The sequence below is a fragment of the Mesorhizobium calcicola genome (assembly GCF_042682105.1).
GTDB lineage: Bacteria > Pseudomonadota > Alphaproteobacteria > Rhizobiales > Rhizobiaceae > Mesorhizobium > Mesorhizobium calcicola.
Genome location: NZ_JBHUGY010000076.1, coordinates 115,344 through 170,515 on the forward strand (window position 1 = coordinate 115,344; position 55,172 = coordinate 170,515).

Annotated in this window: 52 protein-coding genes and 2 pseudogenes (1 of these 54 only partly in view); 32 read left to right on the forward strand and 22 right to left on the reverse strand. The window is 63.0% G+C overall.

The annotated features are described in order from the left end of the window. From ACFSQT_RS37295 to ACFSQT_RS37315, 5 genes are all read left to right on the forward strand, one after another. Window positions 1–481 carry the final stretch of a glycosyltransferase family 4 protein gene (locus ACFSQT_RS37295; RefSeq protein WP_379027015.1) on the forward strand. Its footprint begins 581 nt before the window's first position, so the window shows 481 of its 1,062 coding nt (coding positions 582–1,062); its start codon lies beyond the left edge, outside the window; the stop codon is at window positions 479–481. Window positions 482–518: 37 nt separating this feature from the next. Beyond that, a complete protein-coding gene (locus ACFSQT_RS37300) occupies window positions 519–2,681 on the forward strand; it encodes an amylo-alpha-1,6-glucosidase (RefSeq protein ID WP_379027016.1) in 2,163 nt (720 codons plus the stop codon). A 146-nt stretch (window positions 2,682–2,827) separates the two neighbouring features. Further along, window positions 2,828–4,609 (forward strand): alpha,alpha-trehalose-phosphate synthase (UDP-forming), encoded by a 1,782-nt coding sequence (locus ACFSQT_RS37305; RefSeq protein WP_379027017.1) that lies wholly within the window; start codon window positions 2,828–2,830, stop codon window positions 4,607–4,609. Beyond that, window positions 4,606–5,346, forward strand: coding sequence for a trehalose-phosphatase (otsB, locus tag ACFSQT_RS37310; RefSeq protein WP_379027018.1), 741 nt, complete (start codon window positions 4,606–4,608; stop codon window positions 5,344–5,346). The genes ACFSQT_RS37305 and otsB overlap by 4 nt, the downstream gene beginning before the upstream one ends. 168 nt (window positions 5,347–5,514) lie before the next feature. Next, window positions 5,515–6,042: a DUF3592 domain-containing protein gene (locus ACFSQT_RS37315; RefSeq protein ID WP_379027019.1), complete on the forward strand. Its 528-nt coding sequence runs from the start codon at window positions 5,515–5,517 to the stop codon at window positions 6,040–6,042. A gap of 35 nt (window positions 6,043–6,077) precedes the next feature. Here ACFSQT_RS37315 and ACFSQT_RS37320 read toward each other — a convergent pair whose 3' ends face one another. Continuing rightward, entirely contained in the window at window positions 6,078–6,800 is a 723-nt protein-coding gene (locus ACFSQT_RS37320; RefSeq protein WP_379027020.1) for an SDR family oxidoreductase, read from the reverse strand. Continuing rightward, entirely contained in the window at window positions 6,797–7,636 is an 840-nt protein-coding gene (locus tag ACFSQT_RS37325) for an SDR family NAD(P)-dependent oxidoreductase (protein ID WP_379027021.1), read from the reverse strand. The genes ACFSQT_RS37320 and ACFSQT_RS37325 overlap by 4 nt, the downstream gene beginning before the upstream one ends. A gap of 103 nt (window positions 7,637–7,739) precedes the next feature. Here ACFSQT_RS37325 and ACFSQT_RS37330 point away from each other — a divergent pair, with 103 nt between their 5' ends. Beyond that, window positions 7,740–8,621: a helix-turn-helix transcriptional regulator gene (locus ACFSQT_RS37330; RefSeq protein ID WP_379027022.1), complete on the forward strand. Its 882-nt coding sequence runs from the start codon at window positions 7,740–7,742 to the stop codon at window positions 8,619–8,621. A 13-nt stretch (window positions 8,622–8,634) separates the two neighbouring features. Here ACFSQT_RS37330 and ACFSQT_RS37335 read toward each other — a convergent pair whose 3' ends face one another. Next, a complete protein-coding gene (locus ACFSQT_RS37335) occupies window positions 8,635–9,270 on the reverse strand; it encodes a TetR family transcriptional regulator C-terminal domain-containing protein (RefSeq protein ID WP_379027023.1) in 636 nt (211 codons plus the stop codon). A 228-nt stretch (window positions 9,271–9,498) separates the two neighbouring features. On the opposite strand from ACFSQT_RS37335, the gene aptA reads away from it, so the two are divergent. The 5 genes from aptA (at window position 9,499) to ACFSQT_RS37360 (ending at window position 14,439) form a co-directional block, all read left to right on the forward strand. Then, window positions 9,499–10,827, forward strand: coding sequence for an omega-aminotransferase AptA (gene aptA / locus ACFSQT_RS37340; protein WP_379027024.1), 1,329 nt, complete (start codon window positions 9,499–9,501; stop codon window positions 10,825–10,827). Between the two features lie 70 nt (window positions 10,828–10,897). After that, the gene (locus ACFSQT_RS37345) at window positions 10,898–12,148 is read left to right on the forward strand and encodes a Zn-dependent hydrolase (protein ID WP_379027082.1); all 1,251 of its coding nucleotides are present in this window, start codon (window positions 10,898–10,900) and stop codon (window positions 12,146–12,148) included. Window positions 12,149–12,213: 65 nt separating this feature from the next. Continuing rightward, entirely contained in the window at window positions 12,214–13,665 is a 1,452-nt protein-coding gene (gene hydA, locus ACFSQT_RS37350) for a dihydropyrimidinase (protein ID WP_379027025.1), read from the forward strand. 2 nt (window positions 13,666–13,667) lie between these two features. After that, window positions 13,668–14,039 carry a hypothetical protein gene (locus ACFSQT_RS37355; RefSeq protein ID WP_379027026.1) on the forward strand — a complete coding sequence of 124 codons (372 nt, stop codon included), beginning with the start codon at window positions 13,668–13,670 and terminating at the stop codon, window positions 14,037–14,039. A 22-nt stretch (window positions 14,040–14,061) separates the two neighbouring features. Then, on the forward strand, window positions 14,062–14,439 hold the full coding sequence (locus ACFSQT_RS37360; protein ID WP_379027027.1) for a hypothetical protein: 378 nt from the start codon (window positions 14,062–14,064) through the stop codon (window positions 14,437–14,439). A gap of 29 nt (window positions 14,440–14,468) precedes the next feature. Here ACFSQT_RS37360 and ACFSQT_RS37365 read toward each other — a convergent pair whose 3' ends face one another. Next, a complete protein-coding gene (locus tag ACFSQT_RS37365) occupies window positions 14,469–14,867 on the reverse strand; it encodes a cupin domain-containing protein (RefSeq protein WP_379027028.1) in 399 nt (132 codons plus the stop codon). Window positions 14,868–14,998: 131 nt separating this feature from the next. Here ACFSQT_RS37365 and ACFSQT_RS37370 point away from each other — a divergent pair, with 131 nt between their 5' ends. From ACFSQT_RS37370 to ACFSQT_RS37385, 4 genes are all read left to right on the forward strand, one after another. Beyond that, the gene (locus ACFSQT_RS37370; RefSeq protein ID WP_379027029.1) at window positions 14,999–15,790 is read left to right on the forward strand and encodes an ABC transporter ATP-binding protein; all 792 of its coding nucleotides are present in this window, start codon (window positions 14,999–15,001) and stop codon (window positions 15,788–15,790) included. Window positions 15,791–16,112: 322 nt separating this feature from the next. Then, window positions 16,113–16,991, forward strand: a complete 879-nt coding sequence (locus ACFSQT_RS37375) for an ABC transporter permease (RefSeq protein WP_379027030.1) — start codon at window positions 16,113–16,115, stop codon at window positions 16,989–16,991. Continuing rightward, entirely contained in the window at window positions 16,988–18,142 is a 1,155-nt protein-coding gene (locus ACFSQT_RS37380) for an ABC transporter permease (RefSeq protein ID WP_379027031.1), read from the forward strand. Before ACFSQT_RS37375 ends, ACFSQT_RS37380 begins: the two co-directional genes overlap by 4 nt. A gap of 41 nt (window positions 18,143–18,183) precedes the next feature. Beyond that, the gene (locus ACFSQT_RS37385) at window positions 18,184–19,155 is read left to right on the forward strand and encodes an ABC transporter substrate-binding protein (protein ID WP_379027032.1); all 972 of its coding nucleotides are present in this window, start codon (window positions 18,184–18,186) and stop codon (window positions 19,153–19,155) included. A 43-nt stretch (window positions 19,156–19,198) separates the two neighbouring features. On the opposite strand, the gene ACFSQT_RS37390 is transcribed toward ACFSQT_RS37385, so the two are convergent. After that, complete coding sequence (locus ACFSQT_RS37390) at window positions 19,199–19,657, reverse strand: Lrp/AsnC family transcriptional regulator (RefSeq protein WP_379027033.1); 459 nt, start codon at window positions 19,655–19,657, stop codon at window positions 19,199–19,201. A gap of 122 nt (window positions 19,658–19,779) precedes the next feature. Between ACFSQT_RS37390 and ACFSQT_RS37395 the strand changes: the two genes are divergently transcribed. Both ACFSQT_RS37395 and ACFSQT_RS37400 read left to right on the forward strand, forming a co-directional pair. Further along, window positions 19,780–21,063: a cystathionine gamma-synthase family protein gene (locus ACFSQT_RS37395; RefSeq protein ID WP_379027034.1), complete on the forward strand. Its 1,284-nt coding sequence runs from the start codon at window positions 19,780–19,782 to the stop codon at window positions 21,061–21,063. Window positions 21,064–21,280: 217 nt separating this feature from the next. Further along, window positions 21,281–21,721, forward strand: coding sequence for a CHRD domain-containing protein (locus ACFSQT_RS37400; RefSeq protein ID WP_379027035.1), 441 nt, complete (start codon window positions 21,281–21,283; stop codon window positions 21,719–21,721). Window positions 21,722–21,831: 110 nt separating this feature from the next. Here ACFSQT_RS37400 and ACFSQT_RS37405 read toward each other — a convergent pair whose 3' ends face one another. The 3 genes from ACFSQT_RS37405 to ACFSQT_RS37415 form a co-directional block, all read right to left on the reverse strand. Next, window positions 21,832–23,481, reverse strand: a complete 1,650-nt coding sequence (locus ACFSQT_RS37405) for a thiamine pyrophosphate-binding protein (RefSeq protein WP_379027036.1) — start codon at window positions 23,479–23,481, stop codon at window positions 21,832–21,834. Beyond that, on the reverse strand, window positions 23,478–24,653 hold the full coding sequence (locus ACFSQT_RS37410; RefSeq protein ID WP_379027037.1) for a CaiB/BaiF CoA transferase family protein: 1,176 nt from the start codon (window positions 24,651–24,653) through the stop codon (window positions 23,478–23,480). The genes ACFSQT_RS37405 and ACFSQT_RS37410 overlap by 4 nt, the downstream gene beginning before the upstream one ends. 88 nt (window positions 24,654–24,741) lie before the next feature. After that, entirely contained in the window at window positions 24,742–25,674 is a 933-nt protein-coding gene (locus tag ACFSQT_RS37415; protein ID WP_379027038.1) for an alpha/beta fold hydrolase, read from the reverse strand. A gap of 188 nt (window positions 25,675–25,862) precedes the next feature. Here ACFSQT_RS37415 and ACFSQT_RS37420 point away from each other — a divergent pair, with 188 nt between their 5' ends. Continuing rightward, window positions 25,863–26,870, forward strand: a complete 1,008-nt coding sequence (locus tag ACFSQT_RS37420) for a ribonuclease T2 family protein (RefSeq protein ID WP_379027039.1) — start codon at window positions 25,863–25,865, stop codon at window positions 26,868–26,870. A gap of 86 nt (window positions 26,871–26,956) precedes the next feature. Continuing rightward, complete coding sequence (locus ACFSQT_RS37425) at window positions 26,957–27,400, forward strand: hypothetical protein (protein ID WP_379027040.1); 444 nt, start codon at window positions 26,957–26,959, stop codon at window positions 27,398–27,400. Between the two features lie 124 nt (window positions 27,401–27,524). On the opposite strand, the gene ACFSQT_RS37430 is transcribed toward ACFSQT_RS37425, so the two are convergent. Then, window positions 27,525–28,811: a GGDEF domain-containing protein gene (locus ACFSQT_RS37430; protein ID WP_379027083.1), complete on the reverse strand. Its 1,287-nt coding sequence runs from the start codon at window positions 28,809–28,811 to the stop codon at window positions 27,525–27,527. Window positions 28,812–29,083: 272 nt separating this feature from the next. On the opposite strand from ACFSQT_RS37430, the gene ettA reads away from it, so the two are divergent. The 5 genes from ettA (at window position 29,084) to ACFSQT_RS37455 (ending at window position 33,832) form a co-directional block, all read left to right on the forward strand. Beyond that, window positions 29,084–30,733, forward strand: coding sequence for an energy-dependent translational throttle protein EttA (gene ettA, locus ACFSQT_RS37435; RefSeq protein WP_379027041.1), 1,650 nt, complete (start codon window positions 29,084–29,086; stop codon window positions 30,731–30,733). A 46-nt stretch (window positions 30,734–30,779) separates the two neighbouring features. Further along, window positions 30,780–31,547: a trans-aconitate 2-methyltransferase gene (tam, locus tag ACFSQT_RS37440; RefSeq protein ID WP_379027042.1), complete on the forward strand. Its 768-nt coding sequence runs from the start codon at window positions 30,780–30,782 to the stop codon at window positions 31,545–31,547. Window positions 31,548–31,650: 103 nt separating this feature from the next. Next, complete coding sequence (locus ACFSQT_RS37445; protein ID WP_379027043.1) at window positions 31,651–31,986, forward strand: hypothetical protein; 336 nt, start codon at window positions 31,651–31,653, stop codon at window positions 31,984–31,986. 105 nt (window positions 31,987–32,091) lie between these two features. Next, window positions 32,092–33,213 (forward strand): beta-ketoacyl-ACP synthase III, encoded by a 1,122-nt coding sequence (locus ACFSQT_RS37450; RefSeq protein ID WP_379027044.1) that lies wholly within the window; start codon window positions 32,092–32,094, stop codon window positions 33,211–33,213. Between the two features lie 202 nt (window positions 33,214–33,415). Next, entirely contained in the window at window positions 33,416–33,832 is a 417-nt protein-coding gene (locus tag ACFSQT_RS37455) for a GFA family protein (RefSeq protein WP_379027045.1), read from the forward strand. 27 nt (window positions 33,833–33,859) lie between these two features. Here ACFSQT_RS37455 and ACFSQT_RS37460 read toward each other — a convergent pair whose 3' ends face one another. The 3 genes from ACFSQT_RS37460 to ACFSQT_RS37470 all read right to left on the reverse strand — a co-directional run bounded on the left by ACFSQT_RS37460 (window position 33,860) and on the right by ACFSQT_RS37470 (window position 35,397). Next, the gene (locus ACFSQT_RS37460; RefSeq protein ID WP_379027046.1) at window positions 33,860–34,426 is read right to left on the reverse strand and encodes a methyltransferase family protein; all 567 of its coding nucleotides are present in this window, start codon (window positions 34,424–34,426) and stop codon (window positions 33,860–33,862) included. Between the two features lie 119 nt (window positions 34,427–34,545). Next, window positions 34,546–34,944: a VOC family protein gene (locus tag ACFSQT_RS37465; RefSeq protein WP_379027047.1), complete on the reverse strand. Its 399-nt coding sequence runs from the start codon at window positions 34,942–34,944 to the stop codon at window positions 34,546–34,548. A 30-nt stretch (window positions 34,945–34,974) separates the two neighbouring features. Then, the gene (locus ACFSQT_RS37470; protein WP_379027048.1) at window positions 34,975–35,397 is read right to left on the reverse strand and encodes a tautomerase family protein; all 423 of its coding nucleotides are present in this window, start codon (window positions 35,395–35,397) and stop codon (window positions 34,975–34,977) included. A gap of 195 nt (window positions 35,398–35,592) precedes the next feature. Here ACFSQT_RS37470 and ACFSQT_RS37475 point away from each other — a divergent pair, with 195 nt between their 5' ends. Together ACFSQT_RS37475 and ACFSQT_RS37480 are read left to right on the forward strand one after the other, a co-directional pair. Further along, window positions 35,593–36,150: a TetR/AcrR family transcriptional regulator gene (locus ACFSQT_RS37475; protein ID WP_379027049.1), complete on the forward strand. Its 558-nt coding sequence runs from the start codon at window positions 35,593–35,595 to the stop codon at window positions 36,148–36,150. 16 nt (window positions 36,151–36,166) lie between these two features. Further along, window positions 36,167–36,784, forward strand: a complete 618-nt coding sequence (locus ACFSQT_RS37480; protein ID WP_379027050.1) for an MOSC domain-containing protein — start codon at window positions 36,167–36,169, stop codon at window positions 36,782–36,784. A gap of 69 nt (window positions 36,785–36,853) precedes the next feature. On the opposite strand, the gene ACFSQT_RS37485 is transcribed toward ACFSQT_RS37480, so the two are convergent. The 3 genes from ACFSQT_RS37485 to ACFSQT_RS37495 all read right to left on the reverse strand — a co-directional run bounded on the left by ACFSQT_RS37485 (window position 36,854) and on the right by ACFSQT_RS37495 (window position 39,344). Further along, the gene (locus ACFSQT_RS37485) at window positions 36,854–37,693 is read right to left on the reverse strand and encodes an SDR family oxidoreductase (protein WP_379027051.1); all 840 of its coding nucleotides are present in this window, start codon (window positions 37,691–37,693) and stop codon (window positions 36,854–36,856) included. A 150-nt stretch (window positions 37,694–37,843) separates the two neighbouring features. Next, a complete protein-coding gene (locus ACFSQT_RS37490) occupies window positions 37,844–38,803 on the reverse strand; it encodes a D-amino acid aminotransferase (protein WP_379027052.1) in 960 nt (319 codons plus the stop codon). A 10-nt stretch (window positions 38,804–38,813) separates the two neighbouring features. Further along, the gene (locus ACFSQT_RS37495; protein WP_379027053.1) at window positions 38,814–39,344 is read right to left on the reverse strand and encodes an aromatic amino acid lyase; all 531 of its coding nucleotides are present in this window, start codon (window positions 39,342–39,344) and stop codon (window positions 38,814–38,816) included. Window positions 39,345–39,562: 218 nt separating this feature from the next. Between ACFSQT_RS37495 and ACFSQT_RS37500 the strand changes: the two genes are divergently transcribed. Next, window positions 39,563–40,081 (forward strand): hypothetical protein, encoded by a 519-nt coding sequence (locus ACFSQT_RS37500; RefSeq protein WP_379027054.1) that lies wholly within the window; start codon window positions 39,563–39,565, stop codon window positions 40,079–40,081. 14 nt (window positions 40,082–40,095) lie between these two features. Here the strand turns inward: ACFSQT_RS37500 and ACFSQT_RS37505 are convergent, their stop codons facing one another. Together ACFSQT_RS37505 and tsaA are read right to left on the reverse strand one after the other, a co-directional pair. Beyond that, complete coding sequence (locus ACFSQT_RS37505) at window positions 40,096–40,410, reverse strand: DUF2293 domain-containing protein (RefSeq protein ID WP_379027055.1); 315 nt, start codon at window positions 40,408–40,410, stop codon at window positions 40,096–40,098. After that, window positions 40,407–40,946 (reverse strand): tRNA (N6-threonylcarbamoyladenosine(37)-N6)-methyltransferase TrmO, encoded by a 540-nt coding sequence (gene tsaA, locus ACFSQT_RS37510; RefSeq protein ID WP_379027056.1) that lies wholly within the window; start codon window positions 40,944–40,946, stop codon window positions 40,407–40,409. Before tsaA ends, ACFSQT_RS37505 begins: the two co-directional genes overlap by 4 nt. A gap of 124 nt (window positions 40,947–41,070) precedes the next feature. Here tsaA and ACFSQT_RS37515 point away from each other — a divergent pair, with 124 nt between their 5' ends. Then, window positions 41,071–42,078 (forward strand): ArsR/SmtB family transcription factor, encoded by a 1,008-nt coding sequence (locus tag ACFSQT_RS37515; RefSeq protein WP_379027057.1) that lies wholly within the window; start codon window positions 41,071–41,073, stop codon window positions 42,076–42,078. Then, complete coding sequence (metF, locus tag ACFSQT_RS37520; RefSeq protein ID WP_379027058.1) at window positions 42,078–42,995, forward strand: methylenetetrahydrofolate reductase [NAD(P)H]; 918 nt, start codon at window positions 42,078–42,080, stop codon at window positions 42,993–42,995. The genes ACFSQT_RS37515 and metF overlap by 1 nt, the downstream gene beginning before the upstream one ends. Window positions 42,996–43,390: 395 nt before the next feature. On the opposite strand, the gene ACFSQT_RS37525 is transcribed toward metF, so the two are convergent. Next, entirely contained in the window at window positions 43,391–44,308 is a 918-nt protein-coding gene (locus tag ACFSQT_RS37525; RefSeq protein ID WP_379027059.1) for a DMT family transporter, read from the reverse strand. A gap of 196 nt (window positions 44,309–44,504) precedes the next feature. Here ACFSQT_RS37525 and ACFSQT_RS37530 point away from each other — a divergent pair, with 196 nt between their 5' ends. After that, on the forward strand, window positions 44,505–45,725 hold the full coding sequence (locus tag ACFSQT_RS37530; protein WP_379027060.1) for an alanine racemase: 1,221 nt from the start codon (window positions 44,505–44,507) through the stop codon (window positions 45,723–45,725). Window positions 45,726–45,806: 81 nt separating this feature from the next. On the opposite strand, the gene ACFSQT_RS37535 is transcribed toward ACFSQT_RS37530, so the two are convergent. Further along, window positions 45,807–46,538: an SDR family oxidoreductase gene (locus ACFSQT_RS37535; protein ID WP_379027061.1), complete on the reverse strand. Its 732-nt coding sequence runs from the start codon at window positions 46,536–46,538 to the stop codon at window positions 45,807–45,809. 130 nt (window positions 46,539–46,668) lie between these two features. Here ACFSQT_RS37535 and ACFSQT_RS37540 point away from each other — a divergent pair, with 130 nt between their 5' ends. Further along, the gene (locus tag ACFSQT_RS37540; RefSeq protein ID WP_379027062.1) at window positions 46,669–47,310 is read left to right on the forward strand and encodes a LysR family transcriptional regulator; all 642 of its coding nucleotides are present in this window, start codon (window positions 46,669–46,671) and stop codon (window positions 47,308–47,310) included. Between the two features lie 4,237 nt (window positions 47,311–51,547). On the opposite strand, the pseudogene ACFSQT_RS37545 reads toward ACFSQT_RS37540, so the two are convergent. From ACFSQT_RS37545 to ACFSQT_RS37555, 3 genes and pseudogenes are all read right to left on the reverse strand, one after another. Beyond that, window positions 51,548–52,618: pseudogene (locus ACFSQT_RS37545) on the reverse strand (methylenetetrahydrofolate reductase). Window positions 52,619–52,804: 186 nt separating this feature from the next. Continuing rightward, the gene (locus ACFSQT_RS37550) at window positions 52,805–53,614 is read right to left on the reverse strand and encodes a hypothetical protein (RefSeq protein WP_379027063.1); all 810 of its coding nucleotides are present in this window, start codon (window positions 53,612–53,614) and stop codon (window positions 52,805–52,807) included. 252 nt (window positions 53,615–53,866) lie between these two features. Continuing rightward, window positions 53,867–54,256, reverse strand: coding sequence for a hypothetical protein (locus ACFSQT_RS37555; RefSeq protein ID WP_379027064.1), 390 nt, complete (start codon window positions 54,254–54,256; stop codon window positions 53,867–53,869). Window positions 54,257–54,751: 495 nt separating this feature from the next. On the opposite strand from ACFSQT_RS37555, the pseudogene ACFSQT_RS37560 reads away from it, so the two are divergent. Then, window positions 54,752–55,090 (forward strand): annotated as a pseudogene (locus ACFSQT_RS37560) (DUF2293 domain-containing protein). Window positions 55,091–55,172 lie beyond the last annotated feature (82 nt).

Consider the following 55,172-nt stretch of genomic DNA (forward strand, 5'->3'; position numbering starts at 1 on the left):
CATCGAGATCGCCTTGCGGTCGGGGCTCAGGCTGAAGCTTGCAGCAAAGATCGGCGACGACGATCGCGCCTATTTCCACGAGGTGGTCGAGCCTTTGCTCGACGACGATCGTATCGACTATGTCGGCGAGATCGAGGAGGGCGAGAAGGCGAAGTTTCTCGGCAACGCTGCCGGTCTGCTGTTCCCGATCGACTGGCCGGAGCCGTTCGGACTTGCCGCCATCGAGGCAATGGCTTGCGGCACGCCGGTGATCGCCTGGAATTGCGGCGCACTGCCCGAGATCATCGATCAGGGCGTGACCGGCTTTGTCGCTGACACAATGGATGACGCCGTCGCCGCGGTGCCGGGCTTGCTGCGGCTCGACAGGCGAAAGGTGAGAGCTGTTTTCGAAAAGCGCTTTTCCGCCAGAAGAATGGCCGGCGACTATCTGGCCGCCTATGCGCGCCTGACCGGCGTCCCGAGTGAGGCGAAGGCGTCGTGAGCAGCGACGGGAACGAAACGACAGGGATCCGTGACGAATGACCCAACTCGACGAGCGCCAGCTCGATCCCGCCGTAGCGCTTGCCTCGCTCGACGCGACCGCTCCTCGTGAGCCGCACCGGCTGTTTGCACTCAAGCAGGGCGACTGTTTCGCGGTTGCCGATGCCTATGGCGACATACGCGGCGCCGGCGACGGTTTCTTCCGTGACGACACACGGGTGCTCTCCGAATTCCGGCTGACCGTCGGCGGCAGGCAGACATCGCTGCTTGGCGCCTCGCTCAGCCAGGACAATGTGCTGTTCACCACCAACCTGACCAATCTGCCGATGCTCAGCGCCGGCGGTCGCGATATTCCGCAGGGCGCGATTCATGTCGAACGCGTCCGGCTGCTTTGGCAGGACAGGCTGTTCGAACGCATCACCCTTTCCAACTACAGCCGGGAAACCTCGACAATCGGCGTTTCCCTGCACTTTGCCGCCGATTTCCGGGACATGTTCGAGGTGCGCGGCTCGACACGGCTGCGGCGCGGCATGACCCATGTGGCCGAGATGGATGCGACATCCGTCCTGCTGCGCTACGATGGGCTGGACGGGCTGGCGCGCGCGTCGGCGATCTCGTTCTCGCAGGCACCTGACCAGCTGACAGCCGACCGCGCCGATTTCCTGCTCGCGGTCACCAAGCGCAGCAGCAAGGTGCTCTATGTCGAGGTCGGTTCCGAGGTGGCGGATGCGCCCGATCGCGACCGTTTCCGCGCCGCCGCCGCCCGGGCGCGCTTTGGCATGCGGGCCAAGCGCCGCCATGGCGCGACGGTGCACAGTTCCGGTCGCGTCTTCAACGACTGGGTCGAGCGCGCCCGCGCCGATGTCGCGCTGCTGACCACCGAGCTTGCGACCGGACCCTATCCCTACGCGGGCATCCCCTGGTTCTCGACGGCGTTCGGCCGTGACGGCGTCATCTCGGCATTGCAGATGCTCTGGCTCAACCCAGGCCTGGCACGGGGCGTGCTGGCCTTCCTGGCCCAGCACCAGGCGACGGAGACGTCGCCGTTCAGCGATTCGCAGCCGGGCAAGATCATGCACGAGACGCGCAAGGGCGAAATGGCGGCGCTGCGGGAGCTTCCCTTCGGCCGCTACTATGGCGGCGTCGATACGACGCCGCTCTATATCCATCTCGCCTGTGCCTATGCCGATCGTACCGGTGACATGGCGTTCATCGACAGCCTGTGGCCGTCGCTGTGCGCGGCGGCCGAATGGACGGAGGAGGCGGGCCGCGAGACCGGATTCGTGACCTACCAACGGGCTGCCGAGTCCGGCCTTGCCAACCAGGGATGGAAGGACAGCTTCGATTCCGTCTTTCATGCCGATGGCCGCATCCCCAAGGGTCCGATCGCGCTGGTCGAGGTGCAAGGCTATGTCTTTGCCGCCTTCCGGGGGTTGGCGGCGCTCGCCCGTCGCCGGGGCGAGGACGAGAGAGCCGATCACTGGGAAAGCCGCGCCGAGGCCATGCGGGCGGCGGTGGAACGCGATTTCTGGCTCGACGATCTCGGCTTCTATGCCCTGGCGATAGACGGTGCCGGCGAGCCCTGCAAGGTGCGGACCTCGAATGCGGGCCATCTTCTGCTTGTCGGCCTTCCCGAGCCGGCGCGGGCGCAGATGGTGGCCGATCAGCTGCTTTCGGCCTCCTTCCATTCCGGCTGGGGACTGAGGACGCTTGCCGACGATGCCGTGTTCTTCAACCCGATGTCGTACCACAATGGCTCGATCTGGCCGCACGACACCGCCATGTGCGGCGCCGGCCTGGCGCGCTATGGCGAGCGTGACAGCGTGGTCCGCCTGATGAGCGGCACGTTCGAATCCGCGGTCCATTTCAACATGCGGTTGCCCGAACTCTTCTGCGGTTTTACGCGCGCGCCGGGTGAAGCACCGATCGCTTATCCCGTCGCCTGCTTGCCGCAGGCGTGGTCGGCGGGCTCCGCCTTCATGCTGATGCAGGCCTGCCTTGGGCTGGAAATCGATGGCTGGGATGGGGAAATCCGCGTCACCCGTCCGAGGCTGCCGATCGGCATCGACACGCTCACGCTGCGGCATCTGGGCGTCGGCGAAAGAGTGGTCGATCTCACGTTCCAGCGCGTCGGCGACCGGGTCGTCGCCTTTCTCGCCGACCGGCATGAGGGTCTGGTGCCGCTCATCGTCAGAACATGATGCGCGCCAGATTGACTGGAACCGATCCCGGCTTTGTGCGTTGCAACAAAACAGGTCCGGGCGACGATCAGGTCGCCGGCGGACAGTTTCAAATCGGAAACACGAACAAAAGGCCGCCGAACGGCCTAAGGTGAGTTGACATACCAATGACAGATTATGGTGCGGGCCTGCTCTGGGTTCTGATCTTCGCGAGCCTCGGCCTTTCCGCTCTTGCCGTTTTTTTCTCCATATCGCGGCAACGCCGCAGTTCTCCTCCCACGGTTGCACATCCGGCCGGTGAGGACGTGGCCGCGGAAGCGGCGCGCAAGGTGATACGGGAGTTCGAAAAGAACGGCCAATCGGCCGATGCCGCCCTGGTGACATGGTCGCCCGAAACATTGCGCAAGATCCTGGCCGACGATCTGCCCGATGCGCAGGTGATCGTGGTTTCCAACCGCGAACCATACATCCACAACGTCAGGGACAATGGCGTCGAACTGCTCGTGCCGGCCAGCGGACTGGTTTCGGCGCTGGAGCCGATTACCCGCGCCTGCGCCGGCACCTGGATCGCCTATGGCGGTGGAACGGCGGACCGTCTCATGGTCGACGAGGACGATCGGGTCCAGGTGCCGCCCGGCAATCCGTCCTACACGCTGCGCAGGGTCTGGCTGACGGAGGAAGAGCATCAGGGCTACTATCTCGGCTTCGCCAATGAGGGTCTCTGGCCGCTGTGCCATATCGCCTTCACCCGGCCGATCTTTCGCGCCTCGGACTGGGAGGCCTATGAAGCCGTCAACCGGAAGTTCGCCGACACGGTGGTGGCCGAGGCGCGCAACGAACGGCCGATCGTGCTGGTCCAGGACTACCACTTCGCGCTGCTGCCGCGGATGATCCGCGAGCGCCTGCCCGAGGCGATCGTCATCACCTTCTGGCACATCCCATGGCCGAACTCGGAAGTGTACAGCATCTGCCCATGGCGTGAGCGCATCCTCGAGGGTTTGCTCGGCAGCTCGATCATCGGCTTCCACACCCAGTTCCACGCCAACAATTTCACCGAAAGCGTCGATCGCTTCCTGGAAAGCCGCATCGAGCGGGCCGATGCGGCCATCTCCTATGGCGGGCAAACGACGTTGGTGCACGCCTATCCCATCTCGATAGAATGGCCGGCGGACCTTCTGGCAAGATTACCTGACGTCGACGATTGCCGCGCCCGCCTGCGCGCCAGGTTCGGGCTGAAAGCGGATGTGAAGCTTGGCGTCGGCGTCGAACGTCTCGACTACACCAAGGGCATTCTTGATCGGTTCCAAGCGCTGGACGAATTGTTCAAACGACACCCGGAATGGATCGGAAAACTGGTCTTGCTGCAGATAGCGGCGCCCAGCCGCGGCACGCTCCCGGCCTACAAGCAACTCCACGACGAATGCCACCGGTATGCCGAAGAGCTCAACGAGCGCTATGGCAGCGACGGCTACAGGCCGGTGATCATGGTGGCCGAACATCACACGCAGGAGCAGATCTATGAGATCTATCGTGCCGCCGACATCTGCATGGTCACCAGCCTGCATGACGGCATGAACCTGGTCGCAAAGGAATTCGTTGCGGCGCGCAGCGACGAACAGGGTGTCTTGATGCTCAGCACATTCGCCGGTGCCTCGCGCGAATTGCTGGAGGCACTGATCGTCAACCCCTACGATGCCGCCATGATGAGCGAGGCGCTGCTGCAGGCGCTGACCATGACGCCGGACGAGCAACGCGAGCGCATGCGGCCGATGCGGCAGATGGTCCGCGACAACAATGTCTATCGCTGGGCCGGCAGCATGCTTCTGGATGCGGCGCGCTTGCGCAAGCGCGGTGACGTCGATCGGGCAACCGGCACTGGCGACCGACAGGCTCCAAGCGCCGACAATGTTGTTTCTATGTTCGAGCGCAAACGGCTGGCAATGTCATGAGCCAGACTCTGCCAAAGCCACAGACTGTGCTGACCGGCGAATGGGCGCTGTTCCTCGACATTGACGGCACCCTGCTGGAACATGCCGAACACCCGGACGCCGTCTCGGTCAGCGCCGAGCTTCGCTCTTTGCTGCAAGGCCTGGATCACAAGTTGAGCGGGGCATTGGCCGTCATTACAGGCCGCTCCGTGGCGGCCGTGGACCAGTTGTTTCACCCTTTGAAACTGCGCGCGGCTGGGCTTTATGGCCTGGAACACAGGCTGCAGCCGGACGACGACGTCGAAGTCGCTGGAGAGCCGGCGGATATTGCCGCCCTTGCCGACGAGATCGAGGCCGAGCTCGGTCATGGGCAGGCCTATATCGAGCGCAAGGGTCGTGTGCTGGCCATCCACACGCGCGCTGCCCCGCACCTGCTTCCGCGCGCGACGCAGCTTGTCGAGCAGGCATTGGCCAGCCTGCCCGAGGGCTACCGGGTGGTTGCAGGCAATGCCGGCGTGGAACTGCTGCCGCTCGAGGCAGCCAAGGGTGCCGCGATCCGGCGGTTCATGGGTATGGCGCCCTTCACTGGCCGCCGCCCCGTCTTCCTGGGCGACGACACGCCGGACGAAAACGGCTTCGAAGCCGTCAACGATGCCGGCGGCATATCGATACGGGTCAAACCACCCGCCCACACCACCGCGCGGCACGGCCTTGCCGGCGTTGCCGAAACGCTCGCCTGGCTGAGAGGCCAACTTTAGGTTCGGCCTCAAGCCGCAAACCGCAGACCGCCGGCGATGACGGCGACGGCGGAGGACGCCGGGTGAAATCCTCGGCTTTGCCTGGAGTTGGATCTTCGGCGATTTGTGGTTTCTCGCGCAGGGTGATTTGTCGATCAGGTGTAAATTGCTCCGTTGCGATTGCTCTGTATGATCGATCCAGTTTCGCTTGTCGGAGCCTTTATGGAGCAAAGCTGGAACAGCTTCTGGGGGAGCGTTTCGCAAGCCTTCCACCACGCGCTGTCGCCGTTTCGGGCGATCGCCGAAGCGTTCGGCTACGTCCCCACCGACATGCAGATCTGGTGCTTCCTGTGCGGCGTCTTTGTCCTGGTGCTGGTCGTTCCCTACACTTATGGTGATCTCGTGCTGCGCCGCCGCAGCGCCCATGCCACGGGCAAGGTCGTGAAAATCGACAGCTCCGGCGATTCGCCAAGCACTCCAACCATCGAATTCACGGATCGACTCGGCAAGATCCGGCGCTTCGACTCGAACCTACCGGTCAATAACGTGACCGGCTCGATCGGTGCCGCGGTCAAGGTGATATACGACCCGCTGCATCCTGACCGCGCGCGTGAAGCGGGGCGGTCGGTCATGAAGGCGGCGCATACGGCAATCTGGTATACGATCTTTGCCGCGCTAATGGCTCTGGCCTTCTGGCCAGGCCTGACTCCCAATTGAGCCTCGCTCTCAGGAAAGCGCCTTCGCCGTGCCGCTCAAGCCGCAAATCGCAGACCGCCGTCGCAGGTCAGGACCTGGCCGGTCATGAAGCCGTTGGAGACGAGGAAGGCGATGGCGTCGGCGACGTCCTCGGCGCGGCCGATGCGGCCGACCGGGGTCTTGCCGGCATAATCGGCAAAGATCGCCTGCCGCTGTTCCTCGGCCAGGAAATCCCACCAGGGCGTGTCGATGACGCCGGGCGCCACGACATTGACGCGCAGCGGCTTCAGCTCCATGGCCAGGATCGGCACCACGGTTAAAAGCATGCCGTTGATGGCGGCGATACCGGCGACGCCCGGCGTCGCAAGCTGAGCCGAGACCGCCGAGATGAAGGTGGCCGATCCGCTCTTGTTCAGCGTCGGCAGGGCGGCCTGCAGACAGGACAGCTGCGGCCTTACCTTCTCGTCGACACCGCTGCCGATGTCGGTCAGGTCAAGCGTCTGGAAGGGGCCAAGGCCCTTGCCGCCGCTGGCTGCCAGGACCAGGTGATCGAAGGGGCCGAGGCGCTCGAAGAACCGGCTGACCTCGTCCGGCTTCGCGGCATCGAATGCGGCCTTGTCGACAGCGCCGCCAAGGCTCTTCCATGCGCTGTTGAGCCTGTCCTGGTTGCGCCCGGTGATGGTCACCCTCATGCCGGGGCCAATCAGTTTGCGCGCCGTCGCCAGGCCGATGCCGGACGAGCCGCCGATGATAACGGCATGTTCGATTGCCTTGGTCATGAATGCTGTTCCTTCGATGTTGAAGAGGTCAAGCCGACGAGATCCAGGCTCAGACTGCGCAATTGCTGCCTTGCCCCGGCGTTGTAGGCCTGGGCGTCGGCGCGGGCTTCCCGCAGGCCGTCGAAATAGAGGCCGCTGCGTCCTTCGAGCGATGGCGATGTCGCAAGGTTGAGGATCGTCTCGGCGCCGGTCTCGACCGAACTCCATGGCGTCACGCCTGCCTGGCGGACCATGGTGGTGTTCATGTAGCTGGCCGGATGCAGCGCGTTGACGGTGACGGCGCTCCCCTTCAGATCCTGCGCAAGGTCGACGGTGAACAGGATCTGCGCCAGCTTGCTCTGGCAGTAGGCGCGCACGCCGTCGTAGGTGCGGGTCAACATGACATCGCCGAAGTCGATCGCCCGCTGCCCGGACGAGGCGACATTGACGATGCGTGCCGGCGCGCTTGCCTTCAGCAATGGCAGAAGTTGCGATGTCAGCAGGAAACCGGCGAGATAGTTGACCGCGAAGCGCAATTCGTGGCCGTCGGCGCTGACCTGCCTTTTGGCACCAGCCGTGCCGATGCCGGCATTGTTGATGAGGATATCGAGGCGGTCCGTCCTGGCGCGCACGACCTCGGCGAGGCGGCGCACCTCCACCAGCGAGGAGAGGTCGGCGACCAGAAGCTCGGCCTTGCCCCCGGCCGCTTCGATCTCAGTGACCGTCGCCTTGCCGCGCGTCGCATCGCGGCCATGCACCAGCACGCGGGCGCCATCAGCGCCGAGCCTTTGCGCCACCACGCGGCCAACGCCATCGGTCGACCCGGTGATGAGGATTGTCTTGTCTTTGAGTTCCATATTCAGAGCCTCCGTTTCGTCGCTCCGAAGCAAAGATGGGACAGCAGGCGCGCGCCAAACAGTTCAAACTTTATCCTGGTATCAATACTGCTATAATAGGCTCATGGATTCCCGCTCCGCCCCGACACATGCCGCCGAAGACAGCCGCCGGCGCGAGCTGGGCGCCTTCCTGCGCTCGCGCCGCGAAAGGCTGACGCCCTCGGCCGCCGGCGTTGCCGCCGGTCTCAGGCGGCGTACGCCGGGCCTGCGCCGTGAGGAGGTGGCGATGATCGCCGGCGTCGGCACCACCTGGTACACATGGCTGGAGCAGGGGCGGGAGGTCAGGCCTTCGGTCGAGGTGCTGACGGCGCTTGCCGAGGCGCTGCGCCTCGACGCCGCCGAAAGACAGCACCTGTTCATCCTCGCTGGACGCCAGCAGCCGCAGCATCGCGCCGTGGCGCCGGAAAAGGTCGACGGCCCCTTGCTGCACATGCTGCAAAGCCTGGTGCTGCAGCCGGCCTATGTCGTCGGCCGGCGCTGGGACGTGCTGGCCTGGAACCCGGCGGCGGCGGCCGTGTTCGGCGACTACGGTGTGCTGGAGGGCGATGCCCGCAACATCGTCCACATGGTGTTCACCAATCCGCACCACCGGCGGCTGCTGGTCGACTGGGAACAGCTGGCGCGCATCGTGCTGGCCTCGTTCCGGGCCGCAAGCGCCAAATATGTCGGCGATCCGGATTTCGAGCGGCTGATCGAGTTGATGACGCGCTCGAGCCCCGAATTTCGGGCCTGGTGGCCGCAGCGCGACGTCGCGCACCGATTGTCGGGGGTGAAGCATGTCCGGCACCCGACCGTTGGCGCTATGACCTTCGAGCATATGAGCTTGTCGATCGGCGACGGCTCCGACATGAAGCTGATCGTCTACACGCCGCTTGCCGAGCAGAACTCGATCGCCAAGCTGCAGACATTGCTGGACGCGCTGCCGGCCGAACGGCGCAGCGCGTGATACCAGCCGAAAGTTAGTTTTTCGGCTTCAGCCCGTCGAGGAACAACTGCTCCAGGAAGCGCGCGGCATCCTCGAAGCGACCATCGCCGCCGCGGTCGGCGCCGAGCACGGCGCGAACCTGGACGTCGAAATCGGCATAATGCTGCGTCGTCGCCCAGATCGAGAAGATCAGATGCCAGGGGTCGGTCCTGGCGATCTTGCCGGCGCGCATCCAGCCCTTGATGACAGCGGCCTTCTCGTCGACCAGCGTCTTCAGTTCGCCGGTCAGCAGCGGCATGATGCGCGGCGCGCCTTGCAGGATCTCGTTGGCGAACAGCCGGCTCTCGCGCGGAAAATCGCGCGCCATCTCCAGCTTGCGCCTGATGTAGCTGCGCAATTCGGTGAGGGGATCGCCGATGTCGTCCAATTCGCGCAGCGGCGCCAGCCAGGTGTCGAGCAGGCGCTGCATCAGCGTCTCGTGAATATCCTCCTTGCGGCGGAAGTAGTAAAGCAGGTTCGGCTTCGACATTCCGGCGGCTTCGGCGATCTGGTCGATGGTCGACCCGCGAAAACCGTTGGTGGAGAAAACCTCGAGCGCCGCCTCCAGGATGAGTTCACGCTTTTCCTGCTGGATGCGGGTGCGGCGAGGGGCGTCCGTGCTGGTGGTCACCGTTGCGGGCCCTCGCGTTGACGGTCATCTGGACCAATTCTCTGGACCAGTTTTTCTTTGGCCTGTGGAACGCACTTCAGGTGCCGCATTTCCGCTAGTAATCCCTTGACCGCCGACAGGGCGGTGCTAACGTTTGTCCAATCGGTCAAAAATTTGCGTAGCATGAAAACGCGGCAAAGACCAAGCGTTGGGCGCACCGAAACAAGGTTACAAGGGGAAGTCTTGGTCATGTCCAACCGGCTGAAAGTCACGCCGAACGATCTCAGCGCATTCTGGATGCCGTTCACGGCAAACCGGCAGTTCAAACAGGCCCCGCGCATGATGGTGTCCGCCAAGGACATGCATTACACGACCAGCGATGGCCGCAAGGTGCTCGACGGCACCGCCGGCCTCTGGTGCGTCAATGCCGGCCACTGCCGGCCGAAGATCACCGAAGCCATCCAGCACCAGGCGGCGGAACTCGACTATGCTCCGGCCTTCCAGATGGGCCATCCGATTGTCTTCGAACTGGCGAACCGCCTGGTCGACATCGCGCCGAAGGGCATGGACCACGTGTTCTTCACCAACTCCGGCTCGGAATCGGTCGACACCGCACTGAAGATGGCGATAGCCTATCACCGTGCCAAGGGTGAGGGCTCGCGCACCCGCCTGATCGGTCGCGAACGCGGCTATCACGGCGTCAATTTCGGCGGCATCTCGGTCGGCGGCATCGTCAGCAACCGCAAGATGTTCGGCACGCTGCTCGGTGGCGTCGACCACATGCCGCACACCCATCTGCCGGAGAAGAATGCGTTCTCGAAGGGCGTGCCGGAGCATGGGGCGGAACTCGCCAACGAGCTGGAGCGCATCGTCGCCCTGCATGACGCCTCGACCATCGCCGCCGTCATCGTCGAGCCGGTCGCCGGCTCCACCGGCGTCATCCTGCCGCCCAAGGGTTACCTGCAGAAGCTGCGCGAGATCTGCACCAAGCACGGCATCCTGTTGATCTTCGACGAGGTCATCACCGGCTTCGGCCGTCTCGGCACGCCGTTCGCGGCCGACTATTTCGGCGTCACGCCCGACATCATGACCACTGCCAAGGGCGTCTCCAACGGCGTCATCCCGATGGGCGCGGTGTTCGTGAAGAAGGAAATCCACGACGCCTTCATGACTGGCCCAGAACATATGATCGAGTTCTTCCACGGCTACACCTATTCTGGCAACCCGATCGCCTGCGCGGCGGCTTTGGGCACGCTCGATACCTACAAGGAAGAGGGCCTGCTGACCCGTGGCGAGGAACTGGCGCCGTACTGGGAAGACGCGCTGCATTCGCTGAAGGGCGAACCGAACGTCATCGATATCCGGAACATCGGCCTGATCGGCGCGATCGAGCTGGCGCCGATCGCGGGCCAGCCGACCAAGCGTGCCTTCTCGGCCTTCGTCAAGGCGTTCGAGCGCGGCGCGCTGATCCGCACCACGGGCGACATCATCGCGCTGTCGCCGCCGCTGATCATCACCAAGGGCCAGATCAATGAATTGATCGACCACGTGCGGGATGTGCTGCGCTCGATAGACTGAATCTGCTTTACCTGGACGGGTGGTGGCGGGAACCGCCGTCCGCCCAGGACATGAAATGAGAGGACTTGGAATGGCCGCGCCCGGCGAGAATCTGCGAATCAATTCAGACCGTTTGTGGGATTCGATAATGGAAATGGCGAAGATCGGCCCCGGCATTGCCGGCGGCAACAATCGCCAGACCGTAACCGACGAGGATGGCGAGGGCCGGCATCTGTTCAAGCGCTGGTGCGATGCGGCCGGGCTCGAAATGGGCGTCGACGAGATGGGCACGATGTTTGCCCGCCGCGAAGGTACAGACCCCAGCCTGCCGCCGGTCTATGTCGGCAGTCATCTCGATACGCAGCCGACCGGCGGCAAGTATGACGGCGTGCTCGGCGTGCTCGGCGGGCTTGAAGTGGTGCGCTCGCTCAACGACCTCGGCATCAAGACCAGGCACCCGATCGTCGTCACCAACTGGACGAACGAGGAAGGCACACGCTTTGCCCCGGCGATGATGGCGTCCGGCGTGTTCGCCGGCGTGCTGGATCAGGCCGATGTCTACGAACATGTCGACAAACAGGGCAAGAAATTCGGCGAGGAGCTCGAACGCATCGGCTGGAAGGGCACCGAGAAGGTCGGCGACCGCAAGATCCATGCCTTTTTCGAATTGCATATCGAGCAGGGACCGATCCTCGATGACGAGGGCATCGACATCGGTGTCGTCACCCACGGGCAAGGACTCAAGTGGCTGCAGGTGACACTGACCGGCAAGGAGGCGCATACCGGTTCGACGCCGATGCCAAAGCGCCGCAATGCCGGGCTCGGCATGGCGCGGGTGATCGAACTGGTGCACGAGATCGCCATGGACTACCAGCCCGACGCCGTCGGCGCGGTCGGCCACATGGAGGTGTTTCCCAACTCGCGCAACATCATCGCCGGCCACACCGTCTTCACCATCGACATCCGTTCGCCCGAGAAGGAAGTGCTGGACGCGATGGACGGCCGCGTCCGCGAAGGCATCGACACGATCTGCGAGGCGCTCGACATCCAGTACAAGATCGAGCAGGTCGGCGCCTTCGACCCGGTCACCTTCGATGCCGGCTGCGTCAAGGCGATCCGCGATGCGGCCGAACGCCTCGGCTATTCGCACCGTAACATCGTCTCAGGCGCCGGCCATGATGCGTGCTGGATCAACCGCGTGGCGCCCACCGCGATGGTGATGTGCCCTTGCGTCGATGGTCTCAGCCATAACGAGGCCGAGGACATCTCCAAGGAATGGGCGGCGGCCGGCGCCGACGTCCTGTTCCATGCTGTGGTGGAGACGGCTGTCATCGTGGAGTGAGCTTACAAATCCGTATTCCAAACGCCGCTCGCAAAGAAGCGCGAAGAGAACAAGGGAACAAGACAATGACCAAAGTCATCAAGAACGGCACCATCGTCACCGCCGACCGAACGTGGAAGGCGGATGTGCTGGTCAAGCACGGCAAGATCGTTGCCATCGGTTCGGACCTGCATGGCGACCACGAGTTCGACGCCACCGGCTGCTATGTGATGCCGGGCGGCATCGACCCGCACACCCATCTCGAAATGCCGTTCATGGGCACCTATTCGGCCGATGATTTCGAATCCGGCACGCGGGCGGCGCTTGCCGGCGGCACCACGATGGTGGTCGATTTCTGCCTGCCGGCGCCGCAGCAGTCGCTGCTCGAAGCCTTGCAGATGTGGGACAACAAGACCTCCAAAGCATCCTGCGACTATTCCTTCCACATGGCGATCACCTGGTGGGGCAAGCAGGTGTTCGACGAGATGGCCACGGTCGTCGACAAGGGCATCACCTCGTTCAAGCACTTCATGGCCTACAAGGGCGCGCTGATGGTCGACGACGACGAGATGTACGCGTCGTTCCAGCGCTGCGCCGATCTCGGCGCGCTGCCGCTGGTGCATGCCGAGAATGGCGACGTGGTTGCGGCCCTGTCGCAGAAGCTGCTGGCTGCCGGCAACAACGGCCCCGAGGGCCATGCCTATTCGCGGCCGCCGGAAGTGGAAGGCGAGGCGACCAACCGCGCCATCATGATCGCCGACATGGCCGGCGTGCCGCTCTATGTCGTGCATGTCTCCTGCGAGCAGAGCCACGAGGCGATCCGCCGGGCCCGCCAGAAGGGCATGCGGGTGTTCGGCGAGCCGCTGATCCAGCACCTGACGCTCGACGAGAGCGAGTATTTCGATAAGGATTGGGATCACGCGGCGCGTCGCGTCATGAGCCCGCCCTTCCGCAACAAGCTGCACCAGGATTCGCTGTGGGCCGGCCTGCAGGCGGGATCGCTGCAGGTGGTGGCGACCGACCATTGCGCCTTCACCACCAAGCAGAAACGCAACGGCGTCGGCGATTTCACCAAGATCCCGAACGGCACCGGCGGGCTCGAAGACCGAATGCCGGTGCTGTGGACGACGGGCGTCAACACCGGCCGGCTGACGATGAACGAGTTCGTCGCGGTGACCTCGACCAACATCGCCAAGATCCTCAACATGTACCCGAAGAAGGGCGCCATCGTCGAAGGTGCCGACGCCGACATCGTCGTCTGGGATCCGAAGCGCAAGAAGAAGATCTCGGCCAAGAAGCAGCAATCTGTCATCGACTACAATGTCTTCGAAGGGTTCGAGGTGACCGGCCTGCCGCGCTTCGTATTCTCGCGCGGCGAACTGTCGATCCAGGAGGCCGAGGTCAAGGCCAAGCCAGGGCACGGCGAGTTCGTCGCCCGCGAGCCGAATACGGCGGTCAACCGGGCGCTGTCGACGTGGAAGGACATCACCGCGCCGCGCAAGGTCGAACGCACCGGCATCCCGGCGACCGGGGTCTGAGCTTGGCGCGTTCGGGTGCGCTCATTTTGCTGGTCTTGGTCGTAGCAGTCGCCGATCCGGCTGCGGCGAGCGGCGTGCTCGCCGGCTCCTGGGGCAATGACGTCGGCTGTGCCGGCGTCAAGGCCGGCTATCAGGACAGCGATGCCTATGTCGTGTTGACCGCCGAGGGCATCGAAACCTATGGCAGCGGCTGCCGGTTCGCGCGGCAATTGACGCCGGTGCCGGGTGTACAATCGCTGACTTCGACCTGTTCCGCCGAGGGCGAGCCGGGGACGACGATCGAGACCGTTGTGGTCACCAACAGGGGAGAGGATGGTTTCTTCGTCACCATTCCCGGCCTTGAGGAGATGGGGCCTCTGCAATCATGTTCGTGACATTGGGCATTGGGGGAAGAGCATGCGTGGTTCTGGTCTGTCTGTCGCGATGGTTCTCGTGCTGGCGGCCGGTCAGGCTTCGGCGGCAGGCATCGATCTGTCCAAGCCTTATGGCAACAAGTCCGGCTGCATCAACAAGAACGGCCAGCAAGTCTATGCCGAGGACATGCTGCTGCTGAACGACAAGGAATTTGTCACCGCGGCCAGCGCCTGCACCTTCACCGAGAAGAAGACGCAGGCCGACGGTTCGCTGGTGGTCAAGTCAATGTGCGAGGCGGAAGGCGAGGATGGTCAGTCGCCGATACAGTTCACCATCAAGCGCAGCCCCAAGAACGCCAAGAAGCTGGTGATCGCAGATGAGGATGGCACTGTCTACGGGGAAGTGTCCCGGTGCCGATGACGCGCAAGTTCCCATCAGCGCTGCCGGCTTCAGGCGACCAGTGCATCCAGTTCCGGCAGCAGGACAACGCTTTCCTGCTCGTTGGGATCGGTGCGGGCGATGACAGCGGAAGACGGGGCGCCACTCAGATTGGCCGGCAGATGCGGCACGCCGGCCGGAATGTAGAAGAGGTCGCCGGCCTTGACGACGATATGATGCTCCAGCCGGTCGCCGTACCAGGTATGGACTTCGCCAGAGAGCACGTAGATCGCCGTTTCATGGCTCTCGTGCATATGTGCCTTGGCGCGGGCGCCGGGCGGCATGGTGAGCATATGCATGCAGATGCCGGAGGAGCCGACGGTTTCAGCAGCGATGCCGGCGAAGTACGTCAATCCCTGCTTGCCTTCATAAGTGCTTTCAGGGCGGATAAGATGACAAGTGGGCGACATCGGGGAAACTCCGGGCGTCGATTTGAGTGGGACAAAGTCAATGGGACAGGGCGAGTGGAAAACAACATCGCGATAAAAGCAATCGGATTCCAGCCGGCGCCTCAGTGGCGGGAGCGGGCAGGCGGCAAGCGATGACGGGGATTTCGCCAGCCGTGGTCGCGGCAAGCAAACTCGGACTGACCTTCCAGACCAATGACGGGCCGGTGCAAGCGCTGTCAAATGTCGACCTGACCATCGGCAAGGGGGAGTTCGTTTCCTTCATTGGGCCATCGGGCTGCGGCAAGACCACTTTGCTGCGCGTCATCGCCGACCTGGAGAAGCCGACCTCGGGGACGATCTCGGTCAACGGCATGACGCCCGAACAGGCGCGCGAGAAACGCGCCTACGGCTATGTCTTCCAGGCCGCCGCTTTGTTTCCGTGGCGCACCATCGAGCGCAATGTCGGGTTGCCGCTGGAGATCATGGGCCTGTCCAAGGCGGAACAGGCGGAGCGGATCAAGCGCACGCTCGACCTCGTCAACCTGTCCGGTTTCGAGAAGAAATATCCCTGGCAGCTTTCTGGCGGCATGCAGCAGCGCGCCTCGATCGCGCGCGCGCTGGCCTTCGACGCCGACCTTCTGTTGATGGACGAGCCGTTCGGTGCGCTGGACGAGATCGTGCGCGACCACCTCAACGAGCAATTGCTGGAGTTGTGGGGGCGGACCAACAAGACCATCTGCTTCGTCACCCACTCCATTCCGGAAGCAGTCTATCTGTCGACGCGCATCGTCGTCATGTCGCCGCGCCCGGGCCGCGTCAGCGATGTCATCGAGTCGACGCTGCCCAAGGAGCGGCCGCTCGACATCCGCGAGACGCCGGAATTCCTGGCGATCGCGGCGCGCGTCCGCGACGGGCTGCGGGCTGGGCACAGCTACGATGATTGAGGTGGTTCGTAACAGGCTTGCACCGCTGCTTCACGAGGTGTCTTCGTCTCATGGGGGGGCGGCCAACCATCCCTTCGTCATCCTAGGGCGGAGCACCCGCGAAGCGGCGTGCGCAGACCCTAGGATCCATGCCGCGACGTCGGCCGAAAGGCGTAAGCGGTTCAGAATGTCTGCGAGGCAAGCCGTGTTCCGCACCGTTGCTGAGCGGCCGAGTAACGGCATGGATCCTAGGGTCTGCGCCGCGTCGCTTCGCTCCTTGCTTCGCCCTAGGATGACGAAGCGCGAGTATGCAGGTGTCCCCACCTCCGGCGAGGGCTGCTAGATGGACACCTTCCGCGACAAGCTCGTTCCCGTGACCTCGATCCTCGCTGGCGTGGTCGTGCTCTGGTATGTTTTCGCCGTCATCCTCAACACGCCGTTCCAGCGCGACCTCGACCACCGCGCCGGTGAAACACCTGGCTTGAGCGAATTCATCGGCAAGACGCTGTCGCAGCCGAAGCCGACGCTGCCGGCTCCGCACCAGGTGGCGGTGAATTTCTTCGAGAACACCTTCCTGCGCAGCATCACTTCGAACCGCAGCCTCGTCTACAATGCCTGGGTCACGCTGTCGTCGACGCTGCTCGGTTTCGCTTTCGGCACGGCGCTCGGCATTGTCATCGCTGTCGGCATCGTGCATGTGGCGACGCTCGACCGCAGCCTGATGCCGTGGATCATCGCCTCGCAGACCATTCCTATCCTGGCGGTGGCGCCGATGATCATCGTCGTGCTGGCGGCAATCGGCATCACCGGCCTCATCCCGAAGGCGATGATCTCGACCTATCTGTCGTTCTTCCCGGTGACGGTCGGCATGGTGAAGGGGCTGCGCTCGCCCGAAATCATGCATCTCGACCTGATGCACACCTACAATGCCAGCCGCACGCAGACCTTCTGGAAGTTGCGCGTGCCGGCCTCGGTGCCGTTCCTGTTCACCTCGATGAAGGTGGCGGTGGCGGCGAGCCTCGTCGGCGCCATCGTCGGCGAACTGCCGACCGGTGCGGTCGCCGGCATCGGCGCCAAGCTTTTGGCAGGCGCCTATTACAGCCAGTCCATCGACATCTGGTCGGCGCTGGTCGCCGGTTCGGTGGTGGCCGCACTTCTGGTCATGGTGGTCGGCATAGCCGGGCGCATCGTCGACCGCGCCATGGGCGGGAGGCCGGCATGAACTGGCTGAAACCCTCCTGGCAAGCAGTGCTCGCCATCCTGCTGTGCCTGATCGCGGTGGCGCTCGGCGCGATGTCGAAGCCGGAAGCGGCAGCGCTTGCCGACCCGGCAGCCAGCTTCAACTACCCTTATCTCGGAACGAAGGGCTTGATGTTCGGCCTGGCCATGCTTGCGGCGCTGATCTCGATGATCAGGATTCCGCCTCTTGCGGAAGCGGTGGTGCTGTTTGTCGGCGCCCACCTCGTCGCCTGGCTGCTGATCTCGGGCATATCCGGTTTTGAAGCCGCGGCACTGGCGCCGTACTTTCTGCTGCTCACGGCTGCCTGGTTGCTTGGCTGGCGCTGCGTCGCCGTTCTGTCGGGGCTTCACCCGATGGCGAGCTCGGCCCGGAGCGCGCTGCGCCTGATCATCCCCGCCATCTTCGGCGCCTGGATCCTGATCCTCTGGGAAGCGGTGACGCGCGGCGCCGGCATCCCCTTCATCCTTTTGCCGCCGCCAAGCGCCATCGGCGCGCGCGTCGCCAGTTCGCTGCCGGTGCTCGGCGCCGATGTCCGGCAGACCATCTTCAAGGCGGTGATCTTCGGTTATGTCGTGGGCAGCGGCGCCGGCTTCATCACCGCCATCCTCGCCGATCGCGTGCCGTTCCTGCGCCGCGGGCTCTTGCCGATCGGCAATATGGTCTCGGCGCTGCCGATCATCGGCGTCGCCCCGATCATGGTCATGTGGTTCGGCTTCGACTGGCAGTCCAAGGCGGCGGTGGTCATCATCATGACCTTCTTCCCGATGCTGGTGAACACCGTCGCCGGGCTTGCCGCCTCCGGCCACATGGAGCGCGACCTGATGCGCACCTATGCCTCGGGCTATTGGCAGACGCTGCTGAAGCTCCGGCTGCCGGCAGCCGCGCCCTTCATCTTCAACGCGCTGAAGATCAACTCGACGCTGGCGCTGATCGGCGCCATCGTCGCCGAGTTCTTCGGCACGCCTGTGGTCGGCATGGGCTTCCGCATTTCGACCGAGGTCGGACGGATGAACATCGACATGGTCTGGGCCGAAATCGCAGTTGCAGCACTTGCGGGTTCGGTCTTTTATGGCGTGGTCGCTCTTGTCGAAAGAGCCGTCACGTTTTGGCATCCCTCTGTCCGTGGTGGATAGGGGCGGTGGGTTTAAGGGTCCTAACTTCAGAGGGTAAAAAGATGAAAAGACTGATTATTCCTGTTCTGGCCGGCGCGATGTCGCTTGCCGCGTTCCAGGCGATGGCCGCCGACAAGGTGACGTTGCAGCTGAAATGGGTCACGCAGGCCCAGTTTGCCGGCTACTATGTCGCCAAGGCCAAGGGTTTCTATGAAGCCGAGGGTCTCGACGTCGATATCAAGCCGGGCGGCCCCGACATCGCGCCCGAGCAGGTGATCGCCGGCGGCGGCGCCGACGTCATCGTCGACTGGATGGGCGGTGCGCTGGCCGCCCGCGAAAAGGGCGTGCCGCTGGTCAACATCGCCCAGCCGTTCAAGAAGGCCGGCATGGAGCTGGTTTGCCCGAAGGACGGGCCGATCAAGACCGAAGCCGACTTCAAGGGCCACACGCTCGGCGTCTGGTTCTTCGGCAACGAATATCCGTTCTACGCCTGGATGAACAAGCTTGGCCTGAAGACCGATGGCGGCCCGGACGGCGTCACCGTGCTCAAGCAGAGCTTTGACGTGCAGCCGCTGATCCAGAAGCAGGCGGATTGCATCTCGGTCATGACCTACAATGAGTACTGGCAGCTGATCGACGCCGGCTACAAGCCGGAACAGCTGACCGTGTTCAACTATTCGGCGATGGGCAACGACCTGCTCGAGGACGGGCTCTACGCGTCTGAAGACAAGCTCAAGGATCCGGCCTTCGAAGACAAGATGGTGCGTTTCGTACGGGCCTCGATGAAGGGCTGGAAATACGCCATCGACAACAATGACGAAGCGGCAGGCATCGTCATGGACGGTGGCGGCCAGGACGAGAACCACCAGAAGCGCATGATGAGCGAAATCGCCAAGCTGATCGACAATGCCGACGGCAAGCTCGACCCGGCGACCTACGAGCGCACCGCCAAGGCGCTGCTCGACCAGAAGATCATCACCAAGGAGCCGACCGGCGCCTACACCACCGCCATCACCGACAAGGCGGTCAAGTAAGCTTAGCCGGCAACATCCTGATATTGAGAAAACGGCGCCTCTGTCAGAGGCGCCGTTCCTTTATGGTGTTCATGACGAAGCTGGTCTCGATCGAGGCGACGCATTTCAGCCGCGCGATCTTTTCCTTGATGAAGCGCTCGTACTGTTCGAGGCTGCCTGTCACCACCTTCAGCACATAGTCGCGCGAACCGGTGACGAGATGGCATTCCAGCACCTCTTCCCAGCCGCGGATCGCGTCTTCGAACATGACGATCTCGTCCTCGTTCTGGCGGCTGAGCCGAACGGTGGCGATGGCGACCATGCTCCAGCCGAAGGCGACCGGATCGACCAGCGTGGTGTAGCCTCTGATAACGCCGGTCTCCTCCAGCCGCCGCACCCGCCTCAGGCACGGCGACGGCGACAGGCCGATCCGCTCGGCAAGCTCGTTGTTGGTGATGCGGGCGTCGGCCTGCAGTTCACGCAGAATCCTGCGGTCGAAATCATCGGCTATCTTCTGCTGCACTATCGGCCTCTCCAGGCAATTTGTTGCGATGATGCAGCCATGCGAGCCTAAAAATAGCAAGGACTGGCTGATCAGGATCGCATAAATTGCCGCGAACACTCCTCGAAAAGCAGGAAAAAGCCATGACCGCGCCGCGCCCGTCGAAAACCCATATCGGCAACCACAAGCTTCACCCGGAGACGCTGATGCTGAGCTACGGCTTCGATCCGCAGCTTTCGGAGGGCGCGGTCAAGCCGCCGGTGTTCCTGACCTCGACCTTCGTGTTCAAATCGGCGGAAGAGGGACGCGACTTCTTCGACTATACCTCCGGCCGCAAGGAGCCGCCGAGCGGCACGGCGTCTGGCCTGGTCTATTCGCGCTTCAACCACCCCAACAGCGAAATCGTCGAGGACCGGCTGGCGATCTACGAGGGGACGGATGCCTGCATCCTGTTTTCGTCCGGCATGTCGGCGATCGCAACGACACTGCTCGCCTATGCCCGGCCGGGCGACGTCATCCTGCATTCGCAGCCGCTTTATGGCGGCACCGAGACGCTTTTGACGCGCACGCTTTCCGGCTTTGGCATTGGTGCTGTCGGCTTCGCGGATGGCGTCGACGAGACGGCGGTGCGCGCAGCGGCCGACGCTGCAGTCGCGAAGGGCCGGGTCTCGGTCATCCTGATCGAGACGCCATCAAATCCGACCAACAGCCTGGTCGACATCGCGCTGATGCGCAAGATCGCCGACGAGATCGGCGCCGGCCAAGGGGCGACGCCGATCATCGTCTGCGACAACACGCTGCTCGGACCGGTGTTCCAGAGGCCGATCGAACATGGCGCCGATGTGTCCGTCTATTCGCTGACCAAATATGTCGGCGGCCATTCCGACCTGATCGCGGGTGCCGCCATGGGCAGCAAGGGGGTCACCAAGCCGATCAAGGCGCTGCGCGGCGCAATCGGCACGCAGCTCGACCCGCACTCCTGCTGGATGCTCGGCCGCTCGCTGGAGACGCTGTCGATCCGCATGGAGCGGGCCAACGACAATGCACGCCTGGTCGCCGAATTCCTGCGCGATCATGCCAAGGTCGAGAAAGTGCATTATCTGCCGTTCCTGGGCGAGGACACGTCAGCCGGCCGCACCTACAGGGCGCAGTGCAGCGGTGCCGGCTCGACCTTCTCCTTCGATATCAGGGGCGGGCAGCAGGCGGCTTTCGCCTTCCTCAACGGACTGCAGATCTTCAAGCTGGCGGTGAGCCTTGGCGGAACGGAGTCGCTTGCCAGCCACCCCGCGGCCATGACCCATTCGGGCATTCCCTTCGACGTGCGCCAACGTATCGGCGTGCTGGAGACCACGGTCAGGCTGTCGATCGGTGTCGAGCACCCGGACGATCTGATCGCCGACCTGACGCAAGCACTGGCCGCCGTCTGAACCGTCGCCGGATCGTCTCGGCAGCGAGGCAGAAGCACGGTCCTGGTTGATCAGCCGGCGTTGAGGCGGATAATCGCAGGAGGGCGGCCAACGCCTCTCTCTTCATCGGTCATCACATATACGTGCGCCAAGGATACTTTTGGCCGGCCGACCGTTGTGCTTGTGCATCCGTGCGCGGGGGGCCGCAGGGGTGTCACATCCAACGGAGGTTTCCAAAATGCGCATGCATTCCCTTTCGCCGATCGTTTCGGCGCTTGCCGTCTCTGCTTCTATCTTCCTTGCCTCGCCAGCCCTAGCCGACATGGAAAAGTTCACCGCGGCGCTCGATGGCGGTCAGCAGAACCCGCCGGTCACCACGAAGGGCAAAGGCACGGCCACTCTCACGTTCGACACGGCCAAGAAGAAGCTTAGCTGGAACGTCAAATATTCCGGCCTCAGCGGGCCGGCGACGGCCGCGCACATTCACGGCCCGGCGGCGATGGGTGAAAACGCTGGACCCGTCATCCCGTTCAAAAAGCTGAAAAGCCCGATCAAGGGATCGGAGACGTTGACCGATGCCCAGGCGGCCGACCTTGAGGCCGGCAAATATTATGTCAACGTCCACACCGCCGCCAACAAGGACGGCGAGATCCGCGGCCAGATCGAAAAGGCGAAGTAGGGTAACGTCGCCCCGAGGGCGACTGTGGCTGTATCAACGCGAGATTTGCGGGACAGCGTCCCCTCTGTCCAAGCGGGATAGAGGGGACGTGTTCGACCTATGCCGTTGGCTTATGCCTTGTCGCGGATCTGGGTCATCGTCCGGGTCGGCGTGATCGCCTCGGGGTCGAGCCTGATCTCGACGATCGCCGGCTTGCCGCTGGCGCGGGCACGCTCGAAGGCGGGGGCGAAATCCGCCGTCTTCTCGACCGTTTCGCCATGGCCGCCATAGGCGCGGGCCAAGGCCGCAAAGTCCGGGTTTTTGAGATCAGTGGCCACGACGCGGCCGGGATATTCGCGCTCCTGGTGCATGCGGATGGTGCCGTAGATGCCGTTGTTGACGATGATCACGATGATCGGCAGGTCGTACTGCACGGCGGTGGCGAATTCCTGTCCGTTCATCAGGAAGCAGCCGTCACCGGCAAAGGCAATCACATCGCGGTCCGGATAGAGCGCCTTTGCGGCGACCGCGGCCGGAGTGCCGTAGCCCATCGAGCCCGAGGTGGGCGCGGCCTGCGTGCCGAAGCGGCGGGAGCGGTAGAAGCGATGCACCCAGGTGGCGTAGTTGCCGGCGCCGTTGGTCAGGATGGCGTCGTCCGGCAGCGCCTTTTCCAGATAGTCCATGATCGGCCCCATCTGGACGGCGCCGGGGCCGGTCTGGGGTGGCGTAGACCATTCGAGATAGGCCGCATGCAGCTTCGCCGTTTCGTCCGCCCAGGCATGGGCGCCGGCCGGCTTGCGTTTCGCGAATGCCGTGACGAAAGCGGATGGCGAGGCGTTGATCGCCAGCGTCGGGCGATAGACGCGGCCGAGCTCGCCGGCATCGGCATGGACATGCACCAGAGCCTGGTCGGGATATGGGCTTTTCAGCAGCGTGTAGTCGGAAGACGGCATTTCCCCCATGCGGCCGCCGATCAGAAGCACGACATCGGCCTGCTTGATCCCGGCCGCCAGCTTCGGGTTGATGCCGATGCCGACATCGCCGGCATAATTGGGATGAAGATGGTCGAACAACATCTGGCGGCGGAAAGAGCAGCCGACGGGGAGCGACCACGCTTCGGCGATCGTGCGCATCCGCGCCACGGCTTCCTCGTCCCAGCGCGTCCCGCCAAGGATGACGAACGGGCGCTTCGCGCCGGCGAGCAGCATTTCCAGCGCATCGAGCTCAGCTTCGCCGGGATGCGTCTCCACCGGCGTATACGGAAGGGCTTCCGGCGCCTCGACCTCGCTGGTCAGCATGTCCTCGGGCAGTGAGATGACCACGGGGCCGGGCCTGCCTGACGTTGCCACCGCGAAGGCGCGGGTGACGAATTCCGGGATGCGCGAGGCATCGTCGATCTCGACCACCCATTTGGCGATATCGCCGAAGAACCTGACGTAATCGACCTCCTGAAAGGCCTCGCGCTCCTTGGCGTGGCTGGCGACCTGGCCGATGAACAGGATGACGGGAACCGAATCCTGCATGGCGATGTGGATGCCGGCAGAGGCGTTGGTGGCGCCGGGGCCGCGGGTGACGAAGCAGATGCCGGGCTTGCCGGTCAGCCGTCCCTGGCAGTCGGCCATCATCGCGGCACCGCCTTCCTGGCGGCAGACGATGGTGCGGATGGGCGAGTCATGCAGCGCGTCGAGCACAGCGAGGTAGGATTCGCCGGGCACGCAATAGATGCGGTCGGTGCCGTTGGCTTCGAGCGCGTCGACGATCAGTTGTCCGCCGGTCTTCATTGTCCAGACTTCTCCAGTTCGGCAAGGATTTCTTGCGTGTGCTCACCCAGGCGCGGCGAGGGGCGCTCATAGACAAGCGGCGTGCCAGACATGACCATCGGTGCGCGCACCGACGGCAGAAGATTGCCATGGCCGTCGTCGAGGTCGAGCCGCATGCCGCGCGAGATGGTCTGCGGATCGGCGAACATCTGGCCGATCGTGTTGATCGGGCTCGCCGGCACGCCGGCCACTTCCAGCTTTGCCAGCAGCGGGTCGCGGTCAAAAGCCTTCAGCGCCTCGATCACGTGTTCGCGCAGCCTGGCCCGGTTGGCGACCCGCGCGGGGTTGGTGGCGAAATCGGGATTTGCAGGCAAATCGTCCAGCCCGACGGCGGCACAGAACTTGGCGAACTGGCCGTCATTGCCGACGGCCAGGATGATGTGGCCGTCCCTGACCGGCACCACCTCATAAGGGGCGATGTTCATATGCGCATTGCCCATCTGTACCGGTGACTTGCCGGAAACGAGATAGTTCAGGTTCTGGTTGCCGAGCGCCGAGATCTGGGTGTCGAAGAGCGCCATGTCGATGTGCTGGCCTTGGCCGGTCTGTTCGGCATGGCGAAGCGCCGCCTGGATGGCGATGACCGAATAGAGGCCGGTGAAGATGTCGGAGATGGCGACGCCGGCCTTTTGCGGCTCGCGGCCGACCTCACCGGTGATCGACATCATGCCGGCCATGGCCTGGATGATGAAGTCGTAGCCGGCGCGTGGCGCGTAGGGCCCATCCTGGCCGAAGCCGGTGATCGAGCAATAGACGAGGCGGGGGTTGATCTTGCGCAGGCTGTCGAAGTCGAGGCCGTATTTCTTCAGGCCGCCGAGCTTGAAATTCTCGATCAGCACATCCGACGTCGCGACCAGCCGGCGCACGGTCTCGGCGCCCTCCGGCGTCGAGAAGTCGATGGCGATGGAGCGCTTGCCGCGATTGCAGGAATGATAGTAGGCGGCCGACAGGTTCTCGCCGTCCTTGCCCATGACGAAGGGCGGGCCCCATTTGCGGGTGTCGTCGCCGCCATCGGGGCTTTCGACCTTGATGACATCGGCGCCCAGATCGGCAAGCAATTGCCCTGCCCAAGGTCCCGCAAGGATGCGGGCGAGTTCGACGACGCGGACGCCTTTCAGCGGGGGCTCAGTCATAAATCACCGTGTTGATCGCAAGCAGAGCCTCTATCAAGCCCGGCGATGGCTGTCACGGCCCTTGCAATGGGCCAACGTGCCGGCCGGGTTATGATTTCAGCACACCGTCGGCCCAGGCAGCGAAATCGTCCATGATGATGTCGCGGTTCACCTCGTTCAGGCTTTCGTGGCGGGTGTCGGCGTAAACCTTTGAAACGAGATTCGAAAAGCCCATCTTGCGCATGCGATTGGCAAGGTGGGTGATCCCTTTGCCGTAATCCGATGCGGGGTCCTTTTCGCCACCAACAATGCCGACGGGGAGGTCGCGCCTGATGCCGGCAAAGCCGGCATCCTTGCCGCCGGTGAGCGCCATGCCGACGACGTCGCGCCACATCGACACCGAGGCATCCCAGCCGCACAGCGGATCGGCGATGTATTTCGCCACTTCCGCCTCGTCGCGCGACAGCCAGTCGAACAGTGTGCGGTGGTTGGGCACCGCCTTGCCCCAGGCCTGGAAGGTGAGTTTCGGCAGCAGGCGCGATGGGACATCCGAGCCCAGCCGCATCCTCTCCCAGCCGAGAATGCCCAAGGCCAGCTGGCCGAGCAGGCCTTGAGAGAAATCGCCGTTCCAGATCGCGGCCGCATGAACGCGCGGCGAGTGGCGCAAAAGGAAGTTCAGCGCCACGGACGCACCCATCGAATGGCCGAAAAGGATGACCGGCAGGTCCGCCTTTTCGCTGGCGATGAGATCATGAATGGCGTCGACATCGGCGATCACCTTGGCGGGGCCGTCCTTGTCGGCGAACCTGCCGAGCGGCGCGTCGGGCGCCTTGGTCGCGCCATGGCCGCGATGATCGTGGACATAGACATGGAAGCCACGCGGGGAGAGAAAATCGGCGAACCGGGCATAGCGCGCGGCGTGCTCGGCCAGTCCATGGTTGATCTGGACGACGGCACGCGGCCGGCCATCGGCCTGCCTGACGAAGAGATTGAGATCGGCACCCGTCGGCGAGCGAACCACGCGCTGCTGGCTGAAAGACATGCGGCTCGGTCTCCAGGTTCTGACCGCCATCGTGGCGCCGGCTTTGTTTGCGCCGGCGCCGGTTGTGCGTCAATCCGCCCTGCCTGCTTTTCCGCGACGATGTTTCTTGCGTTTGGCCAGCAAAATATCGCAATTCTGACATGGAGACAGCTTCAGTCTGTCGCCCACTTCTCAGCCGGGGATTTCTTATGCGCATTGGTGTCGTTTTCGGATTGGCCATGCTGGCGGCGTCGCTGGCCAGTGCGGCGCATGCCGACGTCAAGATGAGCGGTACGTTTGTTGCCGATGCGGCCTGTCCGGCGACGCAAGCCATCAAGAACGGCAAGAACCCCGGCAATGTCTCGACCGATGCCGGACAGAGCTACCAGCTGCTTGCCGGCAACAAGGATGCGCCGACGCATTATCTGATCCTGGTGCCGGGCGCCGACCCGGAGCGCCGCTGGGTTAAGGTCAGTTGTGGCCATGTCTCCGGCAGCAGCGCCGCGACGGTGCCGGCAGCACCTGGCGGGCAAGGCAAGCCGGCGGCGTCGGGCAAGCCCGAATATGTTTTCGCGCTGAGCTGGCAGCCGGCCTTTTGCGAGACCAAGTCGAGCAAGACCGAATGCAAGGCGCAGAGCGCTGGCGATTTCGACGCGACGCATTTCACCTTGCACGGGCTGTGGCCGCAGCCGAACGGCAATTTCTATTGCCAGGCGACGGCAGCCGAAAAGGCCAACGACAATCCGGCCCACTGGAAGGACCTGCCGCCGGTCAATTTGGATACCAACACCCGCACGGAACTCGATCAGGTGATGCCGGGGACCGCTTCCCATCTCGAGCAGCATGAGTGGATCAAGCACGGCACCTGCTACGGCAAGAGCCAGCAGGACTATTTTTCCGACGCGCTCAATTTGATGCGCGCGGTGAACAGTTCGCCGGTGCGCGATCTCTTTGCCAAGAACATTGGCGGGAAGCTGACGGCGGACCAGATCCGCGGCGCCTTCGACAGCGCCTTCGGCACTGGGGCCGGGGATCGTGTCCGCGTCTCCTGCGTCATCGATCCGTCAAGCGGCAGGCGGCTGATCGGCGAACTGACGCTTGGCCTTGCCGGCCCGATCGGCCCCGACAGCTCGCTCAAGGACCTGTTGCTGGCTTCGGTGCCGACCAACAAGGCCGGCTGCCCGACGGGAACCGTCGACGCGATCGGATTCCAGTAAGCACCTGCCGAACGGAGACGCCCGACTGTCGCTTTGCCGCGTCGTGGTGCTGTCTTGCATCGCGCATCATTCGGGCGGGGGTCGCAATGGATGGCATGACGAGCGGCGCGCTGGCGCGGCTGGCTTTCTGGGCCAGGGGAATGGTCGCCATCAGTGACGGCCGCATGGAATGGCCGGGCTTTTCCTATGCCGACGCCGAGTGGGCGCGGATGCGGACACTCTCCGAGCCGATCGGTGCCGGCACCTACCAGCTGTTCACCATCGTCAATGCGGTGATCTTCATCATTCTTGCGGCGCTCGGCATTTTCGGCGTTTTCCTGCCGTTGGCGACAGTGCTGTTTCCCGTGCCGGCGGAAACCAGCGCGCTGAAGTTTTCGCTGCTGCTGGCCGCTGCGCCTTCCTCATCATCGGGCTTGGCCTGCCGGTCTCGATGCGCCTTTCGGCTGTGCTGGTGGCCAGCTAGGCGGTGCGTGCGGCGCTGGTTTCCGCACCCGGCGACGGGGCAGCCGGGCCGGTCATCACCGCACTGAAATGGCTGGCGATCGCGCTGATGGCGGTCTCCACGGTGGCCGGCATTCGGCGGCAGAAAAAGTCGCCGTAAGCGCATAGCTCAAGCACGATCTTATCCGAAAACCGGATTCCACTTTTCGTGCTTTAGCTTTGAGCGGATTTGGTCCACGCAATGGCTGTGTCGGCCTCGTGGCCGCCCGGCTCGCCGACGACGCGGTCGCGCCCGGTCGACTTGGCCTTGTATAGGCGCTGGTCGGCAAGCGCGAACAGGTCGGCAAGGCAGCGCGTCGTTTCGCTGACGCTGGAAACGCCGGCGCTAACGGTCAGGTCGAAGCGGCTGGTGGTGGCGGAGGCCTTGACGGCGTAGCGGATGCTTTCGCCAAACAGCCTGGCGACCGAGTGCGGACGCGAACTGAGGATGGCGAATTCCTCGCCGCCGATCCGGAACACCTGGTCTTCGGCGCTTGCCGCTTCGCCGAGCAGGGTTGCAACGGCTTTCAGCACCTTGTCGCCTTCGGCATGGCCGAAACGGTCGTTGATCGATTTGAAATGGTCGACATCGATGATCAGCAGGCTAAGCGGCCTGGCCGTGCGCAGGCTGACCTGAACGGCTGCTTCACCGTCGCTGTCGAAGCGCCCCCTGTGCAGCAGGCCGGTCAGTCCATCACGGCCGACATGTTCGACCAGCGCTTCATAGCGCTCGCGATAGGTCAGCGTGTCGAAGATGTCGGTCAGGCCGCGCGGCGCCGCGATCTGGCGCTCCTCGAACCATCTGAGATAGGCCACGAGCATGGTGCTGAAGGTCAGCGCGGCGGCCATCTTGGCGAACCAGCCGCCGAAAAAGACCGCAATCGGCGCGCCGGCGACAAAATGCAGCGCGGTGAAGAACCCGGCCTGGTCGAAGGTGAGCACGCAGGCGACCGAAATCAGGATGCGCACGAACTGTGCCTTGCGCAGGTAACGCCCGAGCTTTTCATAGAGCAGGATGATCAGGATGGCGTCGATGACGAGCAGCGTCGTGCCCCACACCATCAGCCAGCCCATCTCGTCGATGAAGCCGATGTCGGGCAGCCTGCCGTCGGGAAGCGCGGCGATGTCGTGCAGGCGAAGGAGCAGCACCAGCCCGATCATCAGCGCATTGCCGAGCAGCAGGCCATAGATCGGCTGACGGACGGTGGCGGCGTCCTCCTTCATATAGAGCAGCAACAGCATCACCAGCTTGCCCGAAAACAGCACCGCCGAGCCCGGTGAGACCATGCCGAACGGCAAGGCGACGTAGAAGACGCTGGCGAGGTAGGTCTCGAGGAAGTGCATGACGCCGAGCGCGCAGACGAAGACGCCGAGGCCAATGCGTTTCCTGAAGCGGAAAAGCGTCACCATGACGCTGAAGTAGACGACCGCTTCGGCAAGGAGCAGGAAACTGTTCAGCAACGCCGTCGATCCGATCTTTCTGCTGAAATCGCAAACCAGCGATTCCACGCCGATCCTGTTTTGACGCGGAAGGGTTAACCGGAGCTTTCAGCGCGCCGGTGACCGGTGGAAAACTTCAGCGATTGGCGGACACTTCCGCGTGTGACCGGCTCTATGCGGCAAAAGCGATTGCCGTTCGCCGCCGCATCGCCTACATAGCGGCCAACCTCCATTCAATTTGACAAATCCAGTCAGTTTCTCTGGGCCAGTCAGTTTTTTCAGGGAAAGCGCGCGTGGCACGCCAGTTCATCTATCACATGGCCGGCCTCAACAAGGCCTATGGCACCAAGAAGGTGCTCGAGAACATCCATCTGTCCTTCTATCCGGATGCCAAGATCGGCATTCTCGGCCCCAACGGCGCCGGCAAATCGACGATCCTCAAGATCATGGCCGGGCTCGACAAGGAGTGGAACGGCGAAGCGTGGCTCGCCGAAGGCGCCACCGTCGGCTACCTGGCGCAGGAGCCGGCGCTCGATCCGAAGAAGACCGTGTTCGAGAACATCATGGAGGGCGTCGCCGCCAAGACCGCCATCATCGAACGCTACAACGAACTGATGATGAACTATTCCGACGAGACGGCCGACGAGTCGGCCAAGCTCCAGGACGAGATGGACCGGCTGAACCTGTGGGACCTTGAACAGCAGGTCGAGATGGCGATGGAAGCGCTGGGCTGCCCGCCCAAGGAGGCCGACGTCACCAAGCTGTCGGGCGGCGAGCGCCGCCGCGTCGCGCTCTGCCAGCTCTTGCTGCGCCAGCCTGACCTTTTGCTGCTCGACGAACCGACCAACCATCTCGACGCCGAGACCACGGCGTGGCTGGAAAAACATCTGCGCGCCTATCCGGGCGCCGTGATGATCATCACCCACGATCGCTACTTCCTCGACAATGTCACCGGCTGGATCCTTGAGCTCGACCGCGGCCGCGGCATTCCCTATGAGGGCAACTACACCAAGTACCTGGAAGCCAAGGCCAAGCGGCTCAAGCAGGAAGGCCGCGAGGACGACGCCCGCCAGCGCGCCATCGGCCGCGAGCGCGAATGGATCCAGTCGAGCCCCAAGGCCCGCCAGACCAAGTCCAAGGCGCGTATCCAGGCCTTCCAGGATCTTCTGGATGCGGCCGACAAGCGGCGGCCTACCGATACCCAGATCGTCATCCCGCATGGCGAGCGGCTCGGCAATGTGGTGATCGAGGTCGACGGCCTGTCGAAGGGCTTTGGCGACACGCTGCTGATCGATGGCCTGGAATTCAAACTGCCGCCCGGCGGCATCGTCGGCGTCATCGGCCCGAACGGCGCCGGCAAGACGACACTGTTCCGCATGATCACCGGCCAGGAAAAGCCGGATGCCGGCACGGTCCGCATCGGCGAGACGGTCAAGCTCGGCTATGTCGACCAGAGCCGCGATGCGCTCGATCCGTCAAAGACGGTCTGGGAAGAGATTTCCGGCGGCGCCGAAGTGGTCAAGCTCGGCAAGTTCGAGGCCAACACGCGCGCCTATTGCGCGTCGTTCAACTTCCGTGGCGGCGACCAGCAGCAGAAGGTCGGCAACCTGTCCGGCGGCCAGCGCAACCGCGTGCACCTGGCAAAGATGCTGAAGACCGGCGGCAACGTGCTGCTGCTCGACGAACCGACCAACGATCTTGATACGGAAACGCTGGCGGCGCTTGAGGACGCGCTGGAAAACTTCGGCGGCTGCGCGGTCATCATCTCGCACGATCGCATGTTCCTCGATCGCCTGGCGACGCACATTCTCGCCTTCGAGGGCGACAGCCATGTCGAATGGTTCGAGGGCAATTTCGAGGATTACGAACAGGACAAGATCCGACGGCTCGGGCCGGATGCGGTCAATCCGCACCGCATGACCTACAAGAGGCTGACGCGGTAAGGGGTTTTTCGGGCGGCGAATTCTCAAAACGACATGAGGAGCTCACATGGCCGATTGGTCCGCCGCCCAATATCTGAAGTTCGAGGACGAGCGCACGCGACCCGCGCGTGATCTCGTAGCACAAGTGCCGGTGGACTTCCCGCGCCGGGTCGTCGACATCGGCTGCGGGCCGGGCAACTCGACCGAGCTGCTTGTCGAGCGCTGGCCGAATGCGCGAGTGAGCGGTTTCGACACGTCGCCCGACATGATCGAGAAGGCGAGGGCGCGGCTGCCTGACATCACCTTTGACCTGGCAGACGCCTCCAAATGGCAACCGGCCGAGCCGGTCGACGTGATCTTCGCCAATGCGGTGTTCCAGTGGCTGCCGGAGCATCCGGCGGTCTTCCAGCGGCTGATGGGTTTTCTCGCTCCAGGCGGCGCGCTCGCCATCCAGATGCCCGACAATATGGGCGAGGACTCTCACCGCCTGATGCGGGAAACCGCCGCCGAGATGCCATTTGCCGACAGGCTCAAGGACGCGGCGCGCGCGCCGTTGCCGCCCGTGTCGTTCTATTATGACCTCCTGTCGCCGCTCAGCGATCGGCTGGACATCTGGCACACCGTCTACAACCACCCGCTTGCCGACGCCGAGGCGATCGTCGAATGGGTGAAGGCGACCGGCTTGAAACCGTTCCTCGAACCGCTCGAGGCGGACGAGCGCGAAATGTTCCTCGGCAGCTACACGGCCAAGATCGCCAAGGTCTATCCCAGGACGGCGAACGGCAAGGTACTTTTGCGCTTTCCGCGCATTTTCATCGTCGCCAAGCGGGCCTGATTATCCACGTTGCATAGCGCCGATTGTGGCCGCTTGACCCGGTTTCACCGCCGTGCGCATGTCATCACGTTGGGATCGCGGTGGCCCGCGTGGCAGGGGGTGGATGATGACACTGAAAACGGTGCTCTTCGGCGGCGTGTGCGCGGCGGCACTTCTGGCATTCTCGATCGCGGCGGAGGCCAAGCGAGCGCGCTGCTTCACCAGCGATGACGGTTATTTCCCGTGCAGCTATCGCGCGATCGATGATGCGGGCAGCTTCCGCATCTCAGCGCCGGGCTACCCGACCTATGTGCTCGAGATCGACGGGCCGGGCTTTGCCTATGGCTATGTCAATCTCGGCCGCCGCAACATACCGTTGCCGGGGCAGTTCGTGCGCAGCCGCGATGATGGCGCCTGCTGGAACAATCCGCAGACCAACACCAAGCTCTGCGCCTGGTGAACCGGGCTTAAGTTGGCGTAAACCGCCTCAGTGAGAAAAGTGTTGCGCCGGAGCGTTCCGGCGCCCACATGAAGCCGCAACGCCTGCGGATGGGACGGACTGGACATGCATCGCGTCATCATCAGCGGCATCGGCGTTGAAATCCCTGAACCCACGATCACCAATGAAGAACTGGTCACCAGCTTCAATGCCTGGGTCGACATGGAGAATGCGCGCCGCCAGGGCAGCGACGAGCCGCCACTGGCGAAATCGGACAGCGACTTCATCGTCCACGCCTCGGGCGTGCGCACCCGCCATGTGATCGAGCGCGAAGGCATTCTCGACCCGACCCGGATGGCGCCGCGCATTCCGGTACGGCCCGACGACGCGCTGTCGCTCGAGGCCGAGTTCGGCATCGCCTCGGCGAGGAAAGCGCTCGACCATGCCGGGCTGAAGCCGTCCGATGTCGACCTGGTGATCTGCTCGGCCTCGCATCACCAGCGGCCCTATCCGGCGATCGCCATCGAAATGCAGGAGGCGCTGGGCACCAAGGGCGCCGGCTTCGACATGGGACTTGGCTGCTCTTCCGCGGCGGCCGCCCTTCACATGGCGGTTAATTTGGTGCGCTCGGGCGCGCACAAGCGCATTCTGGTGACGACGCCAGAAATCATCACCGGGCATCTCAATTTCCGCGATCGGCAGACGCATTTCATCTTCGGCGATGCCTCGGTGTCGATGGTGGTGGAGGGGCTGGCGCAGGGCGACAAACGGCCGGGGCGTTTCGAGGTGCTGGACACACGCATCTGGACGCAAATGTCGAACAACATCCGCACCAATCTGGGCTACCACACCCGCACCGCCCAGGATGATCCCTACATGATCAATCTGGAAGGCAATCTGATCAAGCAGGTCGGCAACAAGGTGTTCAAGGAAGTCACCGTCGCCGGGCAGAAGTTCATCGTCGAATTCCTGGCCGAGCACGGGCTGACGCCGCAGGCGGTCAGGCGCTTCTGGCTGCATCAGGCCAATGCGCGCATGAACGCCATGATCCTGAAACTGTCGTTCGGCCACGAGGTCGACCACGACCGCGCGCCGATGGTGCTGGAACGGCTGGGCAACACGGCGGGCGCCGGCGCCATCGTTGCGCTGTCGGAGAACCATGCCGACATGAAGCCCGGCGATTTCGGCTTGATCTGCGCGTTTGGCGCGGGATATTCTATCGGTGGCGCGCTTCTGAGAATGCTCTAGACAAGGGCATTCGATTATCAGCCGGCCACGAACGGCGGCGTCCTGCGCTTCCGGCAGTCACATGCCTCCGTTCCGGCCCCCGGTGGCTTCGCGCCCGTCATCCTGCTCCCCCTCAGCCTGACCTGACTCTCGACACCCCCCGTGTCGGAGAGTGTCTCAGTTTGAATCCATGCGATCTCGCTTCAACAAAGGAGGTTTTCCAATGACTGATGCCCGATGCAATTGCGGCGCTCTCACGCTTGCGCTTCCTGGACCGTCAAAACTGGTCGTCGCCTGTCATTGTCTCGACTGCCAACGCAGAACCGGCGCGCCGTTCAGCGTCGGCGCCTTTTACCCGGTCGACACTGTTGCCATCTCTGGAACTGCGAAAGAGTTCACCCGCGATGCGGCAAGCGGTGGCAAGGTCCACACCTACTTTTGTCCAAACTGCGGATCGACGGTCTATTGGAAGGCCGACAATCTGCCGGCGCTGATCGGCGTTGCAGTCGGTGCGCTGGCGGACCCAAAACACCCGCCCCCTGTCAGATCGGTTTTCGAGCGGTCGAAACATGATTGGGTTCAGATTGACGGCGCCGTCCAACATTTCCAGCAAAGCAGTGCGGCAAAGAAGTCGAGCTGAGGCGCGAGCTGGCGTTCAACTGCCGTGTCAGGCTGGTGCGAATGGGACCAGCATCGGGATGCGCCTGGCGTAGTCGTCATAGGCGGTGCCGAGTTCGCGGCGCAGAAAGCGCTCCTCCAGTCTTGCCTTCATCACGATGCCGATGGTCAGCAGGACGGCGCCGACAACACCCCAGACCGTGCCCTTCGCCGCCATGGTGGCAAGGATGGCCAAAAGCAGTCCTGTGTAGATCGGGTGGCGGACGAAGCCGTACGGGCCGGTGTCGACGACACGGTGCTCGGCCTTGGCGGTGACAGTGCCTGACCACAATCGGCCGAGATGCAGGCGCGCCCACCAGCAGAAGGCGAGACCACTGGCGATCAGCGCGACGCAGATCCAGGCCTCGGCGAGGTTCGGGGCCCACAGGCGAAGCCATCCGACATAGTCATGTGGCGGAATGAAGAGCAGCATCGTGCCGAGCACCATCATCACCCGGTAGGGTGCCTCGGCCTGAAACCCGGCGCGCTTTTGCGCCGGGTCGGCCCAGAGGGCGGCAGCAAGCCACGACACCAGCCAGATCAGCCAAAGCAGCGCGATTGCCATCCCTGGACGCATGAGAACCTCCGCGGACTTGGTCCGGACGCCACCATGAAGCCAGCGCAGCACGTCAGCAATGCGGCGCTGCGTGGGACAGGTTCCATTCCGGGTAAGAAGATCGTGATCCGGGCTACACTTCATTCGTTGAGACAGCTGAACATCCATTGCACGCCAAAAGCGTCGACCAGCATGCCGAAGCTGGTTCCCCAATATTGCCGCGCCAGGGGCACGGTGATCCGGCCGCCCGTACTCATGCGGCCGAAGAGCTCCTGCATGGCGGGCAGGCTGTCGAATTCCAGACAAAGGGCGGAGCCTTTCATCGGCTCCGCATCATCATTGTCCGAGGCATGGAACAGCACGCCCTGACCTTCGAACCGCGCATGAAGCACCTTTCCGCGCATGGCTTCGGTTCGCACCGGCATGTGGTTGTCGCCCCAGCGCAGCAGGATTGTTGCCCGGCCAAGACCGCACTTTTCGTAGAAGGCCAGTGCCGGCTCGCAATTGGTGGTGAAGAACAGCGAAGGGGAGAGCCGCATCGGTCCACTCCTGTCATCGCAGCCGCCAAGTCATTGCGCTGCGGCTATTGCGGCAGCGACAAGCGCCTCGCCTGAATATTGCCTGCTGCCGATGCCCCAGCCGCCGTCAGGCGCATTGACGATGTTGATCCAGGTGTTTTCAGGCCGGTGGCCGGGCACGCAGAGCTCGCCGACAATCCCGGCGGCCGCGGTGATGAAGGCATTGCGGGCTTCGATTGAAGCCAGGCCGACGTTGGGCAGCTTCAGCTCGACCATGACGACCGGGCGATTGGCGCCACCGGCATAGATGCGGTGCAGCGGCAGGACGTGGACCGTGCCGCCGACGATCGCGGTGAAGAACGCATTGCCGGTGGCGCCAGAGGCTTCGATGAGGGCGGCGCTGAGACGCGGCAGGATCTCGCGTTCTCCGGCTTCGGTCAGCACGCCTTCGGGCGCGGTCACGGTGATGGGCATTTGGCTCTCCTTTTCGCTGGTTTCCATGGTGTTCCGGCGGATATGTCTTCCGGCTTGCCATGTTTCGTATCAATTGTTACGTTACGGAGAGAAGGCGAGTCAACAGGTTTCGTATCGATCACTATGGATAATTTGGAAAAGCCTCGGGGTGGCCGGCCGCGCGCATTCGATCCCGACCGGGCACTGGATGCCGCGATGCATCTGTTCTGGGAGCATGGCTATGAGGCGACGTCGCTGGCCATGCTGCGCGAGGCGATGGGGCTGACGCCGCCGCAGATCTACAATGCCTTCACCGACAAGGAGACTTTGTTCCGCAGGGCGCTGACGCGCTACCACCAGACCGAGATCGGTTTTGCGCTGCAGGCGCTGGGCGCGCCGGTGCCGACCGGGGAGGCGGTGCGGCGCTTGCTGCTCGGAGCGGCGGAGGCTTACTCCAGGCCCGGCAAGCCGGGTGGCTGCCTGTTCGTCAGCGGTGCGCTCGCGGCTTCGCCGCAGGCGCAAGCCATCGCCGATGAACTCAAGGGTTATCGCAAGGCAAGTGAAGCGGCGATCGCCGAGCGGCTGGCCAAGGGCCGGGCAGTGGGCGACCTGCCGGAAGGTCTCTCAATCGAGGGCTTCGCCAAATATCTGGCGGGTGTCATGAACGGCATGTCGATCCAGGCGCGAGACGGAGCCTCGGCAGAAGAGTTGCGCAATTTGGCCCAAACCGCTCTTGCGGCCTTGCCGGTCGAAGGGCAAAACCAAGGCGTCTGATTGAAGGAAGCACGCTATGCTGGATCTCTTCCCGGAAGCGGAAAAGCCGATCGAAATCGTGCCGGCGCGCAAGCTTGCCGCCAAGGTGGCAGCGCTTTACCTCGCGCCATCGGATCATTTCGAGACGCGCCCGGTCGATGCGTTGCGGCTGGGCTTCGATGGCATATCAGGCGATTTCCATGCCGGCGCGACGCGCCGCTCGGGCGGGCGCGAGCCCTGGTACCCGCGCGGCACCGAAATCCGCAACGAGCGGCAATTGTCGATCGCGGCAGCGGATGAACTGGCTGTCGTCGCCGAACGCATGGGCCTGGTCGCGATCAAGCCGGAATGGATCGGCGCAAACCTTTTGATCGAAGGTGTGCCGCATTTGTCGATGCTGCCGGCCGGCACGCTCCTGTTCTTCAAGGACGGCGTGACCATCAAGGTCGATGCACAGAACGGGCCTTGCCGCATCGCCGGCCGCTCGATCGCCGAACATGCAGGGATGGCCGACGTCGAGGCCGGCGCGCTACTGTTCCCGAAAGCGGCTAAGCGGCTGCGAGGCATTGTCGCCTGGGTCGAGAAGGCGGGAATGATCAAGGCCGGCGAGGAGATATCTGTGCGGGTGCCCGAGCAGTGGATTTATCAGAGCTAGCTAAATGCTCGCCCTCGCACAGGCAGGGGCTACGCCGCGAGGGCGGCGCAGCCAAAAGCGCTGGCGGCCTTAACCCTTGCGGTTCTTTTTCGCGCCCTGCGCCATGATGGAAACGTCGTCCCACTTTTCCCAGGTGGCGATGCGGTTGGCGAATTCCTGTTTGATCATCGGCAGGCCGCCATCGCCGAAGAACACCCTGAGCGGCGGCTCGGCGGCATCGACGATGGCCAGCATCGCCGGGCGGGTGGCCTCGGGATCGCCGGCGACCGAATTGGCGCGGCGCTCGGCCATCTTGGCGCGGGCGGGCGCATAGGCCTCGATCGCCTTGGAAACCTTGGCCGACGGGCCGGCCCAGTCGGTGGAGAAGCCGCCGGGCTCGACCAGCGTCACATGGATGCCGAATTCCGCGACCTCGATGCCGAGCGACTGGCTGAAGGCTTCCAGCGCCCATTTCGAGGCATGGTAGAGACCGAGCGAGGCAAAGGCATTGACGCCGCCGATCGACGAGATCTGGATGATGTGGCCGGAGCGCTGCGCCCGCATGATCGGCAGCGCGGCCTGGGTGACCCAAAGCGCGCCGAACACATTGGTTTCGATCTGGTCGCGGGCTTCCTGTTCGCTGACTTCCTCGATGGCGCCGAAATGGCCATAGCCGGCATTGTTGATGACGACGTCCAGTCGGCCAAAGCGCTTGTGCGCCTCGGCGACAGCGGCATCGACGGCCTTCTTATCGGTGACGTCGAGCTTGATGGCGGCAATCTTGTCACCGTACTTCTCGACGAGATCGGCGAGTGTGCCGGTATCGCGGGCAGTCGCCGCAACGCTGTCGCCACGGGCGAGTGCGGCCTCGGCCCAGACGCGGCCAAAGCCCTTCGACGATCCGGTGATGAACCAAACCTTGCTTGTCATGATGTGGAGTCCTTGCCCCTGCGGGCGTGATTTCGGATGAAAGCGGAGGCTTCTCCGCTTTCGGGCATATACGGTCGATCCCGGGCTTTTCCAGAGGCGGGGGAAATCTTTTTGAACAAGACGCGCCCGTAGAACAAGAAATTGGGTCGATCAGGGATAAATCACCGGGCTCGACCATGCCGGGTCGTCGTGCTTCTCCCAGTAGAGTGCCATCAGCCGGCTGGTGACCGGTCCAACCTTGCCGTCGGCGATCCGGGCGCCGTCGATCTCCGTCACCGGCATGATGCCGCCGGCGGTCGAGGTGATGAAGACCTCGTCTGCCTCGCGCAGCGCGGCGACACTGACATCGGCGGCGGTGGCGGCGAGACCTTGTTCAGCGCAGAGATCGAAGACGGTGCGCCGGGTGATGCCGGGCAGCACGCCAATGGCCGGCGTCGACAGTTTGCCAGCCTTGACGCAGAAGACGTTGAAACCCGGACCTTCCGCGACATTGCCGTTGAAATCGAGAATCAGCGCGGTTTCGGCGCCGCGGTCATAGGCATCGTAGAGGCCGCGCACCAGATCGAGCCAGTGGTAGTTCTTGATCGCTGGGTCGATCGAGGCCGGCGGGATGCGCACCTTGTCGCTGATGGCGACACGCAGGCCGCGCCGCAACTGCTCGGCATTGGCGACCGAACCGAACGGCACGGCGAACGCCATGAAGCGGTTGACCGCCTGGCTCGGGTCGCGGCTGAAGGTCGGCGAGGCGCCGCGCGTGCACAGCATTTCGACATAGGCGGCACGATGACCGGACAGCGCCACGCAATTGTGCAGGATTTCGCTTACGCCTTCGCGGTCGAAGGGTATTGTCATGCGCAGCTTTTCCAGCCCAGCGAAGAAGCGGTCGAGATGCAGGTCGAGGCGGAAGAAGCGACCGTTCCAGACATGCACGGTGTCGTAAGTGGCGTCGGAATGCAGAAAACCCCAGTCCAGCACCGAGATCTTGGCTTGCGACATCGGCAGGTACTGGCCGTCGAGGAAGGCGACGCCGTCGGGATAGGAATGCGGGTCGACGTGGCGGGCCGAAACGGATGGCAGAGTTTCTGTTTGCAGATCGTTGGTGCTGCTCATCTCGCCTCCGTCAGGTCGTTTCGCCGGCGCCATCGCCGCGGCCTATCATCGCCGCGATGCCGGCGACATCGCTGCCCAGTTCCCGGTCCTCCTCGAGAGGAGCGACCCGATCGCGCACCGCCCTGTAGGCCTCGTCGGCGCCGCAGCCCAATTTGTCCGCCACCCCGCGGATCTCCGCGGCGCAAGGGGAAATGCCGGTACCGCCGGCTGCCATGCCGCCGATCCGCACCGCCATCATCGCGCGTACGGCCTCCTGCGGCAAAGCCGGCCCAAAGCCGACGGAATGACCAAACGAAACCCGGCGTTGATAGGCAACCAGATCCGCCTCGCTGAGTGGCGTATCCACGGCGGCGCCGAGTGCCGTGGTCAGCCCGTAGACGGGACGGTTCTCTGCCGCGTGGCGTTCTATCACCGCGCGGCTGGCTCGGATCAGCGCGTCCACCTCGGGCGAGACCTCGACCAATGCATGGCGGCGGGCAATGGCGGCAATGTCCTGCGTCTTGAGCGGCGCTGCGGTCAGTCGGATGAATGTCGATGTCATTGGTCCCTCAATTTCGGCAATGGAATTTCCCTCGATGTAGCCGAGGAACCCGCTGCTTGCGGATCGACATAGCGGTGGGAATGAAATGGCACCGTGGTAGGGTATCGGGCCGCGGCAGGGAGCATAGAGCCAAGGGCGCTGCGTCATTCGTCCTCCGTGATCGTGTGGCTGTTGCATTAGGATTGCCTTATGATGCGGACAAACGCTGGGAGGGGTACATGGGCAAGCGGACAGGGCTTTGGGCCGTCATTGTTCCAGGTTTCATTGTAGTCAGTGCGAGCGCTGCCTTCGCTCAGTGCGCGCGCGAAGGCGAGGAATTGTGCCAGGGCGGCCAGACCTATCGCTGCGAGAAGACCGGCAGTGAGTTGACACCGATCTTCCAGAATGTCCCTTGCGCGGTGAACGTGCCGGCGCAGACGCTGACCGGCACCTGGGTCGGCAGCGGTCACCAGAGTCCGGCGGGTGACGCCGGCGCCGACTGGTCGATCGCCATGACGATCAGGGATGACGGCGCGTCGATCGATTATGCGTCACTTGGCTGCGGCGGATCGCTGTCGCAGACGTCGAGGGATGAGACGTCGGCGGAATTCCACGAGAGCATCACCTCTGGTCAGGACAAGTGCATCGACGGCGGTGACATCACCGTCAGGTTTTTCAAGGGAAATCTGTCCTGGACGTGGGTCGGCAAGGCCGATGGCCAGCCCTACAATGCGGTCGCCGTGCTGACACGGCAATAAACCGGCTGATCGCCTCATTCTTCCTCGTCGTCGGCGTCGAGCAGGCGTGTCGCGCGCCAGCGAGTGAGCATGATGTTGGTCTGTTCGATGACGAAGAAACGCGCCGAGTCGCGGTCATAGCCTTCGGCAAGCAGTTTTTCGTAGTCGGTGTGTACGTGGCGGATGTGGGCAATGGTCGCCAGCCACACGGCAATCGTCGGCGGCAGGGTCTTCATGTGAACCGAGCCGGCATCAGCGCGGATCCTCTCCATGTCGGCATAGGGTGCCAGCGGCAGAAGTGTCGTCAGCGCCTTGGCGATGGCGCGACGGCGTCCAGTCGGCGCTCTCATCGCCGAACCCCATTGGGCTCGTCACGTCCTTCGATGATCGCCTCGGCGAAGGCATCGGTCGAGGCGAAATAGGGCTTGATGTCGATGACCGGCGTGCCGTCGAGCACATCGATGGCGTCGAGATCGAGGCGCCCCGTGCCGATGTCGAGCCCGACGAGCCTGGCCACATGCAAGCCTACCGGGTTCGGCCGGGCAGGGGAGCGCAGGCCGAATACGCCTTTCGCTTCAGCCGCATGGCGCGGTTTCTGCACAATCAGAGTCCGCGGCGCATGGTGCAGCCACGACAGGATGATGATGTGGCTGGCGCGCTCCAGGCCCTGCAGGCCGCTGCGATAGGGCACGTCGACGGTCAGCACCGCCGGCTGGCCGGCCTCGCGCGCGGCGCGCATGTTCTTCGGGCAGGTCTCCCGCGTCGTCCATGGCGAGGTGATGCGGCCGATGAAGACGACCCCACCATCCGGCGGCATCGTTGCCGGATCATGGTCCAGCCTCTGCTCGCCTTCGCGCACTTCGAACATCTCACGCGGTCCGATCATTTGGCCTGGCTTCTCCGAACGCCACGCAAGCGGCATTTTCTTGTCCGGAAGCGACATAGCGCTTGCAACGTTCCGAAAATCGACATAAACATATGTTTATATCTTTTTCAAAGAGAATACGCTGATGCATGTCTCGCTCGACACCATGGTGGACACATTGAAGGCGGCGGCCGAATCCAGCCGGCTGCGCATATTGGCACTGTTGTCGCGCGGCGACCTCACCGTTTCCGATCTTACCGAAATTCTCGGCCAGTCGCAGCCGCGCGTTTCGCGGCACCTGAAGCTGCTTCTGGAGGCCGGGCTGATCGGCCGCTACCAGGAAGGGTCGTGGGCCTTCTTCCGGCTGTCGGATGCGGATTCCGCGCGCGACTTCGTCATGGGGCTGGTTTCCGGCATTCGCGACGCCGATCCGCAGTTAGAGCGCGATCTTGAGCGCTTGGCTTCAGTCAAGCGCAAGCGGCAAGATCGGGCGGCCGAGTATTTTTCCGTGAATGCGGCAAGCTGGGATCATATCCGTTCGCTGCATGTGCCGGACCGCGCCGTCGAGGCTGCGATGCTGAAACTGGTCGGCAAGCGGCCATTCCAGTCGATGCTCGATCTGGGCACCGGCACCGGGCGGCTGCTCGAGATATTCTCTCCGCTCTACCGGCGCGGTGTCGGCATCGACATGTCGCGCGAGATGCTGACCGTGGCGCGCGCCAATCTCGACAAGGCCGGCGTTTCGAATGCGCAGGTGCGGCAGGGCGATATCTTCGCACCGCCGGTCGAGCGCGATGCCTTCGATCTCGTCACCATCCACCAGGTGCTGCATTATCTCGACGATCCTGCCCGCGCCATCCACGAGGCGGCGCGGCTTTTGCGCCCGGCCGGACGGCTGGTCATCGTCGACTTCGCGCCGCATGCGCTAGAGTTCCTGCGCGACGAGCACGCGCATATGCGGCTCGGCTTTTCCGACCGGCAGATCGCCGACTGGTTCGCTGAAGCCGGCCTCGACCTCGAGGACAGCCAGGAGTTCGAGCCACGCGGCGGCAACGAGGCGAGGCTCACCGTAAAGCTCTGGCTCGGCCGCGACCGGCGCCTGCTGATCGCCGATCCTTCCAACGACACAAGGCAGATAAGGGAAGTTGCCTGATGAACCAGTTCCGCTTTTCCCGCCGCCCCGACATCGGTGACAAGGTCAGGGTTTCCTTCGAATTCTTCCCGCCGAAGACGGACGAGATGGAGGCGAAGCTGTGGGAGACGGTCACCAGGCTGGAGCCGCTGAAGCCGAAATTCGTCTCGGTGACTTATGGCGCCGGCGGCTCGACGCGCGAGCGCACCGCCCGCACCGTAAAGCGCATCCTGACGGAAACCGGTATTCCGGCCGCGGCGCATCTCACCTGCGTCGGTGCAACGCGCGAAGAGGTCGACGCGGTCATCCAGGATTACAAGTCGATCGGCATCAACCGATTCGTGGCGCTGCGCGGCGACCCGGCCTCCGGTGTCGGCGAACCCTATCGCCCGCATCCCGGCGGCTACGAGAATGGTGCGGAACTGGTCGCCGGACTTAAGACGATCGCGGATTTCGATATCTCGGTCGCGGCTTACCCGGAAAAGCATCCGCAAAGCCCCGATTTCGCCACCGACATCGAGATGTTAAAACGCAAGGTCGACAATGGTGCGACGCGCGCCATCACCCAGTTCTTCTTCGACAACGATCTCTACGAGCGCTATGTCGAGCGCGTCCGCCGCGCCGGCATCTACATCCCCATCGTGCCAGGCATCCAGCCGGTTCACAGTTTCAAGCAGGTCGCGAACTTTTCCGCGAGGGCGGGCGCGCATGTGCCCGGCTGGCTGGCGGAGCGGTTCGAGGGCCTTGACCGGGACCCGCAGACGCATGCGCTGGTGGCGTCGGCGGTGGCGGCCGAACAGGTCATGGATCTGGTCGAGCGCGGGGTCGGCGATTTCCATTTCTACACGATGAACCGAGCCGATTTGGTCTTTGCCATCTGCCACATGATCGGCATACGCTCGCATGAAGCGGAGGCTGCGGGATCAGCCGCGGCGTGAATAGGGCTCGACAACAAAAGGCCGGGTAAAAACCCGGCCTTTCGAATCCGTTAGACTATCGGGTGCTGGTCTTCCCCGTCTTGGCGGGTCAGGGAAGAAAGCCCATAATGAGGGCTCCGATGAAGGCGAACGCAGCACAGATCATCAATGCGTTGATTGGCCTCGTAAGTCCCATGACATAGCCTCCTCTTAAAGAGCTATGCCTGAGAGTCTAGGTTCATTTGTGCCACAGGCAAGCGGAAAATGTGCTGCATTGCGACGTGATTGCTAGATTTGCGACCTCGCTTTTGCCGTTAGGCATTGAAACTCTTCGGTAAAAACCCGCTTCAGACCTGTGAATAAATTGTGGCGGCGGTGTGACGTTGCCGTGTCATAGCAGCGCTACCGTGTCGGTCCTAACGCCTTCCGAACAGCCGCCCGTCGATGGTGACGAGGCCAAGTGCGATCAGCGCCACGCCGCCGATTTCGAACAGTTCGAGCCGTTCGCCGAGGAACAGGGAGCCGAGCAGCATGGCGCTGGCCGGCACGATGAGTGTGACCAGCGAGGCGTTGGTGGCGCCGGCCGAGGCGACGAGGTTGAAATAGAGGATATAGGCGAAGGCGGTGGACAGTAGCGCCAGCGCCAGCACCGCCGCCCAGACCGGCGGCGAGGCGGAGAACAGGCCCGTCGGACCATAGGTGAAGAGCACGATCGGGATCATGATGATGGTCGAGGCGGTCAATTGTCCGGTGGCGATGACCGGCGAGGGCACGCCCTTGAAGCGGCGGGCGACCATCAGCGCGACGCCATAGGACAGCGAAGCGCCGATCAGCGCGAATTTGGCCCAGACAGGGCCGCCGAGGCCGGCAGCGAGGCCCGGGCCGATCATCACCGCCGTGCCGGCGATGCCGAGCCCAATGCCGGCGAGCTTGTTCCAGGAGAGTTTTTCGTCTGATGTCAGCGCGTTGGCGAGGATCAGCGTCCAGAACGGCGTCGTCGCGTTGAGCACCGAGGCGACACCGGCACCAAGCTGGGTCTGGCCGGCGAAGATCAGCGAGAAGGGGACGACGTTGTTGGTGACCGCCAGCAGGAAGAACAGGCCGGCGTGGGAGAGCGCGAGGCGGAAGGACGGTCCGCGAATGGCGAGATACAGCTGCAGTGCAATCGCGGCGATGGCGACGCGGAACAGCACCAGCACCAGCGGGTGAAACTCCGCCACCGCGATGCGGGCAAAGAAGAACGAGCCGCCCCAGATCGCGCCGAGCAGCAGGAGCTGCCCCCAGTCCTTGAGCACCATCGGCCCGCGTGGTGCTGATGTCTCGGCTATTGCCATGTCAATCGTCCTCTCCAGACTGCCTGAATGCCAGCCAGTCAGCCAGAAGCCATATCGGGTCCGGCGGCAAGGGCCACCCAAAACCTGACTGATGGCAAACCCTCCTGCCAGAGACCTGGCGCCGCCAGACACAGAATTGTTTTCATTAGCCGCTAGCTTGGACTAACTGTGCGTAGGCTAGGTCAGGGATTCGTCCATGCAGCGATTCGAGAATGCCCGCGAGGCGGCACTGGCGCTTCGTCCGGACGATCCGGTCTATTGCTTCCGCCCGCAGGTGCTGATGGCGGATGCGAGACAGTTCATGGGCATGTTCCCCGGCAAGACGGCTTATGCGGTCAAGACCAATGGCGAGCCGATCGTGCTCAAGGCGCTGGTCGAGGCCGGCGTCACCGCTTTCGACGTCGCTTCGCCCGGCGAGTTCGCCGCCGTGCGCGCCGTCTCACCCGATGCCGAGATGCTCTACATGCATCCGGTCAAGGCGCAGTCGGACATCAAGCTGGCGCTGGAGAAATACGCCATCCGCGTCATTTCGCTCGACCATGAGGACGAGATTGCCAAGCTGACCAGGGTGGTGCGGGCGCTCGACATCGATCCGGGCGCGATCAGCGTGTTCGTGCGGATCCAGACGAAAGGATCGGCCGCCTATGAACTGTCGAAGAAGTTCGGCGCCGGGCCAGCCTATGCCGTCGAACTGGCGGAGCGGTTGAACCGCACCGGCTACAAGGTTGGGCTGTGTTTCCACGTCGGCAGCCAGATCGAGGATCCCGACACCTATGAGCGGGCGCTGGCTTCCGCCGACTGGGTGCGCAACCGGCTGACCTTCGACATTGCCGGGCTCGACGTCGGCGGCGGCTTTCCGGCCGAGTATGGGCATGATCCCAACCGCAAGCTGATCGAGATGCCGTCGCTCGGCCAGATCATGTCGCGGCTTTCCGGCGACCTGAAGGAATACCAGTTCGACCAGATGCCGCTGGTGGCGGAGCCGGGCCGGGTGATCGTGGCGCGCTGCCTGTCGCTGATCGTGCGCGTGCTGCTGCGAAAGGGCAAACGGCTCTACATCAATGATGGCATCTGGGCATCGCTGTCGGATTCATGGACCGGCAAGATCACGCTGCCGGCCCGTTTCATCCCCGATCCGGCGATCCGCTCGCGCAATGGCGAGGAAAAGAACATCGTGCCGTTCAAGGTCTGCGGCGCGACCTGCGATTCCGTCGACATCCTGTCGCGGCCGTTCTGGCTGCCGGAAACCGTCGACACCGGCGACTGGATCGAGATCGGCCATATCGGCGCCTATTCGCTGTCGCTCCGGACCCGCTTCAACGGCTTTTATCCCGACACCTTCGTCGAGGTGACGACACCATTCGACGAAGGCGATGCGCCGCAAGGGTTTGCGAGTTTGGAGACGATGGCGAATTAGCCGTTTGTTCTACGCAACTCCCCAGGGAAAGCGCTATGCGCTTTTCCCGGGAAACCGCTTCACACTTTTCCTGGAATTGCTCTAAGCAACTCCGCCGCCGGCCTGGATGTTCTCACCGGTCAGCCAGCGCGCCTCGTCGCTGGCCAGGAAGACCGCGACATCGGCAACGTCGCGAGGCGCACCGATGCGGCCGAACGGCGACATGCCGGCCGCTACGGCCCGATCACGCTCCGGGAGCAGATCGGTGTCCGTGAAGCCCGGCGACAGCGCATTTACCGTTACACGGCGCGGCCCGAGTTCACGCGACAGGACGCGCACGAACTGTTCGACGGCGCCCTTGCTGCCGAGATAGAGCGCTGTCTGAGTGAAGAACATCTTGGTGCCGCCAGTCGAGACGGCGATGATGCGGCCGCCATCGCGCACGCGGCGCGCTGCTTCCTGAAGCGTAAAGAATGTGCCCCTGGCGTTGGTGCCGAAGACGAGGTCGAAATCGGCTTCCCTGGCTTCGATCAGTGGCTTGATGACGGCGACGCCGACATTGGCGACGACGATATCAAGGATGCCGAGCTGGCTCTCGGTCTCGTCGAACAGGCGGCGGACATCGGAAACACTGGATATGTCGGCCTGGATGGCGACCGCCTTTCCGCCCTTGCTGGCGATGGCAGCCACCGCCTCGTCAGCGGCTTTCTTGTTGCCGACATAGTTGATGACGACGGCCGCACCGCTTGCAGCAAGCCCCTCTGAGATGGCGCGGCCAATGCCGCGCGAACTGCCGGTGACGAGTGCGGTTTTGCCTTGCAACGATCGATACATGATCAATTCCCTTCAACTATTTCTGGGCCATGTCGGTTTGGTATGACGCGGCCTGCCGGGAAAATAGCGATATGCAATTGATCATGTAATAGTCTATTATTTGACTGACTTGTTAATCTAGGAATACACAATGCGCGGATCCGAATTCACTGAGCTCAAGGCATTTTCGGCGATCGTGGAAGAGGGGAGTTTCGTTCGTGCGGCCGCCAGGCTGCGGGTGTCGCCGCCAGCACTCAGCCAGTCGATTCGGCAGCTGGAGGAGCGGGTCGGCGTCAGATTGCTCAATCGCACGACGCGCAGTGTTTCACCGACCGCTGCCGGCGATAAGCTGTTTGCCCGCCTTGCCGTTGCGTTTGGTGAACTGGACGGCGCGGTGGCCGACGTTCATGCTGTGCGTGACCGGCCGGGAGGCTCGCTGCGCATCAACGTGCCGCGCGTCGCCGCGGTGCGGTTCATCGCGCCGATCCTCGGTGACTTCCAGCGCGCATATCCCGATATCGCGCTGACGGTCATCGTCGACGACATGCTGACCAACATTGTCGAAGGGCGGTTCGATGCTGGAATCCGGCTCGGCGATCGGCTGGAAAAGGACATGGTGGCGGTCAAACTGAGCGGAGACCTGCAAATGGCCGCTGTAGCCGCCCCCACCTATTTCGAGAACCGGGCCATCCCTCGCCATCCGCAGATCACACGTGTCATTTCTATCCCCCCCCTACCTCTCACTCACTCTCTACGTTTTTTTGTGATGTCTCTAACACACTACACTGTGTGATGCTATGAGGTCCCCTTTCCTAACTATGTGTGTGTTTCACTCGTCGCACCTGTCGTCTTTCTCTCTATTTGACACCCTTTCCTTTTAGCGTCCCCGAGCCACTCAGACGAACACGCCCACACATTGACAACTGTTGGCAGAATGTGTACTAATGGACTTCCATCGCTGATATACGCGCTATTATGTACTCGCGGAATTCACTGGACGTTCGCACGAGTGCCATGACCGTACCGCGGCGATTTTGGGCGGCCACGTGATGCGCAGCGCCTCCCGGCGTGTCAGGTGCTTCACTGCACACCAGGCATGAAACGTCGGCCACAGCACGCCGTCCTTTCACCCAAAACGCAACGGGCAAGGAGGGCAAACGGCTATCGCCGGCAGCGGTCGCGTGAAACACTGCGCGTCGTGCGATGGTGCAATCTGACGCCGACCCGCTGCCCTCACAGTGCCGAATCGACTGGAGGAGTGTGGCGGCGACACCCGCAGCAGCGGGTCCGCACGAACGAAACTTCCCCCGCCCACCGATCGCCGAAAATGCCTTGAGCTCCAGTGAATTCGGATCGAGCATTGTGTATTCCTAGATTAACAAGGCAGGCAAATAATAGACTATACTGATCAATTGCATTATCGTATTTTCCCGCAGGCCGCGTCATACCCAAACGACAGAGCCCAAAAATAGTTGAAGGAATTGATCCTGTATCAATCGTTGCAAGGCAAAACCGCACTCGTCCCTGGCCATTCGCGCGGCATGGCCGCGCCATCTCAGAGGGGCTTGCTGCAAGCGTGCGGCCGTCGTCATCAACTATGTCGGAACAGAAAAGCCGCTGACGAGGCGGTGGCCTGCCATCGCCAGCAAGGGCGGACAGCGGTCGCCATCCAGCCGACATATCCCGTTGTTTCGACGTCCGGCCCCGCCTGTTCGTAACGAGACCGAGAGCAGCTCGGCATCCTGGATATCGTCGCTCCAAATGTCGGTGCGTCGCCGTATCAGCCACTGACGAAGCCGGGCAAGCGATTTCGACCTCGTCTTGGCACAACTCCGGGGCACATTCTTACGCTTCAGGATAGCAGCCGAGCCGCGTGCGCGATGGCGGCCGCATCATCGCTAGGTCCTAGCCTTGGCGGCACCAAGATTTTCTTCAATCAGACATCGTAGATCTTTTCCTCCCCTCCCCGGCAGCAAAGGCTCCGTCGGTGTAAACAGTTCGTGCGCGGTCCTGTCGCGTGAACTCGGGCCGCGCCGTGTAACGGTCAAAATGCGCTGTCGCCGGGCTCACGGACACCGATTGTTCCCGGAGGGGGGGGGGGGGGGGGGGGTGGGCCGTGATCGGGCCGTAGCGGCCGGAATGTCGAAGTTCGGCGCATCCGGTGGCCTCGCGACGTTGCGATGTCGCGGTTTCCTGGCAGCGACGAGGACGCGCTGGATTACCGGTGAGAAACACAGGCGGCGGCGGAGTTGCTTAGAGCAATTCCAGGAAACGTGTGAAGCGGTGTCAGGGCAAAGCCAGCTAGCGCTTTCCCTGGGGAGTTGCGTAGACCAAACGGCTAATTCGCCGGTGGGGCGACATCGTCTCAAAACTCGAAACCCTGGGCGCACGCCTTCGTCGAATGGTGTGTCACCTCGACGAAGGTGTCGGGATTACAAAAGCCGTTGAAGCGGGTATTTTTTTTTTTTTATTTTTTTTTTTTGTGAGCGACAGCGGAATAGCGCCGATATGGCCGAGTTCGAGCCAAAGTCGCCCCGGTAGTCGACGGTTTTCGGCAGCCAGAATACGGCCGCGAACAGGATGTCGACGGACAATCGGCAGGATCGCGCCGCAGACCTTGAACGGCGATGTCTTTTGCTCGCCAGTGCGCGAGCGCGATAGCCGTGAGTTCGGGGATGAAAACGGCCGGCAGGTGATCTTGCCGGGTCCTAGAAATTCCGACAGAGATGCCCGATGCCATCATTGATGTCGAGCCGTTTTCCTTTGTCAAGCAGCACGCGCACGATCAGCGACAGCAAGCGCCATCGATCACCACGGCCGGTCCGCCACCAGACGGCAGTCTGTGAACTGGTATTCCGTCCAGGTAGCGGAAAGCCGCGACATGATCTGGACGAGCGACGGACATCTAGATCAGCTTGCGGTTGGGATCATGCCCATACTCGGCTCGGAAAGCCGCCGGGACGAAGTCGAGCGGCAATGTCGAAGGTCAGCCGGTTGTCGCACCCAGTTCGGCGAGAAGACAGCGCACCTTTTTTCACTCATAGGTGTCGGAGATCCCGATTGGCGCGACGTGAAACACGGCCCAACTTGTACGTGCGGTCAACCGCTCCGCCAGTTCGACGGCATTAGGCTGGCCCGGCGCCGAAATTCTGCGACAGTTCATAGCGGCCGATTCCTTTCGTCTGGTCCGCACGAACACGCTGATCGCGCCGGAGTCGATGTCGAGCCGCGCACCACCCGGTCAGCTTGCAATCTCGTCCTCATGGTCGGCGAAAGACGCGGAGGCGTATTTCTCCAGCGCAGCTGATGTCCGACTGCGCCTTGACCGGATGCATGTAGAGCATATCGGGATCGGGCTTTGAGAGACGGTGCGCGCACGGGGGTCGAACTCGCCGGCGAAGCGACGTCGGAAAGCGGTGACGCCGGCCCGACCAGCGCCTTGAGCACGATCGGTCGCCATTGTCTTGACGCATAAGCCGTTTCCGGGGAACAGCCCATGAACTGTCTGCATCCGCCATCAGCACCCTGCGGCGGAAGCAATAGACCGTGATCGTCCGGACGAAGCGCCAGTCGCCGCCTTCTTTTCCCCCCCCCCCCCCCTCCCCCCCCCCCCCCCCTCCATCCCCCCGGGCAATTTCGAATCGCAGGCATTGGACGAATCCCGGACATAGCCTACGCACGTTGGCCAAATCTAGCGGTAATGAAAACAATTCTGGTGTCTGTGCTTGCTCGCTCTCTGGCAGGAGGGTTTGCCACCATTCAGGTTTTGGTGGCCCTTGCCGCCGGACCCGATATGGCTTCTTGGGACTGGATGGCATTCAGGGCGTGTGGGAGAGACGATGAATCGATGGCAATGAGCCGAGAACATCAGCACCACGCGGGCGATGGTGCTCAAGGGTATGTGGGAGGCTCCTGCTACTCGGGCGCGATTTGGTGCGGCCGTTCTTCTTTGCCCGCTCTCGGTTTGGCGGAGTTTCAGACTCTGGTGATGTCTGTTTCGCGTCGCCATCGCCGCGATTGCACTGCAGCTGTATCTCGCCATTCGCGTGGACGTCCTTCCGCCTCGCGCCCCACTCTCTCCGACGCGGCCTGTCTTCCGGCTGGCGGTCACCAACAACGTCCGTCCCTTCTCGCTGATGCTCTTCGCCGGCTCAGACCCAGCTTGGTGCCGCGCTGTCCTCGAGTGCTCAACGCGACCACGCCGTTCTGGACGCTGGATCCTCGCCAACGCGCTGACATGCAGACGAAAACTCTCCTGGAACAAGCTCGCGCGCATTGGCTCGGCAGCCCCTGCACGCGCGGTGGAATGCATCGGCGCGTGGTCCTCGCTGCCGCCTCGGCGGCTTCCCTGTCTGGTGGTCAAATTCGCGTCTGATCGCGCCGCTTCGCTGTCCTCTGGCGTCGCGCGGTATGTGCGCCGCCGCTTCAGTGGCGTGCCTCGCCGAGTCATCGCCACCAGGACAATGACGCGCCTCGACCAGTTCATCATGATCCGAGCGTGCTCGTCACTATGGGCGACGGCACTGTTCTCGCCTCGCCTGCGGTCTGGGCGGCGGTGGCTGGCGCTGGCGCTACTGTCCACCGCCTTTTCGCTATATCTCTATCTTTCAACCTCGTCGCCTCGGCGCGCGCACCGATACGCTCGCTGGTCACACTCATCGTGCCGAGCCAGCGCATGCTGCTCGCTCCTGTCTCGGCGAACGGCTTCGTAACTGTTCGAAATCGGCGGTCGTGCGCTGACTCGCATTGTTCTCTTTGTTTTGGTTTGGCTCTCGTCACCATCGACGGCGTCTGTTCGAGGCGTTAGGACACGACAGCGGTAGCGCTGAACTATGACACGCGCAACGCACATCGCACGGCGTCGCTACAATCTGTGTTTCAGCAGTCTGAAGTCGGGTTTTTTACGAAGAGTTTCAATGCCTAACGGCATAAATGCGAAGTCGCAAATCTAGCATCTCACGTCGCAATGCAGCATCATTTCGCGCTTGCCTGCTGGCACAATGAACCTAGACTTCTCAGCGATAGCGTCTTTAAGAGGAGCTGTCATGCGCTCGAGGCTGTGCGGGTGGGCTTCCACGCCTTGATGATCTGTGCTCTGCGTTCAGCCTCGATCGAGCCCTCATTATGGGGCTTTCGTTCCCGTGGACCGTCTCACGTACGGGGCGTAGAGACCAGCACCCTGATAGTCTACTGTATCGTGTACTTTCTGTAACGCAGTGTTTACGCTGTGCGCCTTTTGTTGTCGAGCAGACCAACCTTCGGCGCTTCCAGCATCCTGCTCTCCACCAACAACCACCACGCTCACCCCACGAGCTGTCATATTCCACGCCGCGGCTGCGTCCGTCAGCTCCGCCGTTCATGCGAGCGATATGCTCGATCAGGCAGATGGCAAAGACTCCAAATCGCTCGGAGTTCATCGTGTAGAATGGAAATCGCCGACCCACGCGCTCGTCAGATCCATGTACCTGTCGGCCGCCCACCGCCGACGCCACCGCGCATGCGTCGCGGGTCCGGTCAAGGCCTCGAACCCGGCGCCGCCGCCAGCCGGGCACATGCGCGCCGCCCTCGCGTAAACAGATGGCTGACCTCGCTTGAAACTGTGACCGGCTGGATGCCTGGCACGATGGGATGTTAGATGCCGCGCGGCGGACGCGCTCGCCATAGCGCTCGTTAGAGTCGGTGGCGAGACGAGACTGGGTGATGGCGCGCGTCGCACCATTGTCGACCATGCGTTTAACATCCTCGGCTGTCGTGGCGAAATCGGGGCTTTGCGGATGCTTTTTCGTGTAAGCCGCGACGCGAGATATCGAAATCGCGCTCGTTCCTCAGTCCGGCGGACCAAAAAGTCCGCACCTTCTCGTAGCCGCGGGCTGCGGGCGATAGGGTTCGCCGCCACGGGAGCTCGGTCGCCTGCGCAGCGCCACGAATCGGTTTGATGCCGATCGTCGACTGTAATCCGTGGATGACCGCGTCGACCTCTTCGCGCGTGCACCGACGCAGGTGAGATGCGCCGCGGCCGGAATACCGGTTTTCAGTCGGGATGCGCGTTTACCGTGCGGTGCGGTGCGCTCGCGCGTCGAGCCGCCGGCGCCGTAAGTCACCGAGTACGAATTTCGGCTTACAGCGGCTCAGCCTGGTGACGTCTCCACAGCTTCGCCTCCATCGCGTCGTCTCGGCGGGAAGAATTCGCAAGGAACCTGCCTTGTCACCGATGTCGGGCGCGCGGGAAAAGCGGACTGGTTCATCAGGCACTTCCTTCTCTGCTTGTGTCGTGGAAGGATCGGCGATCAGCAGGGCGCCGGTCGGAAAACGCCGAGCAGAGCTTTACGGTTAGCCCGTCGTTGTTTTTTTTTTTTTTTTTTTTTTTTTTTTTTTTTTTTTTTTTTTTTTTTTTTCTTTTTTTTTTTTTTTTTTTTTTTTTTTTTGTTTTTTTTTTTTTTCTTTTTTTTTTTTTTTTTTTTTCTTTTTTTTTTTTTTTGTTTTTTTTTTTTTTTTTTTTTTTTTTTTTTTTTTTTTTTTTTTTTTTTTTTTTTTTTTTTTTTTTTTCCCGCGCCGCGGGTCTCGAACTCCTGGCATTGTCGCAGCGAGGCCGAGGCGGCTTCAGCGAACGCAGTCGCGATCTGCCGGTCGTGAAAGCCGAGCCGCATATGCGCGTGCTCGTCTGCGCAGAACTCTGTTTCAGCGCATGCACAGGCGCGAAGTCGACGATGACCAGCCGTCCGGCCGGCGCAAAAGCCGCGCCGCCTCGTGGATGGCGCGGGCAGGATCGTCGAGATAATGCAGCACCTGGTGGATGCCGTGACGAGATGCACTCGAAGGCATCGCGCTCGACGGCGGTGATAGAACCAAACTAGGGTGCGAAGATATCGATCGCGTGCGCCGCCACTGCGCATTCGTGCAAAGCGCCGACCTTGTCGAGATGGCGCGCGCACGGGCAGCATCTCGCGCGACATGTCGATGCCGACACGCGCTACGGTAGAGCGGAGAGAATATCTCGCGCAGCCGCCCGGTGTCCGGTGCCCAGATCGAGCATCGACTGAATGGCCGCTTGCCGACCAGTTCAGTGCATCTGCGCCTCGACGCGCGCGGTCCGGCACCTGCAGCGAACGGGTATGTATGAGCCCAGCTTGCCGCCTTCACGGAAAAATACTCGGCCGCCCGATCTTGCCGCTGGCGCTGACTGAAGCCAAGCGGCTTCAAGATCGCGCTCTAACTGCGGATCGGCGTCGCGATGCCGAAACCAGCCCATGACGAGTCGCGCGCGGATATCGCATCCTGACAGGCCGGAAGCAAGCCCACGACCTTCTGGTAGCGGCACGATCAGCCAGGCCTCCGAAGGGCAGCGCCTTTCAGGTGCCGCGAAACGCGCGCCTGCGACTGCCGAGGAATTCGGTAAGTATCGGAAACGTGAGGTCGCCGTCGCGGACAACAGTGCCATATGCGCAGCCGGCTGGATTCGCCGCCCGCTTCAATGTGTCCACCATGGGGTCGAGCGAGACATGCATCAGCGTATTCTCTTTGAAAAGATATAAACAGTGTTTATGTCGAATTTCGGAACGCTTGCAACGCGCATATGTCGCTTCCGTGACAAGAAAATGCCGCTTGCGTGGCGTTCGGAGAGCCAGGCCAATGATCGGCCCGCGTGAGATGTTCGAACGTGCGCGAAGGCGCGCAGAGGCTGGACCATGATCCGGCAACGATGCCGCAGCGATGGTGGGGTCGTCTTCATCGCGCCGCATCACCCTCGGCCATGGACGTACGCGGGAGACCTGCCCGAAGACCATGCGCGCCGCGCGCGAGGCGGCCAGCGCGGCGGGTGCTGACCGTCGACGTGCCCTATCAGCAGTGTGGCGGGGCGCGGCTGCAGGGCCGGGCGCGAAGCGCCAGCACAGTCATCATCCGTCGTGGCCTGCACATGCGTCCGCGGACTCTGATTGCGCAGAAACCTGGGGTCGCCCATGCGGCTGAAGCGAAAGCGTATTCGCCTGCGCTCCCTGCCCGGCCGAACCGGTAGGCTTGCATGTGGCCAGGCTCGTCGCGCGGGCTCGACATCGGCACGGGGCGCGCTCGATCCTCGACGCCATCGATGTGTGCTCGACGGCACGCCGGTCTCTCGTGCATCGCAAGCCCTATTTCGCCTACGACCGATGCTTCTCGCGAGGCGATCATCGAAGGACGTGACGGGCCCTAATGGGGTTCGGCGATGAGAGGCGGCGACTGGACGCCGTCGCGCCATCGCACAGGCGCTGACGACACGTCTGTCCGCTGGCACCCTATGCCGACATGGAGAGGACTCGCGCTGTATGCGGCTCCGTTCACATGAAGACCCTGCGCCGACGATTGCCGTGCGGCTGCGACCTAGTGTGCCCACATCCGCCACGTACCACCGGACTCCGAAAAACTGCTTGCCGAAGGCTATGACCGCGACTCGGCGCTGGTTCCTCGTCATCGAGACAGTACCAACATCATATGTGCTCACTCGCTGGCGCGCGACACGCTGCTTCGCGCGACGACGGGGAGGAATGAGGCGATCAGTCGGTTTATGCCGTGTTCTAGCCGGCGACCGCATGTAGGGCTGGCCATCGAGATTAACCTTGCCGACCCACGTCCTAGGACAGGATTTCCCATTGAAAAAACCTGACGTGATGTCACCGC

What these genes read in the sequence shown, in the direction of transcription:
- ACFSQT_RS37495 (WP_379027053.1), bottom strand. Translation starts at nt 39,344, where the DNA reads ATGACATCGACATTCATCCGACTGACCGCAGCGCCGCTCAAGACGCAG.
- tsaA (WP_379027056.1), bottom strand. Translation starts at nt 40,946, where the DNA reads ATGATCGGACCGCGTGAGATGTTCGAAGTGCGCGAAGGCGAGCAGAGG.
- ACFSQT_RS37365 (WP_379027028.1), bottom strand. Translation starts at nt 14,867, where the DNA reads ATGTCGCCCACTTGTCATCTTATCCGCCCTGAAAGCACTTATGAAGGC.
- ACFSQT_RS37320 (WP_379027020.1), bottom strand. Translation starts at nt 6,800, where the DNA reads ATGACCAAGGCAATCGAACATGCCGTTATCATCGGCGGCTCGTCCGGC.
- ACFSQT_RS37455 (WP_379027045.1), top strand. Translation starts at nt 33,416, where the DNA reads ATGACTGATGCCCGATGCAATTGCGGCGCTCTCACGCTTGCGCTTCCT.
- ACFSQT_RS37500 (WP_379027054.1), top strand. Translation starts at nt 39,563, where the DNA reads ATGGGCAAGCGGACAGGGCTTTGGGCCGTCATTGTTCCAGGTTTCATT.
- ACFSQT_RS37460 (WP_379027046.1), bottom strand. Translation starts at nt 34,426, where the DNA reads ATGCGTCCAGGGATGGCAATCGCGCTGCTTTGGCTGATCTGGCTGGTG.
- ACFSQT_RS37490 (WP_379027052.1), bottom strand. Translation starts at nt 38,803, where the DNA reads ATGAGCAGCACCAACGATCTGCAAACAGAAACTCTGCCATCCGTTTCG.
- ACFSQT_RS37535 (WP_379027061.1), bottom strand. Translation starts at nt 46,538, where the DNA reads ATGTATCGATCGTTGCAAGGCAAAACCGCACTCGTCACCGGCAGTTCG.
- ACFSQT_RS37325 (WP_379027021.1), bottom strand. Translation starts at nt 7,636, where the DNA reads ATGGAACTCAAAGACAAGACAATCCTCATCACCGGGTCGACCGATGGC.
- ACFSQT_RS37450 (WP_379027044.1), top strand. Translation starts at nt 32,092, where the DNA reads ATGCATCGCGTCATCATCAGCGGCATCGGCGTTGAAATCCCTGAACCC.
- ACFSQT_RS37375 (WP_379027030.1), top strand. Translation starts at nt 16,113, where the DNA reads ATGGACACCTTCCGCGACAAGCTCGTTCCCGTGACCTCGATCCTCGCT.
- ACFSQT_RS37470 (WP_379027048.1), bottom strand. Translation starts at nt 35,397, where the DNA reads ATGCCCATCACCGTGACCGCGCCCGAAGGCGTGCTGACCGAAGCCGGA.
- ACFSQT_RS37305 (WP_379027017.1), top strand. Translation starts at nt 2,828, where the DNA reads ATGACAGATTATGGTGCGGGCCTGCTCTGGGTTCTGATCTTCGCGAGC.
- ACFSQT_RS37505 (WP_379027055.1), bottom strand. Translation starts at nt 40,410, where the DNA reads ATGAGAGCGCCGACTGGACGCCGTCGCGCCATCGCCAAGGCGCTGACG.
- ACFSQT_RS37415 (WP_379027038.1), bottom strand. Translation starts at nt 25,674, where the DNA reads ATGTCTTTCAGCCAGCAGCGCGTGGTTCGCTCGCCGACGGGTGCCGAT.
- ACFSQT_RS37475 (WP_379027049.1), top strand. Translation starts at nt 35,593, where the DNA reads ATGCATCTGTTCTGGGAGCATGGCTATGAGGCGACGTCGCTGGCCATG.
- tam (WP_379027042.1), top strand. Translation starts at nt 30,780, where the DNA reads ATGGCCGATTGGTCCGCCGCCCAATATCTGAAGTTCGAGGACGAGCGC.
- ACFSQT_RS37445 (WP_379027043.1), top strand. Translation starts at nt 31,651, where the DNA reads ATGATGACACTGAAAACGGTGCTCTTCGGCGGCGTGTGCGCGGCGGCA.
- ACFSQT_RS37385 (WP_379027032.1), top strand. Translation starts at nt 18,184, where the DNA reads ATGAAAAGACTGATTATTCCTGTTCTGGCCGGCGCGATGTCGCTTGCC.
- ACFSQT_RS37400 (WP_379027035.1), top strand. Translation starts at nt 21,281, where the DNA reads ATGCGCATGCATTCCCTTTCGCCGATCGTTTCGGCGCTTGCCGTCTCT.
- hydA (WP_379027025.1), top strand. Translation starts at nt 12,214, where the DNA reads ATGACCAAAGTCATCAAGAACGGCACCATCGTCACCGCCGACCGAACG.
- ACFSQT_RS37330 (WP_379027022.1), top strand. Translation starts at nt 7,740, where the DNA reads ATGGATTCCCGCTCCGCCCCGACACATGCCGCCGAAGACAGCCGCCGG.
- ACFSQT_RS37480 (WP_379027050.1), top strand. Translation starts at nt 36,167, where the DNA reads ATGCTGGATCTCTTCCCGGAAGCGGAAAAGCCGATCGAAATCGTGCCG.
- ACFSQT_RS37380 (WP_379027031.1), top strand. Translation starts at nt 16,988, where the DNA reads ATGAACTGGCTGAAACCCTCCTGGCAAGCAGTGCTCGCCATCCTGCTG.
- ACFSQT_RS37525 (WP_379027059.1), bottom strand. Translation starts at nt 44,308, where the DNA reads ATGGCAATAGCCGAGACATCAGCACCACGCGGGCCGATGGTGCTCAAG.
- ACFSQT_RS37485 (WP_379027051.1), bottom strand. Translation starts at nt 37,693, where the DNA reads ATGACAAGCAAGGTTTGGTTCATCACCGGATCGTCGAAGGGCTTTGGC.
- ACFSQT_RS37420 (WP_379027039.1), top strand. Translation starts at nt 25,863, where the DNA reads ATGCGCATTGGTGTCGTTTTCGGATTGGCCATGCTGGCGGCGTCGCTG.
- ACFSQT_RS37300 (WP_379027016.1), top strand. Translation starts at nt 519, where the DNA reads ATGACCCAACTCGACGAGCGCCAGCTCGATCCCGCCGTAGCGCTTGCC.
- ACFSQT_RS37540 (WP_379027062.1), top strand. Translation starts at nt 46,669, where the DNA reads ATGCGCGGATCCGAATTCACTGAGCTCAAGGCATTTTCGGCGATCGTG.
- otsB (WP_379027018.1), top strand. Translation starts at nt 4,606, where the DNA reads ATGAGCCAGACTCTGCCAAAGCCACAGACTGTGCTGACCGGCGAATGG.
- ACFSQT_RS37410 (WP_379027037.1), bottom strand. Translation starts at nt 24,653, where the DNA reads ATGACTGAGCCCCCGCTGAAAGGCGTCCGCGTCGTCGAACTCGCCCGC.
- ACFSQT_RS37360 (WP_379027027.1), top strand. Translation starts at nt 14,062, where the DNA reads ATGCGTGGTTCTGGTCTGTCTGTCGCGATGGTTCTCGTGCTGGCGGCC.
- ACFSQT_RS37370 (WP_379027029.1), top strand. Translation starts at nt 14,999, where the DNA reads ATGACGGGGATTTCGCCAGCCGTGGTCGCGGCAAGCAAACTCGGACTG.
- ACFSQT_RS37465 (WP_379027047.1), bottom strand. Translation starts at nt 34,944, where the DNA reads ATGCGGCTCTCCCCTTCGCTGTTCTTCACCACCAATTGCGAGCCGGCA.
- metF (WP_379027058.1), top strand. Translation starts at nt 42,078, where the DNA reads ATGAACCAGTTCCGCTTTTCCCGCCGCCCCGACATCGGTGACAAGGTC.
- ACFSQT_RS37515 (WP_379027057.1), top strand. Translation starts at nt 41,071, where the DNA reads ATGCATGTCTCGCTCGACACCATGGTGGACACATTGAAGGCGGCGGCC.
- ACFSQT_RS37345 (WP_379027082.1), top strand. Translation starts at nt 10,898, where the DNA reads ATGGCCGCGCCCGGCGAGAATCTGCGAATCAATTCAGACCGTTTGTGG.
- ACFSQT_RS37315 (WP_379027019.1), top strand. Translation starts at nt 5,515, where the DNA reads ATGATCGATCCAGTTTCGCTTGTCGGAGCCTTTATGGAGCAAAGCTGG.
- ACFSQT_RS37425 (WP_379027040.1), top strand. Translation starts at nt 26,957, where the DNA reads ATGGATGGCATGACGAGCGGCGCGCTGGCGCGGCTGGCTTTCTGGGCC.
- ACFSQT_RS37405 (WP_379027036.1), bottom strand. Translation starts at nt 23,481, where the DNA reads ATGAAGACCGGCGGACAACTGATCGTCGACGCGCTCGAAGCCAACGGC.
- ACFSQT_RS37555 (WP_379027064.1), bottom strand. Translation starts at nt 54,256, where the DNA reads ATGCGGCGCGATGAAGACGACCCCACCATCGCTGCGGCATCGTTGCCG.
- ACFSQT_RS37530 (WP_379027060.1), top strand. Translation starts at nt 44,505, where the DNA reads ATGCAGCGATTCGAGAATGCCCGCGAGGCGGCACTGGCGCTTCGTCCG.
- ACFSQT_RS37395 (WP_379027034.1), top strand. Translation starts at nt 19,780, where the DNA reads ATGACCGCGCCGCGCCCGTCGAAAACCCATATCGGCAACCACAAGCTT.
- aptA (WP_379027024.1), top strand. Translation starts at nt 9,499, where the DNA reads ATGTCCAACCGGCTGAAAGTCACGCCGAACGATCTCAGCGCATTCTGG.